Source organism: Microvirga pakistanensis, from assembly GCF_004458765.1.
In the GTDB taxonomy this organism is placed as follows: domain Bacteria; phylum Pseudomonadota; class Alphaproteobacteria; order Rhizobiales; family Beijerinckiaceae; genus Microvirga; species Microvirga pakistanensis.
In genome coordinates this window covers 114410-170194 of the sequence record NZ_SPJX01000652.1, presented here as the reverse complement: position 1 = coordinate 170194, position 55785 = coordinate 114410, and the positions used below count along the sequence as shown (strand labels likewise).

Genomic DNA, 55785 nt, shown 5'->3' with positions numbered 1-55785 from the left:
TTCGACTCAATGCCGTTGTAGGAAATCGGCATCGACGCCATGCGATAAGCGACATCGAGGATCCTCGCGGTGTTTTCCGCGCGCTCCACATAACGGGAGAGCCAATACAGGCTGTCTGCGTCACGACTCAGCACGGCAACCGCTCCCCACTCATTCGCTCAGCACCCAGGTATCCTTCGTCCCGCCGCCCTGGCTCGAATTCACCACCAGGGACCCTTCTGTCAGGGCAACGCGGGTCAGCCCGCCCGGAACCAGCCGCACGCCGTCGCGCCCGCTCAGGACGAAGGGCCGCAGGTCCACATGTCGCGAGGCAAGGCCGCTTTCGGTGAAGATCGGGCTCGTGGAGAGCGCGAGCGTGGGCTGCGCGATGTAGTTGTCCGGAGCCGCGAGGATGCGGGCCCGGAAGTGCTCGCGCGCTTCCCTGGTCGCATGCGGTCCGACGAGCATCCCGTAGCCGCCGGAGCCGTTGACCTCCTTCACCACCAGCTCGTGCAGGTGATCGAGCACATAGGCGAGCGCCTCCTTCTCCCGGCAGCGCCAGGTCGGCACGTTCTTCAGGATCGGCTCCTCGCCCGTGTAGAAGCGCACGATGTCGGGCACGTAACTGTACATGGCCTTGTCATCGGCCACTCCCGTTCCGGGAGCGTTGGCGATGGCGACGTTGCCCGCGCGGTAGGCGGCGATCAGCCCCGGCACTCCGAGCGCGGAATCGGGGCGGAACACGAGCGGGTCGAGGAAGTCGTCATCGATGCGGCTGTAGATCACGTCGACGCGCTTGGGTCCCTCGGTGGTGCGCATGTAAACCACCTCGTCGCGCACGAAGAGATCGCGCCCCTCCACCAGCTCGACCCCCATCCGGTCGGCCAGGAAGCTGTGCTCGTAATAGGCGGAGTTGAAGGAACCGGGCGTGAGCAGAACCACGGTCGGTTCCCATGGGCTGCTCGCCGGCGCCACGGATTTGAGCGTGCCCAAAAGCTCGTTGACGTAGTTCTCGATGGGGCGGATGCGCTGCTTGGCCACGAGATCGGGGAAGAGGCGCATCATCACCTCGCGGTTCTCCAGCATGTAGGAGACCCCGGAGGGCGTGCGCAGATTGTCCTCGAGCACGTAGAAGTCCTTGTCGTCGACACGCACGATGTCGACCCCAGCCACCTGGACATAGATGTCGCCGTTGAGCGACAGCCCGTGCATCTGCGGCCGGTAATAGGGATTGAGGAACACGAGTTCCGGCGGAACGATGCCGGCGCGCAGGATCTCGCGCGCGCCGTAGATGTCCTTGAGAAACAGGTTGAGGGCCTTGACCCGCTGCTCCAGCCCTCGCGCGAGCTGCGCCCATTCCCGGCCCGACAGAATGCGCGGGATGATGTCGAACGGGATCAGCCGCTCCTCGGCTTCCGCGTTGCCGTAGACCGCGAAGGTGATCCCGACCCGCCGGAAGAACAGCTCCGCTTCCTCGCGGCGATGCTCCAGAAGCTGCGGCGGCGCGGATGCCAGCCAGTCCTGGAGCACCCGGTAGGCCTCGCGGCTCCCGCCGTTGTGACCCATCATCTCGTCGAAGATCGCTTGCGCCGTCACAGGGTCAACCGCTTTCCATTCGACAGGCATTGCAATGGTTTATGCCTGCCCATCGCCGGAAAGGTTAGTTGCCTCCGGCAACGGACGGCAAGGGCCGGCCTCATCCGGAAGGAAGCATTCGATGATGAGAAAGAATGCAAATGCCTTATTTCTGCGCAGGCGCGAGGCGATCACTCCGCGAGGGAGAATTCCAGCAGCAGGGTCCGCTGGAGATTGGCATTGAAGTTGTTGTCCGAGATCAGGGAGACGACGGTGTCCCCTCCCTCCCGGTGAACCGCGAGCCCTTCCATGTTGTCGATCTGGTGGGAGGCCTCGCTCTGATAGATCACCTCGCCATCGAGGCTCGCCCCGGGCTTGACCGCATGGGACGCGATCCGGCGCAGGCGGCATGAAAAGCCGCCGAACAGCGAGAAGCGGCGCTCGAGGATGAGCGCTTCGCCGGAATCGAGGAACGCCAGGTCCGTCACGTCGTAGCCGTCGCGGAGGAGCACCGTGAACGCTCCCGGCCGGGCACCCGTGAGGATGAAGCCGCGTCCGCCTTCCGCGATGCCCACCAGGGCCCCGGCGAGGTTTGAGCGCTGCGGCGCCACAGCGAGCGCCTCAAGCCCGCCGTTGCTGGGAAGATCCTTGAGGCCTTGCGGGGCCGGGATCGGAGCCCCCTGAACGAGCGCCCCGTCCCGGTTGCGCTGGAAGCGGAGGACGGCGTGGTTGCGCTCGGCGCCGACGAAGGCCACGTTCCCGACGATCGCGAGGCTTTCCGTGTCGTAGTAGCGCGTCCGGCGCGCCGCGCGCCCATCGCTCAGCAGCAGGGGCGCCATCGCCGCGCGGGAGAGGCCCGACAGGCGTCCGTCCGAGGTTTCGATGCGCGCCTTCAGGATCTGCGCGTTGTCGGCAAGCGCCACGATCTCCTCCCCCTTGGGCGAACGCCAGAGGCCGGAGAACCCGCCGAAGGCGGAGACGTCCGATGTGAGACTGAGGCCGGAGCGGAAGAAGAGCGATCCGAACCGCGTGCGGTCCGGATCCGTGTTGGACAGGCGGCTGATCGGCCGTGCCGCAACGTTGATCGGCGTCACGGCGCCGAACGCCTGCGGGCGCTGAGCGAGGGCCGCGCCGGCGGCGGTCGCGGCGGCAAGGGCGCCGCCGCCCACGAGGATGTTCCTGCGGGTGAGAAGCCTCACGCGTGGGCCCGGCGGCGCGGCGCCCCGCGCGGGGCTTGAGCGTTCTCCTCGAACAGCTCCGCGAGCTTCTCGGTCATCACGCCGCCCAGCTCCTCCGCATCGACGATGGTGACCGCGCGGCGGTAATAGCGCGTCACGTCATGGCCGATGCCGATGGCGATGAGCTCGACGGGGGAGCGGGTCTCGATCTCCTCGATCACATAGCGCAGATGCCGCTCGAGATAGTTGCCGGGATTGACCGAAAGCGTCGAATCGTCGACCGGCGCGCCGTCCGAGATCACCATCAGGATGCGCCGCTGCTCGGGCCGCGCGAGCAGGCGCTTGTGCGCCCAATCGAGCGCCTCGCCGTCGATGTTTTCCTTCAGCAGGCCTTCGCGCATCATCAGGCCCAGATTCTTGCGCGCGCGCCGCCAGGGCGCATCCGCGGACTTGTAGACGATGTGACGCAGATCGTTGAGGCGGCCCGGATTGGTGGGCTTGCCGCCCTGCAGCCACATCTCGCGGGATTGCCCGCCCTTCCACGCGCGGGTGGTGAAGCCGAGGATCTCGACCTTCACGCCGCAGCGCTCGAGCGTGCGCGCCAGAATGTCGGCGCAGGTGGCCGCCACCGTGATCGGGCGTCCGCGCATGGAACCGGAATTGTCGAGCAGCAGCGTCACGACCGTATCGCGGAAATTGGTGTCCTGCTCCTGCTTGAAGCTCAGGGGCTGGAAGGGATCCATGATGATGCGCGGCAGGCGCACCGGATCGAGGGTCCCCTCCTCCAGGTCGAACTCCCAGGAGCGGTTCTGCTGCGCCATCAGGCGGCGCTGCAGGCGGTTGGCGAGGCGCCCGACCACGCCCTGGAGATGCGCGAGCTGCTTGTCGAGATAGGCGCGAAGGCGCGTCAGCTCGTCCGCATCGCACAGATCCTCCGCCTGGATGACCTCGTCGAACTTGGTGGTGAAGGCCTTGTAGTCCGGCCCCCGCGCCTCGTTGGGGCGGGACGGCGGACGCCAGGATTCGCCGGCCTCGTCCGAATCCGCCTCTTCCGCTTCGTCGGGCAGTTCGCCGGAGGGGCCGTCGGCGTCTTCCGTGGCGCCGTCCTCGATTTCGTCGCTCGAATCCTCGCTGACCTCGACCTCGGCGCGGTCACCTTGGGATTCCTGCTCGGATTCGCCCTCGCCCTGCTGCTCCTGCTGCTCGGACTCGTTGTCGTCCTCGTTCTCCTCGTCCTCCTGGTCGAGGGCCGCGTCGTCGGCCATGTCGAGGGAGGAGAGCATCTCCCGGATGCCGCGCGCGAAATCGCGCTGGCTGTCGATGTTCCTCAGAAGCCCGTCGAGATTCCTGCCGGCGCGCTCCTCGATGAAATCGCGCCAGAGATCGACGATCTTGGCGGCCGCCGGCGGCGGCTTCTCGCCGGTCAGGCGCTCGCGCACCATGAGGGCCAGCGCATCCTCGATCGGGGCATCGGCGCGATCGGTGATCTCCTCGTATTTGCCGCCCCGGTGATAGCGATCCTCCAGCATGGCCGAGATGTTGGAGGAAATGCCCGCCATGCGCCGCGAGCCGATGGATTCCACGCGCGCCTGCTCGACCGCGTCGAACACGGCACGGGCGGCGTGGCCCTCGGGGGCGAGCCGGCGGTGAAGGAGCACATCGTGACAGGCAAGCCGCAGAGCCATGGAATCCGCATTGCCGCGCAGGATCGCCACGTCCTGCGGCGTCAGCCGCCGGGGCGGCTCGGGCAGGCGGGCCTTTTCCTGCCCCATGAGCATCGGGCGGTCGGACGCGAAGGCCACCTCGAGATCGGGCTTGCGCGCAATGGCCTTCATGGCGCCGGCGATGGAGCGCTTCAGCGGCTCCGCCGGCGCTTCCTTCTTCTCACCCGGTTTGCGGTTCGAGATGGACATCTCACCTCTCCTGTCACGGCCCTGCTGCATCGCATCCATGGTTTCCGGGCGCCTCATGCGGCCCGGAATGACGGGAGAATGCGTTACGACAACACCATGTTCACGGCGCTTTCCGGCAGTTCCTTGCCGAAGGAGCGCTGGTAGAACTCGGCCACGAGGGCGCGCTCCAGCTCGTCGCACTTGTTGAGGAAGGTGACGCGGAAGGCAAAGCCCGTATCGCCGAAGATCTCGGCGTTCTCGGCCCAGGTGATCACCGTGCGCGGGCTCATGACGGTGGAGAGATCGCCGTTCATGAAGGCCGAGCGGGTGAGATCGGCCACGCGCACCATCTTGTTGACGATGTCCCGCCCTTCCGAGCTGTCCTGATAGTGCTTCGCCTTGGAGAGGACGATGTCCACCTCCTTGTCGTGCGGCAGGTAGTTGAGCGTGGTCACGATGGACCAGCGGTCCATCTGGCCCTGGTTGATCTGCTGCGTGCCGTGATAGAGGCCCGATGTATCGCCCAGCCCCACCGTGTTGGCGGTGGCGAAGAGGCGGAAGGCGGGGTGAGGACGGATCACGCGCTTCTGGTCGAGAAGCGTGAGCTTGCCCGACTGCTCCAGCACGCGCTGGATCACGAACATCACGTCCGGCCGGCCGGCGTCGTATTCGTCGAACACGAGCGCCACGTTGTGCTGAAGCGCCCAGGGAAGAATGCCGTCCTGGAAGGCGGTGACCTGCTTGCCGTCCTGGAGCACGATGGCGTCCTTGCCGACGAGGTCGATACGGGACACGTGGCTGTCAAGGTTCACGCGCACGCAGGGCCAGTTCAGGCGCGCGGCCACCTGCTCGATGTGGGTGGACTTGCCGGTGCCGTGGTAGCCCGTGATCATCACGCGGCGGTTGCGCGCGAAGCCGGCCAGGATCGCCAGCGTCGTCTCCCGGTCGAAGAGATAATCCGGATCGAGATCGGGCACATGCTCGTCGGTCTGGGAGAAGGCCGGAACTTCCAGATCCGAGTCGATGCCGAAGACCTGTCGCACGGATACTTTCATATCCGGCTGTTGGGTCGTTGTTTCGGTTTGTGCCGTCATAGGGGCCTCTCGATCGGATGGGTGTTTCAACTCTGTGCCATGGCTTCTTAAACCCCATGGCGGTGTGGTGCAATTTCCTAAAACGCCTGAGTGGCTGCACGAAGCAAAGGCGCTTCAGCAGAGCCCAGCGCTCTTGAGGGTATCATGCGCCTTGATGATGTCGCGCAGCCGCTCCTCGAAGGAGCGGTCCCCGCCATTGGCGTCCGGGTGGAACCGTTTCACCAAGGACTTGTACTGGGCCTTGATGGCGGGCCCGTCGGCGGTCTCGTCGAGCCCCAGGATGTCCAGGGCCCGGCGGATCGCGCCCGAATAGCGGGGACGACGGGGCTCGGGCTGCGCCTTGCGGGCGCGGGCCTGGGTGAAGTCCTCGCCCCTGAGGATGCCCAAGGGGTCGACATAGGCCCAGTCGCGGGTTTCCTGCTTCTGCCCCGGTTCCTCGCCCTTGCCGGAGGCGTTCACCCCCATGGCCCAGGTCGGGCGATGACCGATGATCGCGTCCTTCTGGTAGGCCGCGACCGCCGAATCGGACATGCCCGAGAAATAGTTGTAGGATGCGTTGTACTCGCGCACGTGCTCGAGGCAGAAGCGCCAATACTGGCCCTCCCTATCCCGGCCCTTCGGCGCGCGGTATTCCCCCGTGGCCTTGCAGCCGGGATGCTCGCAGGCAGGTCCCTTCGTCTCCCGCGGCTCGTCGCAGGAGGGCTTGATCCGGATGCGGTCGAAAAGAGGCGAGTTGAGATCCATGATTCAAACATTATGAGGGTCTTGAGGCCTTGAGCCAAGGCTTAAGAGCTTTTCGCCGCAGACCCGTTAAAAAGGTTTATGAGACGCATGACCCTTCACCATTGGATCACACAAACCCTGCAGGAGCGCCTGCAGCCGTCCCAACTGACCGTCATGGACGAATCGGAACAGCATCGCGGTCACGGCGGATGGCGGGAGGGAGGCGAAACTCACTTCAGGGTCTATATCGTGTCGAACGCCTTCTCGGGCAAGAGCCGGGTCGAGCGCCACCGTCTCGTCAACGAGGTGTTGAAGGACGCCTTCGACAGGGGCCTCCACGCCCTGGCCGTTCAGGCCAAGGCGCCGGGGGAGTGAAGCAGCCCTTCCTCGTCATGACCGGGACGAGCCCGGCCATCTCGATACGGAAAAGCGCCACGCTGCCTGGAAGCGGCATCACCGGCACAAGGCCGGTGACGGCGTCTCGCGTGCCGCCTTATTTGATCCGCTCGAGCACGCTGACATAGTTCGCCACGGCCGCGCCACCCATGTTGAAGATGCCGCCGAGAACCGGGTTCCGGACCTGGATGCCGCCGGCCTCCTCACACAGCTGCATGGCGGACAGGGCATGCATGGACACCCCGGTCGCGCCGATGGGGTGCCCCTTGGCCTTGAGGCCGCCGGAGGGGTTCACCGGCAGTCTGCCGTCCCGGTTCGTCCAGCCCTCCTTGACGGCCATCGCCCCCTGCCCGCGCGGGGTGAGCCCCATCGCCTCGTATTCGATGAGCTCGGCGATGGTGAAGCAATCATGGGTCTCGACGAAGGAAAGGTCCGACAGCTCGATCCCCGCCTGATCCAGCGCCCGCCGCCAGGCTTCCGCGCAGCCCTCGAAATCGACGATGTTGCGCTTCGACATCGGCAGGAAATCCTGCGCGTGAGCGGTGGCGCGGAACGCCACGGCACGGCGCATGCCGAGCGCCGTTTCCGAATCGGCGATCACGAGCGCGGCCGCGCCGTCTGAGACGAGAGAGCAATCCGTCCGCTTAAGGGGGCCGGCCACGAACGGATTCTTGTCGCTCTCGGCGCGGCAGAACGCGAAGCCCAGATCCTTGCGCATCTGGGCATAGGGATTGTCGACCCCGTTCTTGTGATTCTTGGCGGCGATGAGCGCCAGGGCATCCGACTGGTCGCCATAGCGTTGGAAGTACCGGCCGGCGATCTGCCCGAACACGCCGGCGAAGCCGCCCTGCGTCTCGCCGTCCTCGGGCAGGTAGGAGGCCTTCAGCAGAATGTTTCCGATCTCCGGGCCGGGCGTGCGGGTCATCTGCTCGACCCCGACCACCAGCACCGTCCGGGCGCGCTTGGCCTCGATGGTCTTGATGGCCTGGTGGACGGCCGCAGAGCCGGTCGCACAGGCGTTCTCCACCCGGGTGGCGGGCTTGAAGCGGAACCTGTCGCTCGCCTGGAACACCAGGGAGGCCGTGAAGTCCTGGGCGGAAAACCCGCCGTTGAAATGGCCGAGCACGACCTCGTCCACGTCCTCCGGTCCGATCCCGGCATGCTCCAGCGCCTCGTTGGTGACGCGGACGATCAGGCTCTCGACGGTTTCCGCGTCGAGCTTGCCGAACGGGGTATGGGCCCAACCGACGATGCAGGCGGTCATGGGGGTCTCCTCACAGGGCTTGGTTGTTGGGGAGTAAGGTGGATTGGTTCCGTCCGTTCGGCAAGGCGGCCTTCGTCTATGCTCGCACGGCCCTTGAATTTACGGCCCTTGAATTTGTCGCGGCCTCGGTCTCCATGGACGTCGTGAACCGAATCAAGGGACATCCCATGCGTCTTTGCGTCTTCTGCGGATCCAGCGCGGGCCAGGACCCGGTCTACATCGAAGCCGCCCGCCTGCTGGGCATCACCCTGGCGCGAAACGGCATCGAGCTCGTCTATGGCGGCGCCTCGGTCGGCCTGATGGGTGCCGTGGCGGATGCGGTGCTGACGGAGGGGGGCCGGGTCATCGGCGTGATGCCCCAGGCTCTGGTCGACAAGGAGATCGCCCATACGGGCCTGAGCGACCTGCGGGTGGTCGGCTCCATGCACGAGCGCAAGGCGCTGATGGCGGAACTCTCCGACGGCTTCATCGCCCTGCCGGGCGGCCTCGGCACGTTCGAGGAATTGTTCGAGGTCTGGACCTGGGCCCAGCTCGGTTATCATAAGAAGCCCTGCGCCCTGCTCAATGTCGCCGGATTCTACGACAGGCTCGCGGATTTTCTCGACGATGTGGTGGAGAGCGGCTTCGTGAAACCCGTTCACCGGGCCATGCTGATCGTCAAGGACGAGCCGGAGGCCCTGGTGGACGCGATCCGCAGCTACGAACCGCCGAAGGTCGAGAAATGGATCAAGGCGGGCGAGCGTTGATCCCCATCGTCACGGCCCTCGTCCGCAACGAGCAGGGCCATGTGCTGCTCGTCCGCAAGCGCGGCACGGAAAGCTTCATGCAACCGGGCGGCAAGCGCGAACCCGGCGAGAGCGATGAAGCGGCGCTTGTGCGGGAGGTGCGCGAGGAACTCGGCGGCGCCATTGTTCCAGGTTCGATGCGGCCGCTCGGCATTTTCGAGGCTCCGGCCGCCAACGAGCCGGGCCGATGGGTGCGGGCCACGGTCTATGCGGCCCAGATCTCGGGCTCGATCGCCTGCGGGGCCGAGATTGCCGAATACGCCTGGGTGGATCCGCGGGATCCCGACAGGAGGGTGCTCGCCCCCCTCACGCGGGACACGATCCTGCCGCTCGCCTTGTCCCTGGACCATCAGGCCCGGTAGACCCCCACCCCTTCGCCGAGGGCTGCATTGTTCGCCTCGCGAATCCTGGCGGCCGCCTCGTCGTAGAGGAAGGGCAGAAAGGCGAAGCGGCGCCCCGACGTGACCTTCGACACTGCATGCAGCAGCGGGGCCGAGAACACCACGGCCCCGCCGAGGGGGGCCTTGTAGCTCCGGGATCCGTATTCGGGGAAGCTCACCTCGCCGCCCTCGAAACCGTCGTTGAGATTGATGGAGACCGCGAACCGGCGATGAGCCGTCCCCCTGGTGGTGTTGTCCCGATGCGCGCGGAAATGGCCGCCCTCCTCCGCTGCGTAGCAAGAGACGATATAGCGCTCCATGCGGGTGGGCTTGAAGAAATGCACCTTCTCGATTTCGGGATTCACACGCCGCATGATGCGACGCTGCAGCTGTGTGATCAGGCCGGGATCCGTGATGGTGAAGTCCTTGCGGCGCTTGTGGCTCGGATCATGCGCCGCGACAGTCTTGCCGTCGACTTCGCGCATGAATCCGGATTCCTCTCCGCCATGCTGCTGGTAGAGACCGATCAGATGCCGGCAGAAGGCGGGCTCGAAGACGTCCGGAATGATGAGAATCGGAGCCGGCATCTCGAACCCGGCGAAGCGATCGACGGGCGGCAGGGCGCGCAGGTAGGCCATCACCTCCTGGCGATCGCTGCCGTCCTGCCTGAAGGGAAAGATCGCGCGAATGCGAAGGGTCGGGTTGAGCACCAGCCAGAACCGGCGGAGGGCAATCTGTGCCCGACCTGACGTTGCGTCATGTGGAACGGCGCCGTAGAGCCGACCGACCGTTCCGTCGAAATCCCAGAAGTGCCGGATGCCCGGCAGGATCTGCCGGGCCCGCCCCTCCGTCAGATCCGACGGGTCGCAACTCACGCCGAACAGGGCGATCTTGTCGTCGTCGAAAAGATCGCGATTCGTCTCCTGAAAGGCCCGCACGGTCTCGCGCCCGACCTCGTCCGAGGCGGTTCCGTAAAAACACAGGACTAGATAGCGCCCTGCCGCCGTTTCGAGATGATACGCGGGATTGGCGCTGGAATTCTGCGTGAACCAGGGAGCCGGATCGCCAACCTGAAGAGCACGATAGGCAGGGGTTTGGGAAGCGGCGTCAGTTCCAGGCATCACAGATCGCTCCGCGAAAATATGTTACTTTATCTCATAGCGACTTCGCTCTTGCGCGACAATACGTGGCCGCCATGAAACAACGGCCGCGCTTCGTTGTTCTTCAAAGTGGGCGGCTTTTGCCACTCTCTTGCCACGGAGTTCGGTACAAAGAGCAGACCGGGATTGCGATGCACTGCCCTTACCTAGCCAAAGCCAAGGTTTGGGAATAACAATAGCTCAGCTGGCAAGCGGGGCTTTCAAATCCCCTCTCCGAACGTTGCTTTAGTTAAGGAGTCGTTCCGTATGAACGTTAGCCGAGCCCTTCGCGCGACCGTCTTTGCCGTGGCTGCCCTCCTGAGCGGTCAGGCTTTGGCAGCCGGCACCCCCGCCCTCGTGGTCGAGGTCGAGTCAGGCCGCGTTCTGCACGCGGAGCGGGCGACCGATCCGTGGTATCCGGCTTCCATCACCAAGCTGATGACGGCCTATGTCGCGCTGGACAAGGTGCGCTCCGGGCAGCTGAGCATGGACACCCTGCTCACGGTGACCGACAGCGCCGCAGCGCTGCCGCCGTCCAAGATGGGCTTCAAGCCGGGCACCCAGATCCGTCTCGACAATGCCCTCAAGATCATGCTCGTGAAGTCGGCCAACGACGTCGCCGCCACCATTGCGGAGAATATCGGCGGCTCCATCGACGGCTTCTCGGTGCTCATGAACGCCCAGGCCCGGCGGCTCGGCATGGCGAGCAGCCATTTCGTCAATCCGCACGGCCTACCCGACGAGCGCAACCAGACCACTGCCCGCGACATGGCGCTCCTCGCCCGCGCGCTGCTGATGGACTTTCCCGAGCACCAGGACCTGTTCCATATCGGGGCTGTCCAGTTCGGCCGGAGGATCATGCGCAACACCAACGGCCTCATCGGCCGCTATCCGGGCGCCGACGGGATGAAGACCGGCTTCATCTGCTCGTCGGGCTTCAACGTGGTGGCCAGCGCCAACCGCAATGGCCGGCATCTGATCACGGTCGTGCTCGGCGCGCCCTCGGCCAATGAGCGCACCATGAAGGCTGCCGAGCTGTTCGACCGGGGCTTCAACAGCAAGGTGAACTTCACCAATCCCGAACTCACCGCCCTGCCCGTTTCGGCCAACACCACTCCACCGGACATGCGCTCCGTGATCTGCGACCGGCGCGGGCCGATGCCCCAGGAAGACGACGCTCCGGTGGTGGCCGAGGGCACCTCGAACATCCCCAACCTGTTCTCGTCCGAGGTCATGGCCTTCGCCGGCGACACGCAAAAGCCCGTGCGCACCGTGCTCGGCCCCCGCACTGCCGTGCAGCCCGAGCGCGTCTGGATCGGCCTGAACCCGCCCTCCGAGGCCGAGCTCGCCGCCCAGGCCGCCGCCGAGGAGGCGGCCGCGCAGGCCCGCCAGAAGAAGAAAGCAGTTTCTTCCAAGAAGAGCACCAAGCAGACGGCCAAGAAGCCGGACGTGACGCCGGTCATCGCGGACGACGACAAGACAAAGTCCAAGGGCCGCGTGAGCGTCACCGTCAAGCCGGTCACCGGTCAGGACAAGAAGCCCGCCGCCAAGAAAGACCAGAAGGCGGATGCCTCTTCGAAGCCGAAATCGTCGGCGAACTGACCCTTTCTGAACCTCCCGCAGCGCCCGGCCCCGTGCCGGGCGTCCTGCATCGGTCCCCTTGCATTCGCGGCCGATCCGGGCGAACGGTGGGTGCTCTGCGAACCACACCACCCATGACGCGCTCCTCCCACGACACCGGCCTTTTCCTCGCCATCGGCTCAGCCAGCCTCTATGGCCTGAATATCGTCTTCGCCCGGCTGGCCTCGTTTGCCGGAACCAGCGGCTCGGCCATCGTCGTTTACCGGGTCTTGCTGATGCTGGCCCTCGTGGCCGCCGTGGCGCTCGTCGCGCGGCGCTCGCTCGCCATGGCGCGGGAGGAACGGGGAACGCTCCTCCTTCTGGGCATCGCCAGCGCTCTCCAAGGCATCGGCTATCTTTCGTCCGTGGCCTTCATTCCCGTGACGGTCGCGGCGGTCGTGTTCTACACCTATCCGATCCTCATCGTTCTCGCGAATCCCTTCGTGGAGAAGACGCCTCTGACGCCGGCGCTCATCGGCGTCGTCGCGATCGCATCCCTCGGGGTCTGTCTGGTCGTCGGGCCGGCTTTCACGGGCCTGGACTGGCGTGGTCTGGCGCTCGCCTTCGGCGCCAGCATCGCGACGACCGTCCAGTTCTTCACGGCCGCGCGCTGCACGAACACCGGAGTGGTCGCCAAGGTTTTCTGGATTCAGCTGATCGTGCTGCCCACCGCTCTCGTCATCAGCCTCGTCACGGGACAGCTCGCGCCGCCGTCCGTGCTGGCTCTGGCTCCTTTCGCGGTCGCCATGACGATCGGCGGCTATGTCGGCGGCTTCGTGCTGCAATTGGTGGCGCTCGGGCGCATCTCGGCGGTCGCGGCCGGGATCATCTTCTGCACGGAGCCCGTCGTGGCGTCCCTTGCCTCGGCGCTGATCCTGAACGAGGTCCTTTCTCCTCTGCAGATTGCGGGCGGCGTCCTTGTGCTCGCCGCCATCATCACCAACGTTCTTCTTGAACAGCGCCGCGTCAGACGCGCGTCCCTGGTTCCGATAGCGGATTGACCATGACGAATGCCCCCATGACCCCACCTGCTCCGATCCCGCTGACGATCCTCACGGGCTTTCTCGGCGCCGGCAAGACCACTCTGCTCAACCGGATGCTGAAGAGCCCGGCGCTGCAGGACACGGTCGTGATCATCAACGAGTTCGGGGAGATCGGCCTCGACCACCTGCTGGTCGAAACCGTCGAGGAGGGCATGGTGCTTCTCTCCGCAGGCTGTCTGTGCTGTTCCGTGCGGGGGGATCTCATCGCCACGCTGGAAGATCTCCTGCGCAAGCGCGACAACGGCCGCATCCTGCCGTTCAAGCGCGTGATCATCGAGACGACGGGCCTCGCGGACCCGGCCCCCATTCTCCACGCGGTGCTCTATCATCCCTATCTGTCCCTGCGCTACGCGGTGGAAGGCGTGGTGACGGTGATCGACACGATCAACGGCGCCCAGACCCTCGACGCGCACCGCGAAGCCGTGAAGCAGGCCGCCGTCGCCGAGCGGATCGTCCTCACCAAGACCGATCTCGACCAGGATCGGACGAGCCTCGCGGGCCTGCAGGAGAGACTGCGCCAGCTCAACCCGGGAGCGGCCATTCTCACGGCCGACGCGCCTGTGGAAGAGATCGTCGCGGGCGGCCTTTTCGGTCTCGACGGCAAGATCGCCGACGTGGCCGAGTGGCTGAAGACGGAAGCCGTCGAGGAGGCGGAGCGCTCAAGCCATGCCCATCAGCATGCGCATCACCATCATGGGCATGATGGCGATCATGGTCACGGCCATCATCACCACCACGACGTGAACCGGCATGATGAGCGCATTCGCGCGTTCTGCCTCACCAGCGATCAGCCGATCCGGCAGGGCACGCTGGACATGTTCCTCGATCTGCTGCGCTCGTCGCAGGGTGCGAAGCTCCTGCGCGTGAAGGGATTGGTGGCGCTCGCGGAGGATCCCGAGCATCCTGTCGTGATCCACGGCGTTCAGCACGTGATCCATGTGCCGGCGATCCTGCCGCGCTGGCCGAGCGAGGACCGGCGCAGCCGTATCGTCTTCATCGTGGACGATTTGGAGCGCGAGACGGTGGAAAAGCTCTGGAATGCCTTCCTGGGGCGTCCTGCCGTCGACGAACCGGACGCTGCAGCCTTGTCGGACAATCCGCTGTCTCTGAGGCGCTAGGCCGCCATCTGCGAGCGCTGCGCCCAGCCGGTCGTGGAGCGCTCCACATAGGCCGTGATCGCGTACATGAAGACGCCGAGGACCGCGAGCACCACGAGAGACGCCCAGACGAGCGGCACCTCGAAGGCCGCGGACGCGCGGGTGAGGAGATTGCCGATGCCCACATTGGACGCGTTCTGCTCGCCGATGACGGAGCCGACATAGGCGAGCGTGATGGCCACTTTGAGCGAGCCGAAGAAATACGGCATCGCGCGCGGCACGCCGACCTTGAACACGATGTCCTTCTTCGACGCGCCGAGGGCGCGCAGCACGTCCTCCATCTCAGGCTCCACGGTCGCGATGCCGGTGGCGACGTTCACCACGATGGGGAAGAATGAGATGAGGAAGGCGGTGAGCACGGGCGGGACCCAGCCGACGCCGAACCAGAACACCAGGATCGGCACCACCGCCACTTTCGGAATCGAGTTGAAGCCCACCAGCAAGGGATAGCTACCCGCATTGATGAGCCGGGATGAACCGAGCAGCATGCCGAGCAGCAGCCCGAACACCACTGCGAGCCCGAAGCCCGCCAGGGTCATCCAGAGGGTGTGCAGGGCATGATAGCTCAGCTGTGTCCGATATTCCCAAACGGCGAGCAGGATCGTCGAGGGAGCCGGCAGGATGAAGCTGGAGATCCCGAGCGCCCGGCAGGCGATCTCCCACAGCACGAAGAAGCCGATCGTGAAAATCCAGGGCGCGAGGGCGAGTTGGTTCTTGGCTTTCATGGAGAAATTCACGCTGCCCTGCGCGCCTGCGCGATATGTCCGCGCAGCTCGTGAACGAGCGCGGAGAATTCCGGAGTATAGGTGATCTCGAGATCGCGCGGGCGCGGGAACGGCACCTCCCGCTCGGCCACGATGCGGCCCGGCCGGGCGCTCATGCAGAAGATGCGGTCCGCCAGGAAGGCCGCCTCGCGCAGGTCGTGCGTCACGAGGATGATCGTGACCTTCTGCGCCGCGTGAAGATCGCGCATCACGCACCACAATTCCTCGCGGGTGAAGCTGTCGAGCGCGCCGAAGGGCTCGTCCAGCATGAGGAGCTTCGGCTCGTGAATGAGCGCGCGGCAGAGGGAGGCGCGCTGCTGCATGCCGCCGGAGAGCTGCCACGGATATCGATGCCCCTGCCCCTTCAGGCCCACCTGCTCCAGCAGCGCCTCGGCCTTGGCGACATACTCGGCCTTGTTCCGGCGCAGCCGCGCACGATGCGGCTCGACGATTTCGAGCGGCAGCAGGATGTTGTCCAGGGTCGTGCGCCACGGCAGCATGGTCGGGTTCTGGAACGCCATTCCGGCGAGCTTCACCGGCGCGCCCACCTGCCTGCCGTCGACGATCACCGTTCCCTCGCGAGGAAACTGCAATCCCGTGGCGAGCTTCATGAGGGTGGACTTGCCGCAGCCGGAAGGGCCCACGATGGCGGCGAACTCGCCTTCGTTGATCCTGAGGGTCAGGTTCTTGACCGCCGGCACACCGTCCTCGGCGCGGGCATAGACATGGGTGACGTCGTGAAGGTCGACGAAGGGCTTCATGAAGGGAACCGCGTTCAGGCCATGGAGAAGGCCCGGTCGCAGCGCTGCGACCGGGCCCGAGGGGTCTCAGTTCACCTTCCGCTGATCGGCCGGGGGCAGGAACTCTTCCGTGAACACGCTCTCGACGGTCGGCTTTTCCTTGTAGGTGAAGGTCAGCCCGATCTGGTCGAGGGCCTTGGCGAAGCGGGCCTTGTCGATGCCACCGAAGCCGTTCTCCTTCACGAAAGGCGTGAGCATGTTCTGCTGCAGCACCATCTTCAGGCGTTCGAGCTCCACATCCTTCTTGGCGACGTCGTTGCGCTTGACCACCGAATCCACGGCGCTTTCCGGATCCTTCACCGTGTCCTGCACGCCCTTCATGATCGCGCGCAGCAGACCCTTCACCGCGTCGGGTTTCTCCTTGGCGAACTTTTCCGACACGATGATGGTGTTGCCGTAGAGGTCGACGCCGTAATCGCTCATGGGCAGAATCACGATGTCGTCCGCCGGAACGCCCCGGGATTTGAGGTTGATGTAGGACGACATGGCGAAGCCGAACACCGCATCGACCTCGCCTTGCGCCAGCATCGGCTCGCGAACGGGAAAGCCCACATTCTCGAATTTCATGCTGGAATCGTCGATATTGTTGACCGACTTGAAGATCGGCCATTGCGCGAAGGCGCCATCCGCCGCCGGAGCGCCGAACTTCTTGCCCTGAAGGCTCGCGACCTCCTTGGTGATGCCCCGGCTCTTGCGGCCGATGATCGCGAAGGGCGGGCGGTCATAGATCACCATGACGGCCTTGATGCCGGTGCCGGGGTTCTCGTCACGGAAGCGCACCAGCGAGTTCACGTCGCCGAAGCCCACATCGTAGGTGCCGGAGGCAACGCGCGAGATCGGCTCCCGGGAGCCTGCCGACGGATCGATCGTCACGTCCAGGCCCTCGGCCTTGAAGTAGCCCTTGTCGAGAGCCACGGCGAAGGGCGCTGCCGGCCCCTCCCAGCGCCAATCGAGGGAAAACCGCACCGGGGTTTGCGCCTGGGCTGCCGCGGTGCCGAGAAGCACTACGGCACCAGCCAAGAGCCCCCTGCCCCACCGCGCCATTTTCGAACGTCCGGACACCATCACCGTCACCTCTGTCGTTATGGCTCAGCTGTTTCGAAAGCCAGCCTGCCTCGTTGCTGGTCATGCAACCAGATCGACGGGCAGGGTCAAGCCCGTTGCCAGGGCAAAGCTGCCCTGAAGACCGCCACCTGACGAAAAATTGAGCATCCCGTCCTTTCTGCAAGCCTCTTGAAGCTTTTTGTCCCCTCCCCCATGTTGAACGGCATCGGTGACCGGGCCCCTCTGGCAGGCGCATGAAGCCCTGCGATGTCGGAGCCGATGCTTGACAACAGCAATCATAGGTCCGGTTTCATGCCAGAATTCCTCCTCATGGAATGGCTGGGAAAACCCGTCTGGATGTGGACGGCTTTCTTAGGCCTTATCGTACTTCTCCTCGCTTTCGACCTCGGCGTCCTGAACCGTAAGGACAAGGAGCTCGGCGTCGCCCAGAGCCTCTGGCTCTCGGCCTTCTACATCGCCATCGCGATGGCTTTCGGCGCCTATCTCTGGTGGTCCTACGAAAGCGGCCAGCTCGTGACCCAGGACGGGACCCATGCCGGCATTGCCTATTTCACCGGCTTCTTCATCGAGAAGTCCCTGTCCATCGACAATGTCTTCGTCATCTCGCTGATCTTCGGCTATTTCGCGATTCCGGCGAAGTATCAGTACCGCGCTCTGGTCTGGGGCATCATCGGTGTGATCGTTCTGCGCGGCATCATGATCGGCGTCGGTGCCGCCCTCGTGCAGGAATACGCCTGGGTTCTCTACATCTTCGGCGCCTTCCTGATCTTCACCGGGATCAAGATGCTCTTCGTGACGGAGGGTGATCCGGATTTCGGCAAAAATCCCGTTGTGCGCGCCGTTTCCCGTCATATGCGGGTCACGAACCGCCTTCACGAGCAGCGTTTCTTCGTGCGCCTGCCGCATCCCAAGACGGGCAGGGTCGTCACCTGGGCGACACCGCTTTTCCTTGCGCTTCTGGTGATCAATGTCGCCGACCTGATCTTCGCGATCGACTCGGTGCCTGCGATCTTCGCGATCACCACGGACACCTTCGTGGTCTACACGGCAAACATCATGGCGATCCTGGGCCTGCGCGCGCTCTACTTCGCGCTGGCCGCCATGGTGCACCGGTTCCATTACCTGAAATACGCCCTGGCTCTGGTGTTGGTCTTCATCGGCGGCAAGATCTTCTGGAACCAGATCATGGGCAAGGTGGACCCGACGATCTCGCTTGGCGTGACCATGAGCCTGATCGCGGGCGGCGTCGTCTACTCGCTCTGGAAAACCAAGCACGAGCAAGTCACGGCGGCAGAATAGACGAAAATGGGGCGCCGCATCGCCGGCGCCCTTTTCCAGGCACGCCGGATCCCTCGCCTCCCGGCCATTGTCGTTTCAAACCGGCAGCATGCCGTCGCTTTTGACCTCTTCCATCACCGCGTAGGTGCGGGTTTCCTTCACGCCGGGCAGCGCCAGCAGGATCTCGCCGAGGAAGTGGCGATAGGCCCCCATGTCGGCGACGCGGGTCTTCACCAAGTAGTCGAAGCCGCCCGCCACCATGTGACACTCGAGAACCTCGGGGGCGCGCTTGACGGCTTCCGCGAACTTTTCGAAGACGTCGGGCGTCGTCTTGTCGAGGGAAACCTCCACGAAGACCAGGAGCTCCAGACCCAGCCGGTGCGGGTCGAGCCTCGCTCCGAAGCCCGCGATATAGCCCTCCCGCTGCAGGCGTTTCACCCGGTCGCTGGTGGAGGTGGGCGAAAGGCCGATTTTCTCGGCCAGGTCCACCGTGGAAATCCGCCCATCCAGTTGCAGCAGCTTCAGGATCTTCCGATCGATCCGGTCGATATCCGTCATTTTCACGCTCGTGCATCACTTATGGCGCCAATCTTAAGGCCGAACTCGGAATATCACCATCGAAACACGGCGTCGGACCCCGTATATTGCCGGGAAATCTTCCGAGGCCCGACATGACCTACAATTCCAGCCCCGCCCTGACCTTCAACCCGCCCTTCGCCGAGGACGACAAGGCGATGGCCGCCCGTCTCCTGGCGAGCTCCCGCCTGTCGCCCGAGCGCGAGCGCCGCGTCGACGAGCGCGCCACCCGCCTGATCGAGGCCATCCGCGCCAAGGGCGGCGGCCTCGGCGGCGTGGAGGAGATGCTGCGGGAATACGCGCTCTCCACAAAGGAGGGCCTGGCTCTCATGGTGCTGGCCGAAGCCCTGCTGCGCGTGCCGGATGCCGCCACCGCCGACAGGCTCATCGAGGACAAGCTCGGTCAAGCCGATTTCGCCGGCCATGAGGCCAAGTCCGACGCCTTCCTGGTATCGGCCTCGGCCTGGGCGCTCGGGATCACGGCCCGGGTGATCCAGCCCGGCGAGACGCCGGAAAGCATCCTGGGCCAGCTCACGAAGCGCATCGGCCTTCCCGCCGTGCGCACCGCCACCCGGCAGGCCATGCGCGTCATGGGCAACCATTTCGTGCTCGGCCAGACCATCGAGGAGGCCTTGAAGCGCGCCACCTCCTCCAAGGGCCGGATCTATCGCTACTCCTTCGACATGCTGGGCGAAGGCGCCCGGACGGCAGCGGATGCACGCCGCTACTTCGAATCCTACGCCTCCGCCATCGATGCCATCGGCCGCTCGGCGGGCAACGAGCCTCTGCCGAACCGTCCGGGCATTTCCGTGAAGCTCTCGGCCCTGCATCCACGCTACGAGGCGACGAGCCGCGAGCGGGTCATGCGCGAGCTCGTGCCGCTCGTGATCGAGCTGGCGCAGAAGGCGAAATCCTACGATCTCAACTTCACGGTCGATGCGGAGGAGGCGGACCGCCTCGAGCTCTCGCTCGAGGTGATCGAGGCCGTGATCGCCGATCCGTCGCTCGCGGATTGGAAGGGCTTCGGCCTGGCCATTCAGGCTTATCAGAAGCGGGCAGGCTCGGTGATCGATGCGATCGCGGCCATGGCGGAGCGCTACAACCGTCAGATGATGGTGCGCCTCGTGAAGGGTGCCTACTGGGACACCGAGGTGAAGCGCGCGCAGGAGCGCGGCCTCGACGATTACCCGGTCTTCACCCGCAAGGCCATGACGGACCTGCACTACGTCGCCTGTGCCGAGAAGATGCTGGCGCTGCGTCCGCGCATCTATCCGCAATTCGCAACCCACAACGCGCTCACGGTCGCGTCGATCATCGAGCGCGCGGGCGGCACGGACGGGTACGAGTTCCAGCGCCTGCATGGCATGGGCGAGGCACTCTACGCGCGCCTTCTGGAAGACAATCCGGGACTGGCCTGCCGCGCCTACGCACCCGTCGGCGGTCACCGGGACCTCCTCGCCTATCTGGTCCGCCGCCTGCTCGAGAACGGCGCGAACTCCTCCTTCGTGTCGGTTGCGGCCGATCCCGGCGTTCCGGTCGAGGCCCTGCTCAAGCGCCCGGCCGACATCATCGGGTCCGCCGATCGGGCCCGCCATCCGAAGCTCCCGCTGCCGCGCGATCTCTATGGGTCCGAGCGCGCCAATTCGAAGGGCGTCGAGTTCGGCCACCGCGCTTCGCTCGACGCGCTCCTCGGCGAGATCAGGAAGGCCGCCCAGCAGACGTTCCGCGCCGATCCGCTGATCGACGGGAAAGCGGCTTCGGGCGAGACTCGCGCCGTCGTCAGCCCCGTCGATGGTGCGACCGTCGGTCATGTGACGGAAGCGACGCCCGAGATCGCCGACCGCGCCATGGCTTCGGCCCGCGCGGGCTTCGCTTCCTGGAGCCGGACCGATGCGGCGAGCCGGGCCAAGGCTCTGGAACGCGCCGCCGATCTCATGGAGGAGCGTCGTGGCGCCCTGCTGCACCTGCTGCAGACGGAAGCGGGCAAGACCCTCGACGATGCGCTCTCGGAGGTGCGGGAAGCTGTCGATTTCTGCCGCTACTACGCGGTGCAGGGCCGCACGCTCTTCGGCGCCGGAGAAGCGATGCCCGGCCCGACCGGCGAGAGCAACGTGCTGCGTCTTCGGGGACGCGGCGTGTTCGTGGCGATCTCGCCCTGGAACTTCCCGCTTGCGATCTTCCTGGGTCAGGTGAGTGCTGCCCTCATGGCGGGCAACGCGGTCGTTGCGAAGCCTGCGGAGCAGACGCCGCTGATCGCCGGCATGGCGGTGCGTATCCTGCACGAGGCCGGCGTGGCGAAGTCCGCCCTGCACCTCGTGCCCGGGGACGGGCGTGTGGGCGCCCGCCTCGTGGAACACAGGGATGTCGGTGGTGTCGTCTTCACAGGGTCCACGGAGGTGGCGCGCATCATCAACCGCACCCTGGCGAACAAGGATGCCGCCATCGTACCGCTGATCGCCGAGACCGGCGGCATCAACGCCATGATCGTGGACGCGACGGCGCTGCCCGAGCAGGTGGCCGACGACGTGGTGATGTCCGCCTTCCGGTCCGCCGGCCAGCGCTGCTCGGCCCTGCGCCTCCTCTGCGTGCAGGAGGATGTGGCCGACCGCATGATCGAAATGATCGCCGGCAACGCGCGCGAGCTGAAGCTCGGCGACCCGCGGGACGTCTCGGTGCATGTGGGGCCGGTCATCGACCGCGAGGCGAAGGACAAGCTCGACGCGCATATCGCGGACATGAAAGCGCAGGCGAGAGTGCATTATGCCGGTACGGCACCGGCCATGGGCACGTTCGTGGCGCCGCATATCTTCGAGCTCAACAAGCCGCACGATCTGGCGCAGGAAGTGTTCGGACCCGTGCTGCACGTGGCGCGCTATAAGGCCAATCGCCTCGAGGAGGTGATCCAGGCCGTCGAGGGAACGGGTTATGGCCTGACGCTGGGCGTTCACTCGCGGATCGACGCGACGGTCGACCGCATCGTCGAGGCTTTGTCGGTCGGCAACGTCTACGTGAACCGCAACATGATCGGCGCGGTGGTCGGCGTGCAGCCGTTCGGTGGTCATGGTCTCTCCGGGACCGGGCCGAAAGCCGGCGGGCCGCATTACCTCCTGCGCTTCGCGACCGAGCAGACCGTGACGATCAACACGGCGGCTGCCGGCGGCAACGCCAACCTGATCGCGATGGGTGAGTGAGAGCGCTGGCTCCCCTGGCGCCCACGACAGGTAAGGAATGTCGTCACCGGCCTCGTGCCGGTGACGACATTTCAAGTCCGGCTTTCTCCGAACTGATTTGGCGAGACGGCCTCATTCCTGGATAAAGGGAATGTGCCGCACCATCTCCCACGGCCCTCCGCGGTACCACCACAGGTCCAGGCCGAGCGCCGTCGCCTGGAACGGCGCAAAGCTCTCGGAAAGGTCCCTCAGTAGCGTCCGCGCCGTTTGAGGGTCGACGTTGTTCTGCACGGTCACGTGCGGCTGATGTTTTTGCCGGTCCTGCGGCGTCAGCCATGGGCTCCACTCCTGCGCGAGGCTCGCACGCAGGGCGGCGAGTTCAGCGGATTGCAGGACATAGGCGACGCCGCGGCCGAGAGACCGGAGATGGGTGGCATCCAGCCGGAAACGTGGCTGTGCGGAGCACGTTTTCGCGAGAAGGTCCTGGATGGTGTCGAGGCGGTCGCCCGGCAGATGATGAAAGAGGGTCAGATGCGCCGGGATGAAATTCCGGTCGGGCGGAAAGTAGCGCCTCCTCTGTGCGTCGAAGAACGAGAAGGAGTGCTCGTCCAGGGCGATGGTGAGGATCAGCGGCGCGGGCTTTGTCATGACATGAAAAACCCGGCTCGGGGCCGGGTGTTTCATGCATGCTTCTTCAAAAGCGCTTAGTAGTTCAGGGCCGCCTTGGCCTCGCGCAGCTGCGCGATCGCCGATTCGGCGGCGTGCTTGGCGGCCGGATCGTCCGTCGAATCCCAAATCATCTCCGCCTGGAGGATTTCCTTGTCGAGAACCTCCTGCGTCAACTCTTCCTCCGGAAGCGCGCGCTCGGCGAGGACGGTGAGCCCGTTCTGGTTGATGTCGGCGAAACCGCCGCGGACCAGCACCCGGCGGCCGTTGCCCGGATTGCTCGTCACGACCAGGAAGCCGGTCTTGAGAGTCGTCATCGTCGGCGCATGGCCGGCAAGAACCGTCATGTCGCCTTCGGTCGCAGGCAGGACGACCGCGTCGACGGCGCCTGAGAACAGCACGCGCTCGGGAGAGACGAGTTCGAAAGTGAAGGTGGCCATTTGAGCTTCTCGTCATCCGTCCGCTCAACGGGAGCGGTGCGGGATCGTTGGAGGCAGGCTGGAAAAGCAGGTCCCGGAGCGTGCGAGCACGCCCCGGGACGATCCTGGAGTTCGGTTAGGCAGCTTCAGCAGCGAGGCGCTGGGCCTTCTCGACCGCTTCCTCGATGGTGCCGACCATGTAGAAGGCGGCCTCGGGGAGGTGATCGTACTGGCCCTCGACCAGGCCCTTGAAGCCCTTGATCGTGTCTTCGAGGGCGACGAGCTTACCGGGCGAGCCGGTGAACACTTCCGCCACGTGGAAGGGCTGCGACAGGAAGCGCTCGATCTTGCGGGCGCGGGCGACGGTGAGCTTGTCTTCTTCGGAGAGCTCGTCCATGCCCAGGATCGCGATGATGTCCTGGAGCGCCTTGTAGCGCTGCAGCACCTGCTGGACCTGGCGGGCGACGTTGTAGTGCTCCTCACCGACGATCGCGGCGGAGAGCATGCGCGAGGTCGAGTCGAGCGGATCCACGGCCGGATAGATGCCCTTCTCGGCGATCGAACGCGACAGCACGGTCGTGGCGTCGAGGTGGGCGAAGGAGGTCGCCGGAGCAGGGTCGGTCAGGTCGTCGGCGGGAACGTAGATGGCCTGCACCGAGGTGATCGAGCCCTTGGTGGTGGTGGTGATGCGCTCCTGCAGGGCACCCATGTCCGTCGACAGGGTCGGCTGGTAGCCCACCGCCGAGGGAATACGGCCGAGAAGCGCCGACACCTCGGAGCCTGCCTGGGTGAAGCGGAAGATGTTGTCCACGAAGAACAGCACGTCCTGACCCTGGTCGCGGAAGTGCTCGGCGACGGTCAGGCCGGTGAGCGCGACGCGGGCGCGGGCGCCCGGGGGCTCGTTCATCTGGCCGTACACGAGAGCGCACTTGGAGCCGGCGGCCGAACCGTTGTTCTCGGCCGGGTTCACGTTCACGCGGGACTCGATCATCTCGTGATAGAGGTCGTTGCCCTCGCGGGTCCGCTCGCCCACGCCGGCGAACACGGAGTAGCCGCCGTGCGCCTTCGCGACGTTGTTGATGAGCTCCATGATCAGCACGGTCTTGCCGACGCCTGCGCCGCCGAAGAGGCCGATCTTACCGCCCTTTGCGTAGGGAGCGAGCAGGTCCACGACCTTGATGCCCGTGACGAGGATCTGGCCCTCGGTGGATTGCTCGGCATAGGACGGGGCCGGCTGGTGGATGGCGCGCTGGGCTTCGCCGGCGATGGGGCCGGCTTCGTCCACCGGCTCGCCGATGACGTTCATGATGCGGCCGAGCGTGGCGGCGCCGACGGGCACGGAGATCGGGGCGCCGGTGTCGAAGACTTCCTGGCCGCGCACCAGACCCTCGGAGGTGTCCATGGCGATGCAGCGCACGGTGTTCTCGCCGAGCTGCTGCGAAACTTCGAGCACCAGGCGGCTGCCCTGGTTCTGGGTCTCGAGAGCGTTGAGGATCTCGGGAAGATGGCCTTCGAACTGCACGTCGACGACGGCGCCGATGACCTGCGTGATGTGACCGACGTTCTTGCCGGCGGTAGCGGTGTTAGCCATGTGAGGCTCCTCTCGGATTCGTCAGAGCGCCTCGGCGCCCGAAATGATTTCGATCAGTTCCTTGGTGATCATCGCCTGACGCGACCGATTGTAGGTCATCGTCTGCTTCTTGATCATCTCGCCCGCGTTGCGGGTCGCATTGTCCATGGCGCTCATGCGGGCGCCCTGTTCGGACGCCGCGTTCTCCAAGAGCGCCCGGAAGATCTGGACGGTGAGATTGCGCGGCAGAAGCGTGGTCAGGATCTCGCCTTCGTCAGGCTCGTAGTCGTAGACCGCGTCCGATGCCGTCCCGGCGGCTTCGATCTGGGCGGGGATGATCTGCTGCGCCGTCGGAATCTGGGCGATCACCGAGCGGAAGCGCGAGTAGAACAGGGTCGCCACGTCGAATTCGCCGGCCTCGAAGCGCGCGAGCACCTTCTGGGCGATCATGTCGCCCTGCTCGAAGCCGATCTGGCGAACGGAGCGCAGGTCGATGAACTCGATGATCTGCTCGGCGAACTGGCGACGAAGGATGTCGTAGCCCTTCTTGCCCACGCAGATGATCTTGACCGTCTTGCCCTCGGCCAGGAGCCGGTTGGCGTGGTCTCGGGCGAGACGGGCGATCGAGGAGTTGAACGCGCCGCACAGGCCGCGCTCGGCCGTGCAGACGATCAGGAGATGCACCCGGTCGGAGCCCGTGCCGGCGAGCAGACGCGGCGTCTCGGGCCCGACGATGATGCCGGACGCGAGATTGCCGAGCACCACGGCCATGCGCTCCGCGTAGGGACGCGCGGCCTCCGCCGCGGTCTGCGCGCGGCGCAGCTTCGCGGCGGCCACCATCTGCATGGCCTTGGTGATCTTCTGCGTCGCCTTGACCGAGGCGATGCGGTTACGAAGGTCTTTCAAGCTCGGCATCGAGCGGCCCTACCCTCTCCGGAGTTCCGGCTGGATCTTAGGAAAACGACTTGGCGAAGGTCTGGACGACGTCCTTGAGCTTCGCCTCGGAGTCGCTCGAGAGGTCCTTCGAGGTGCGGATCGCCTCGAGGATATCGGCGTGCCTGCTGCGCAGAGTGCTGAGCAGGCCGTCCTCGAAAGCGCGCACGCGGTTGAGCGGCAGGTTGTCGAGGTAACCGTTCACGCCGGCGTAGATCACGGCGACCTGCTCTTCCATCTTCAGCGGCGAGAACTGCGGCTGCTTCAGGAGTTCGGTCAGGCGCGAGCCGCGATTCAGCAGGCGCTGCGTGGTGGCGTCGAGGTCGGAGCCGAACTGGGCGAAGGCCGCCATTTCGCGGTACTGCGCCAGCTCGCCCTTGATCTTGCCCGCAACCTTCTTCATCGCCTTCGTCTGGGCCGAGGAGCCCACGCGCGACACGGAGAGGCCGACGTTCACCGCCGGGCGGATGCCCTGGTAGAACAGATCCGTCTCAAGGAAGATCTGGCCGTCGGTGATGGAGATCACGTTGGTCGGGATGTAGGCCGAGACGTCGTTGGCCTGGGTCTCGATGACCGGCAGAGCGGTGAGCGAGCCGGCGCCGTTGGCGTCGTTGAGCTTCGCGGCGCGCTCCAGCAGGCGGGAGTGCAGGTAGAACACGTCGCCCGGATAGGCCTCGCGGCCCGGAGGACGGCGGAGCAGGAGCGACATCTGACGGTAGGCGACGGCCTGCTTCGACAGGTCGTCGTACACGATCACGGCGTGCATGCCGTTGTCGCGGAAGAACTCGCCCATGGCGCAGCCGGCGAAGGGAGCCAGGAACTGCATCGGAGCCGGGTCGGAAGCGGTCGCGGCGACGACGATGGAGTATTCCAGAGCGCCGTTGTCCTCGAGAGCCTTCACGAACTGAGCGACCGTGGAGCGCTTCTGGCCGACGGCCACGTACACGCAGTACAGCTTCTGCGACTCGTCGTTGCCCTGGTTCAGCGGCTTCTGGTTCAGGATCGTGTCGAGGGCGATCGCGGTCTTGCCGGTCTGACGATCGCCGATGATCAGCTCGCGCTGGCCGCGGCCGACCGGAATGAGGGCGTCGATCGCCTTCAGGCCCGTCGCCATGGGTTCGTGCACGGACTTGCGCGGAATGATGCCCGGAGCCTTCACGTCGACGCGGCGACGCTCGGTGGATTGGATCGGGCCCTTGCCGTCGATGGGGTTGCCCAGCGCGTCGACGACGCGGCCGAGGAGGCCCTTGCCGACCGGCACGTCCACGATGGCGCCCGTGCGCTTCACGGTCTGGCCTTCGGCGATCTCACGGTCGGAACCGAAGATCACGACGCCGACGTTGTCGGTTTCGAGGTTGAGGGCCATGCCGCGCACGCCGCTCTCGAATTCGACCATCTCGCCGGCCTGAACCTTGTCGAGGCCGTAGCAACGGGCGATACCGTCACCGACGGACAGGACCTGACCGACTTCGGTGACTTCAGCTTCGGTACCGAAGTTCTTGATCTGCTCTTTGAGGATCGCGGAGATCTCAGCGGCTCGAATGTCCATCAGCGGACCTCTTTCATCGCAAGACGAATGGAATTGAGTTTGGTGCGCACCGAAGCGTCCACCATGCGGGAGCCCATCTTCACGATGATTCCGCCGATGAGGCTCGGGTCGATTTTGACGTCGACAGCGACGTCAGCCTTAGCGACGTCGCGCAGCGCCGCCTTGATTTCGTTGAGAACGGTGTCCGACGGAGCCTCCGCCAGGGTCACCTGAGCCCGGACGATGCCCTTCGCGTCGGACACGAGATCCTGATAGGCGCGGATCATGTCCGGAAGGGCGAAGAGGCGGCGCTTGGAGGCCACGAGGCGGATGAAATTGCCGGAAAGGCCCGAAAGGCCGAGCTTTCCGAGAAGGGCATCCATCGCACGGGTCTGCTCTTCCGCCGTGAAAATGGGGTTGCGGATCAGGCGCTGCAAGTCTTCGCTGCCCCGGATCAGCTGCTCGAAGCGTGCGAGATCGCCGGCCACGGCGTCCACCGCATTCGCTTCCCGAGCGAGGTCGAACAGCGCCGATGCATAGCGCAACGCTACGCCCGACAGGAGGGGTCCTTCATGCGAACCGCTTTGCGCCACGTAATCGTCTCTCTCAAGTTACGGGTTTCAGACCGGCGAGCCTTCAAACAAGCTGTCGGGAAACCCGTCGGGTCGATGGAAGTGAGCCTTAAGGGGACCGTTCTCCGCCCGCAGGCGGGGGTGCACTAGCATGGGTTTTCCCGGGACGCAAGGCGAGCTGAGCCAGGGCGTGCTCGTAAAAATGCGGTGAACCCGCCCTGCGCTCAAGACTCAGAGCTCCAGAACCGCGACCTCGCAATTGCCGAGATATTGGCCCGTGAGCCGGCTGAAGAAGGTGCCGTGCCCTACGACGGCGATCATCTGCTCCGGCCGGTCCTGGAGCCACCGCCGGAACTGCTCGACCCGCCCCTCGAAGATGTGGCTGGGCTCGTAGACGAATCCGCGCGGGTCCGGCTCGCCCTCGTTATGCCACCACACCTCGTCGAGGTGATCGAAGCTCAGATGCGGGAACTCCTGCATCAGAAGGGATGGAGCCCGTCCGACGTCGCAGCTGCTCTCCAGGTGCTCCCGGTGAAGGCATTCCACATGGATCGGGGGCGCCGCCGGATGATCGCCGAACAGCCCGAGGGTGGTCTGGATCGCCCGGGTCAGAGGCGTGGTGATGACGAGCTCGTAAGGGTGTGAGCGCAGCTCCCGGGCCCGCTCCTGCACCTGTCTGAGGCCAAGCTCGGTCAGGGGGGCATCGAAATGGAGCGGGTCTTCGCCGGTCTCGGCGAAATGGGCATTGAAGGTGGACTGGCCGTGGCGGATGCAGTGAACGATCTTGGGCATGGTGTCCTTTCGGTAGACCATCAGGCCTAAAAGGGAAATCCACTTTCGAAGGCAATCTGATGCCGGCTGTCGGCAGCGCATCGCATGTTCCATCGCGAAGCGCGGCGCGGGCGGAAAGTCCGCTCCGGACGGCACGAGCGAGGTATTTCGTCCCAGATGCCCCTTTGCGCCCTTGAGAAGCGCGGGCGGGCTCCCACCCTTAACACTTGGTTAACCCGGGAGGCTCCGATGCGCCTGTTCGCCGCCCTCACCCTGCTCGCCTTGGGGTTGTTCTGGAGTATCCCATTTCTCGGCCCCTTGGCCCCGGAGATCGAGAGGACCATGCGCTCCAGAATCGCGCCCGTGGTTCGCGGCGGCGAGCCCGTCCTCGTGCTCGCGCCGACGAACATCCGGGTCCCGCCCGGTGCCGCCGTCACCGCCAACCTCATAGAAAGCTCTGAGGATCCACGTCGATAGCGACGCGCGTATTGCCCCTGACCTTCGGGCAGCGGGCCAGCCAGGAGCGCAGATAGCCCTGAAGATCGACCTCGCGCTCGGTCTTCACCAGAAGCCTGTAGCGGTAGCGCCCCCGGATGAGGGCGAGGGGCGCCTCGGCGGGTCCGAGCACCATGACCCCCGGAGGCGGCTCTGTCACCATCGCCATGGCCCGGGCATGGGCCTCGGCTGCCTCCCTCTCCTCGGCCGATACGATCAGCGAGGCGAGTCGGCCGAAGGGGGGCAATCCCGCCATTTCGCGGACCCGGGTCTCCTCCTCGTAGAACCGCTCCGCATCGCCGGACACCAGGGCGGCGATGACCGGATGATCCGGCTGCCAGGTCTGGACGAGGGCCCTGCCCGGCTTCTCGCCGCGTCCGGCGCGGCCCGTGACCTGCTGCAGCATCTGAAAGGTGCGCTCGGCGGCCCGCGGGTCGCCGGAGGTGAGACCGATATCGGCATCCAGGACCCCCACGAGGGTCATGAGCGGGAAGTTGTGCCCCTTGGCCACGAGCTGCGTGCCGATGACGATGTCGACCTGGCCCGCCGCGATCGCGGCCAATTCCGTGCGCAGCCGCTCGGTGCCGCCGGGAAAATCGCTGGAGAGCACGATGGAGCGCTTGTCGGGAAAGAGCTCCGCCACCTCCTCGGCGATCCGCTCCACGCCAGGGCCGCAGGGCACCAGCGAATCGATGCTGCCGCATTCCACGCAGGCCTGCGGCGTGCGCTCCACATGGCCGCAATGGTGGCACACCAGGGAGCGCCGGAAGCGGTGCTCCACGAGCCAGGCGGAACAGTTCGGACATTCGTAGCGGTGGGCGCAGGCGCGGCAGAGGGTGAGCGGCGCGTAGCCGCGCCGGTTCAGGAAGAGCAGCGCCTGCTCGCCACGGCCGATGGTGTCCTCGACGGAAGCGACGAGGGTGGGCGAAAGCCAGCGTCCCTTCGGGATCTGCTCGCGCCGGAGATCCACGGCGCGGATCTGCGGCATCGAGCGTCCGCCGAATCGCTCCGGCAGCTTCACGTGCCGGTATCGCCCCCGCTCCACGTTGACGCGGCTCTCGATGGAGGGCGTGGCCGAGGCCAGCACCACCGTGGCGTTCTCGATCTTTCCGCGCACCACCGCCATGTCGCGGGCATGGTAATGCACGCCGTCGTCCTGCTTGTAGGCGGTCTCGTGCTCCTCGTCGACGATGATGAGCGAGAGATCGGCATAGGGCAGGAACAGGGCCGAGCGGGCGCCTGCCACCACCTTCACCTCGCCGGAGGCGATGGCCGCGTAGAGCCGCTCGCGCTTGCGCCCCGTCACCCCTGAATGCCAGGTGGCGGGCTTCACCCCGAAGCGCGCGGCGAACCGGTCGAGGAACTGCGCCGTGAGGGCGATCTCCGGCATGAGGATGAGAGCCTGCCGGCCCTGGCGCACCGCCTCCGCCACCGCCTCGAAATAGACCTCGGTCTTGCCGGACCCCGTAACGCCCTCGAGCAGGATCACCGGCGGCTGCTCCTCGCGCAGGGCGCCGACGATGCTGCCCGCCGCGTCGCGCTGGCCGTCGGACAGCTCGGTGTCGCCGAAATCGGGATTCGGCAGTCCGGCCACCGGCTCCTGGAGCAGGGCCAGCGTTTCGATCACGCCCTCGTCGATCAGCCCGTCGATGACGCTGTTGCTGACGCCGGCCGCATGCGCGAGCTCGCTCTTCAGGCGCACGATTCCGTCCTGCGCGGCCTCGATCACCTTCTGGCGCGCGGGCGTCATGCGTTTGGGCCGGTTCGCCGTGAGCCTGACGCCTACGCGTACGACCTCCGTCCGGTCCGGATCGGGGAATTTCAGGCTCATGGCCAGGGCCGAGCCCTTGGGAGCGAGCGTATACCAGGACACCCAGTCGATGAACTTGCGCATCTTGGGCGACAGGTTCGGTCCTTCGAGGACACCCGTCACCTTCTTGAAATTGGCGCCCTGCCCGTCCCGCAGGCCCCAGACGACCCCCGCCACCTCGCGGGTGGCGAGGGGCACCTGCACCACGTCGCCCTCCTCGAGCGCGAGACCATCCGGCACGGCATAGGAATAGGCCGTGTCCAGCGCCAGCGGGATGAGGACATCGGCGATACGGCTTGTCATTCGAACGGAGTTAACCTGTGGCTGCTAACGTTGTCTGCCTTGCATATAGCGGCGCCATGTCAAAGAGCGAAATGTCCAGCAGCGATGCCAAGAACGCCCTCGATCTCGTCCTGCCCGGCGCGGAGGACACGCGCCGGGAGGTGCTGGCGTGGCTCCAGGGGCTCGCGAAGGAGCGCAGGCTCTCGCCCAAGACCGTGGAGGCCTATGCCCGGGACCTGCGGCAGTTTCTGGCCTTTCTCACGGAGCATCTCGGCGAGCCGCCGAGCATCAGAGCCGTTCTGGACCTAAAGCCCCTCGACATCCGCGCCTTTCTGGCAGCGCGCCGCATGAAGGCGGTGGGAAGCCGGTCTCTCATGCGCCAGCTCTCGGCCCTTCGCTCCTTCGCCCGTTACCTGGAGCGGGAGGGGCACGGCACGGCCTCGGCCTTTGCGGCGATCCGCAGCCCCAAGGCGGACAAGAACCTGCCGCGTCCCCTCTCCGCCTCGTCCGCGGTAGCCGTGACGGACAAGGAGGCCCGCGCGTCCGAGGATCGCAAACCGTGGATCCTGGCGCGGGACGCCGCCGTGCTCTCGCTGCTCTATGGTGCGGGCCTGCGCATTTCCGAGGCGCTCGGCCTTCAGCGCCGCGACGCGCCGGTCGGCGGCGTCGATGCGATCACCGTGACCGGCAAGGGCGGCAAGGTACGCAGCGTTCCCGTGCTTCCGGCGATCCAGCGGGCGGTGGAGGAGTACCTGCACCTGTGTCCCTACGTGATCGCGCCGGAGGACCCGCTCTTCGTGGGTGTGCGCGGAGGACCGCTCTCGCCTCGCATCATTCAGCTCGCGGTGGAGGAACTGCGCGGCGCGCTCGGCCTGCCCGACAGCGCCACGCCGCATGCCCTGCGGCATTCCTTCGCGACGCATCTTCTGGCCCGGGGCGGAGACCTGCGCGGCATCCAGGAACTGCTCGGTCACGCATCGCTCTCGACCACGCAGCTCTACACGAAGGTGGACGCGACACGGTTGATGGATGCGTTCAATGCGGCCCATCCGCGGGCGCGGGTGAAGTAAGGGTCCGCGTCATTGTTGGAATCGTGGTCCAAAGACGTGGGTGGCCGGGACAAGCCCGGCCAGGACGGAGAAAATCGCTCTACTCCGCGGCCACGACAGCCTGCGACAGGAGCTGACGCGCGGCGGGGCCGATGTCGCCCTTGGTCCAGTGCGGGCGGCAGACGGAGACGTAGCGGCTTTCCCCGCCGATCTCGATGACGGGGCCGGACCGCACGGGCTCTCCGTTGGGGTCGAACTTCAGGATCATCGTGGCCTTGCGGCCGCAATGACAGAGCTGCTTGATTTCCTGGAAATCGTCGGCGAGAGCCATCATGGCCGCGATCGCGTCGCTGAACAGGGTGCCGTAGACGTTGTTCTTGAGCCCATAGGCCATGACCGGAATTCCGAGCTCGTCGACGATCCAGGCGAGCTGGCGGACCTGATCCGCCGTCATGAACTGAACTTCGTCGATGAGAACGACGGTCACCTTTTTCCGGGCGTGTTCGGCCGCCACGATGTCGCCGATGGGATCGTCCTTCCTCAGGACCGTCGCGTCGGCTTCGAGGCCGATGCGGGACCTGACCTTGCCGACGCCGAACCGATCGTCGACGGGGCTGGAGAACAGCAGCACGTGGCCGCCGTTCTCGATGTAGTTGTGACGAACCTGCAGGAGATGCGTGGTCTTTCCTGCGTTCATCACCGAGTAGAGGAAGTGGAGCTTTGCCATGAATCCATATTACATATGGATCGCGCGCTTCTCCACCGCGAGTGCGGCTTCCTTCACAGCTTCTGCAAGGGTCGGGTGAGCATGGCAGGTGCGCGCCATGTCCTCCGACGAGGCACCGAACTCCATGGCGATGGCCGCCTCGTGGATGAGGTTGCCGGCCTCGGGGCCGATGATGTGCACGCCGAGGACCTTGTCGGTGGAGGCGTCCGCCAGGATCTTCACGAAGCCGTCCGTGGTGCGGTTCACCTTCGCGCGGCCGTTGGCCGTGAAGGGGAACTTGCCGGCGTTGTAGGCGACGCCCGCGCTCTTGAGCTCCTCTTCGGTCTTGCCGACGGATGCGACCTCCGGGAACGTGTAGACCACGCTCGGGATCACGTCGTAGTTCACGTGGCCCGCCTTGCCGGCGAGGATCTCGGCCACCGCGACGCCTTCGTCCTCGGCCTTGTGCGCCAGCATCGGACCGGCGATCACGTCGCCGATGGCGTAGATGCCGGTGATGTTGGTGGCGAAGTGCTCGTCGGTGAGGACGCGGCCGCGATTGTCGAGCTGAACGCCCACATGGTCCAGCCCGAGGCCCTGCGTGTAGGGCACGCGGCCGATCGCCACGAGCACCACGTCCGCCTCGATGGTCTGCGCGGCGCCGCCGGAGGCGGGCTCGTAGGTGAGTGTCGCGCCCTTGCCGGTCTTCTCGACGCCGGTGACCTTCGCGCCGAGCTTGAACTCGAAGCCCTGCTTGGACAGGATGCGCTGGAAGTTCTTGGCGACCTCGGCATCCATGCCGGGCAGGATGCGGTCGAGATATTCCACGACGGTGACTTCGGCGCCGAGACGGCGCCACACGGAGCCGAGCTCGAGGCCGATCACGCCGGCGCCGATGACGACGAGGCGCTTGGGCACGCTCTCGAGTTCGAGAGCGCCGGTGGAGGACACCACGACCTTCTCGTCGATCTCGATGCCGGGCAGGCGCGTCACGTCCGAGCCCGTGGCGATGAGGATGTTCCTGGTCTGCAGGACCTGGTTGGAGCCGTCCTCGGACGTCACTTCGACCTGGCCGACGGCGGCAATCCGCGCCGTGCCCTGGAAGGCGTCGATCTTGTTCTTCTTCAGCAGGAACTCGACGCCCTTGGTGTTGCCGTCGACGCCCTCCTGCTTGAAGGACTGCATCTTCTTGAGATCGAGCGTCGGCGCGCTGACGCCGATGCCGAGATCCGCGAAGTGCTTGGCATCCTCGAACATGTGCGACGCATGGAGCAGCGCCTTCGAGGGAATGCAGCCCACGTTGAGGCAGGTGCCGCCGTGGGTCTTGCGCTTCTCGACGACGGCGGTCTTGAGGCCGAGCTGCGCGGCCCGGATGGCGGCCACATAGCCGCCCGGGCCGGTGCCGATGACGATGAGATCGTAGGACATGGGAGCATCCCCTTAAACGTCATGGCCGGGCTTGTCCCGGCCATCCACGTCGTGGGACGACCGCCCGGCTTTGAAAGGCGAGGATGCCCGGCACGAGGCCGGGCACGACGAGGTGTCGAGATCAGAGATCCAGGACGAGGCGGGCCGGATCTTCCAGGGCCTCCTTGATCCGCACCAGGAAGGTCACGGCCTCTTTGCCGTCGACGATGCGGTGATCGTAGGAGAGCGCGAGATACATCATCGGGCGCACGACCACTTGGCCGTTGCGGACCACCGGACGCTCCTCGATGCGGTGCATGCCGAGAATGCCGGATTGCGGAGCGTTGAGGATCGGCGTCGACATGAGAGAGCCGTAGATGCCGCCGTTGGTGATGGTGAAGGTGCCGCCCTGCATCTCGTCGATGCCGAGCTTGCCGTCGCGGGCGCGGCGGCCGAAATCGGCGATCTTCTTCTCGATCCCGGCGACCGACAGATCGTCCGCGTCACGCACCACCGGAACCACGAGGCCCTTCTCGGTGCCGACGGCGATGCCGATGTGGTAGTAGTTCTTGTAGACGATGTCCTGGCCGTCGATCTCGGCGTTGACCGCCGGAACGTCCTTCAGGGCCTGGATCACGGCTTTGGTGAAGAAGCCCATGAAGCCGAGCTTCGTGCCGTGCTTCTTCTCGAACACGTCCTTGTACTGGCTGCGCAGGTTCATGACCGCGCTCATGTCCACGTCGTTGAACGTGGTGAGCATGGCGGCGGTGTTCTGCGCGTCCTTGAGGCGGCGCGCGATGGTCTGACGCAGCTTCGTCATCTTCACGCGCTCTTCGCGCTCGGCATCGACCGGAGCGGAAGGGGCACGCACGGCGACCGGAGCAGCCGGCGCGGGAGCCGAAGCACCGCCTGTCGCGATGGCGGCAAGCATGTCGCCTTTCGTGACGCGGCCGTCCTTGCCGGAGCCGGGAACGTTCGCCGGGCTCACGCCGCTCTCGGCCGCAAGGCGAGCGACCGCGGGACCGTGGTCCTTGGCGGCGCCTGCTGGGGCCGCAGCAGGAGCCGGCGCCGGAGCGGGAGCCGGGGCGGCTTTGGGCGCCTCGGCCTTGGGGGCAGCCGCGGGAGCGGCAGCCGCGCCGCCCTCGACGATCGAGCCGAGCACCGCGCCCGGCGAGACCGTCTCGCCGTCCTTCGCGACGATCTCCCCGAGAGTCCCGCTCGCGGGTGCGTTGACCTCGAGGGTTACCTTGTCGGTTTCGAGCTCAAGGACAGGCTCGTCGGCCTTCACGGGGTCGCCGGGCTGCTTGAACCAGCGGCCGATGGTGGCCTCTGAAACGGATTCGCCGAGAGTGGGTACGCGGATTTCGGTTGCCATGATCGTTCTAGTCTTTGTCTGAGCTTTCGAAAGCTCGGGGAAGGGATGAGAGCCTTCGCGGGTCTTACGCCGCGAAAGCCTCGTCGAGGAATGCCTGCAGCTGGCCGAGATGCTTGGACATCAGACCGGTGGCGGTCGCAGCGGAAGCGGGGCGGCCCACATAGCGCGGGCGGTCCACCTTGGAACCTGCCGTCTTGAGCACCCATTCGAGATAGGGCTCGACGAAGTTCCAGGAGCCCATGTTCTTGGGCTCTTCCTGGCACCACACCACATCGGCCTTCTTGAAGCGGGAGAGCTCGGCGGCCAGGGACTTCGCCGGGAACGGGTAGAGCTGCTCGACGCGCAGCAGATAGACGTCGTCCAGCCCACGCTTCTCGCGCTCCTCGAGCAGGTCGTAATAGACCTTGCCGGTGCAGATCACCACGCGCCGGATCTTGTCGTCCTTCACCAGCTTGATGCCCTCGCGACCCGCTTGGGCATCGTCCCGCAGAACGCGGTGGAAGGAGGTTCCCTCCGAGATCGCCGCGAGGGCCGAGGTGCAGCGCTTGTGGCGCAGCAGGCTCTTCGGCGTCATGAGGATCAGCGGCTTGCGGAAGTCGCGCTTCAGCTGACGGCGCAGGATGTGGAAGTAGTTGGCCGGTGTCGAGCAATAGGCCACCTGCATGTTGTCCTCGGCGCACATCTGGAGAAAGCGCTCCAGGCGTGCGGAGGAATGCTCGGGACCCTGACCCTCGTAGCCGTGCGGCAGCAGGCACACGAGACCCGACATGCGCAGCCACTTGCGCTCGCCCGAGGAGACGAACTGGTCGAACACCACCTGGGCTCCGTTGGCGAAGTCGCCGAACTGCGCCTCCCAAAGGGTCAGCGCGTTGGGCTCCGAGAGGGTGTAGCCATATTCGAAGCCCAGCACCGCCTCTTCCGAGAGCATCGAGTTGATGACCTCATAGCGGGCTTGGGTTTCCGAGATGTGGTTGAGCGGCGTGTAGCGCTCCTCGTTCTCCTGGTCCGTGAGAACCGAGTGGCGCTGAGAGAAGGTGCCGCGCTCCACATCCTGGCCGGACAGGCGCACGCGATGGCCTTCGAGCAGGAGCGAACCGAAGGCAAGCGCCTCGGCCATGGCCCAGTCGAGCCCCTCGCCGGTTTCCAGCATCTTCTTGCGGTTGTCGAGGAAACGCTGGATCGTGCGGTGGACGTGGAAGCCCTGGGGCAATGTGGTCAGCGCGCTGCCGATCTGCTGCAGCGTCTCGGCGGGCAGGCCCGTCTGTCCGCGGCGGGGATCGTCCTGATCCTCGCGCACGGCCTTGAGGCCGGACCAGCGGCCGTCGAGCCAGTCGGCCTTGTTGGGCTTGTAATTGGCCGCGATGTCGAACTCGGCGTCGAGCTTGGAGCGCCAGGAATTCTTCATCTCCTCGATCTCGGCCTCGGTGACGACACCCTCGGCGACGAGCTTCTTGGAGTAGATCTCGGTGATCGACGGATGCGACCGGATCTTGCGGTACATGAGCGGCTGGGTGAACGACGGCTCGTCGCCCTCGTTGTGGCCGAACCGGCGATAGCAGAACATGTCGATGACGACGGGCTTCTGGAACCGCTGGCGGTACTCGGTCGCGACCTTCGCGGCGAAGACCACGGCCTCGGGATCATCGCCGTTCACGTGGAAGATCGGCGCCTCGACCATCTTCGCCACGTCCGACGGATAGGGCGAGGAGCGCGAGAAGCGCGGATCGGTGGTGAAGCCGATCTGATTGTTGATGATGAAGGAAATCCAGCCGCCGGTGCGGTGGCCGCGCAGGCCCGAAAGCCCGAAGCATTCCGCCACCACGCCCTGGCCCGCGAAGGCCGCGTCGCCGTGAATCAGGAGCGGCATGACGGCGGTGCGGTTGTCGGGCGTGCAGCCGTGCTGATCCTGCTTGGCGCGCACCTTGCCGAGCACCACGGGATTGACGATCTCCAGATGCGAAGGGTTCGCCGTGAGCGACAGGTGGACGTTGTTGCCGTCGAAAATCCGGTCGGAGGACGCGCCGAGGTGGTACTTCACGTCGCCCGAGCCCTCCACGTCGTCGGGGGCGAAGGATCCGCCCTTGAACTCGTGGAACAGCGCGCGGTGCGGCTTGCCCATCACCTGGGTGAGCACGTTCAGGCGGCCGCGATGGGCCATGCCAAGCACGATCTCCTTCACGCCGAGATTGCCGCCGCGCTTGATGATCTGCTCGAGGGCCGGGATGAGCGACTCGCCGCCGTCCAGGCCGAAGCGCTTGGTGCCGGTGTAGCGGACATCCAGGAATTTCTCGAAGCCTTCCGCCTCGACGAGCTTGTTGAGGATGGCGCGCTTGCCTTCCTTCGTAAAGGTGATCTCCTTGTCGGGCCCTTCGATGCGCTCCTGGATCCAGGCCTTCTCGACCGGGTCGGAGATGTGCATGAACTCGACGCCCACCGTCTGGCAGTAGGTGCGGTCGAGGATCGCGACGATCTCGCGGATCGTCCCGAATTCGAGGCCGAGCACGTTGTCGAGGAAGATCTTGCGGTCCCAGTCGGCTTCCGTGAAGCCGTAATGGGACGGATGCAGCTCCTCGTCGCTCGGACGCGGATTGATGCCCAGAGGATCGAGCTGCGCGTGCAGATGCCCGCGCACGCGGTAGGCGCGGATCAGCATGATGGCGCGCACGGAATCGCGGGTTGCCTGCTGCACGTCCGCCTGGCTGATCTCGGCGCCCTTGTCTTTCGCCTTGGCCTTGATCTTGTCGCCGACGGCCTTCTCGACCTGCGCCCAGTTGCCGTCGAGCGCGGAGATCAGCTCGCCGTTGGCGTGGATCGGCCAGTTCGGCTTTTCCCAGGAAGGACCGTTGGCCGCCGTCTCGACAGCCTGCCTGTCATCCTTCAACGCGCCGAAGAACGCCTGCCATTCGGCGTCGACCGACGACGGGTCCTTCTCGTAGCGGGCGTGAAGCTCCTCGATATAGGACGCATTGGCGCCATAGAGGAAAGCGGTGTTCAGGAAGTTTTCGTTGGCGTCTTGGCGTGCCATGGCGATTGCCTATCCAAAAGAAGTTGGGCCGCTCCGTAACCGGAGCGGCCTTTATTGTTGGTTACTTGCCCTTCAGAACCTCGACCAGGGTCTTGCCGAGGCGGGCCGGCGACGGGGACACGCGGATGCCCGCGGCCTCCATGGCGGCGATCTTGTCTTCCGCACCGCCCTTGCCGCCGGAGATGATCGCGCCGGCATGGCCCATGCGGCGTCCGGGAGGAGCCGTGCGGCCGGCGATGAAGCCGACCATCGGCTTCTTGCGGCCCTTCTTGGCTTCGCGGGCGATGAACTCGGCTGCTTCCTCCTCGGCCGATCCGCCGATCTCGCCGATCATGACGATCGATTCGGTCTTAGGATCGGAGAGGAACATGTCGAGCATCTCGATGAACTCGGTGCCCTTCACCGGGTCGCCGCCGATGCCGACGGCGGTGGTCTGGCCGAGGCCTTCGTTGGTGGTCTGGAACACGGCCTCGTAGGTGAGCGTGCCGGAGCGCGACACGATGCCGACCGAGCCGGGCTTGAAGATGTTGGCCGGCATGATGCCGATCTTCGACTCGCCCGCCGTGACGATGCCGGGGCAGTTCGGGCCGATGAGGCGCGACTTGGAGCCTTCGAGCGAACGCTTCACGCGCACCATGTCGAGCACCGGGATGCCTTCCGTGATGCAGACGATGAGCGGGATCTCGGCCTGGATCGCCTCGCAGATGGCGTCCGCCGCGCCCGGCGGCGGAACGTAGACGACGGACGCGTCGGCGCCGGTCGCCTCGCGCGCTTCCATGACCGTGTCGAACACGGGCAGGCCGAGATGCGTCGAGCCGCCTTTGCCCGGCGAGGTTCCGCCGACCATCTTGGTGCCGTAGGCGATGGCCTGCTCGGAATGGAAGGTCCCGTTCTTGCCGGTGAAGCCCTGGCAGATGACCTTGGTGTTCTTGTCGATGAGAATGGACATCAGCTCGAAACCTTACTTTCCGCCGCGCACGGCGTTCACGATCTTCTGGGCGGCGTCGTCGAGGTCGTCCGCCGGAATCACGTTGAGGCCGGATTGGCGGATGATCTGCTTGCCCTCTTCCACGTTCGTGCCCTCGAGGCGCACCACCAGCGGAACCTGAAGGCCGACGGTCTTCACCGCCGCGATCACGCCGCGGGCGATGACGTCGCACTTCATGATGCCGCCGAAGATATTGACCAGGATGCCCTTCACGTTCGGGTCGGCGGTGATGATCTTGAACGCCGCCGTTACCTTCTCCTCGGACGCGCCGCCGCCGACATCGAGGAAGTTCGCCGGCTCTTCGCCGTAGAGCTTGATGATGTCGAGCGTCGCCATGGCGAGGCCCGCGCCGTTGACCATGCAGCCGATGGTGCCGTCGAGGGCGATATAGGCGAGGTCGAACTTGGAGGCCTCGATTTCCTTCTCGTCCTCTTCCGTCAGGTCGCGCAGCTCCATGACCTCGGGATGCCGGTAGAGCGCGTTCGAGTCGAACGAGATCTTGGCGTCCAGGCACTTGAGGTGCTGGTCCTTCGTGACGATGAGCGGGTTGATCTCCAGCATGCTCATGTCCTTGGCCATGAAGGCCTTGTAGAGCTTGGAGGTGACGTCTTCCGCTTCCTTGGCGAGCGGTCCCTTCAGGCCAAGCGCCTTGGCGACCGCGCGGCCGTGATGGGGCATGATGCCGGTGGCCGGATCGACCGAGAAGGTGAGGATCTTCTCAGGGGTGTCGTGGGCGACCTGCTCGATGTCCATGCCGCCTTCGGTGGAGACTACGAAGGCCACGCGGCCGGTCTCGCGGTCGACGAGCATCGAGAGGTAGAACTCCTTCTCGATGTCGGAGCCGTCCTCGATATACAGACGATTGACCTGCTTGCCGGCCTCGCCGGTCTGGATGGTCACGAGGGTCTTGCCGAGCATCTGCTGGGCAAACTGCTTCACCTCGTCGACGGACTTGGCGAGACGCACGCCGCCCTTCTCGCCGGCGTCGGCCTCCTTGAACTTGCCCTTGCCGCGGCCGCCCGCATGGATCTGGGACTTCACGACCCAAAGGGGTCCGCCGAGTTTGTTGGCGGCGGCCTCCGCCTCGTCGGCGGAGAAGATGGCGACGCCATTGGAGACGGGCAGGCCGAACTCCTTCAGGATGGCTTTGCCCTGGTATTCATGGATATTCATCTGTTTTCCTCTCCGTCATGCCCGGGCTCGGCCCTGGCATCCACGCCTGGGGGCGTGGCGGTTTAAGACGTGGATGGCCGGCCCGAAGCCGGCCATGACGTACGATGTTTAGGCGAGCGAGGGGTTGATCTGCTTGCAGGCGTCCACGAGGCCCTGCACGGAAGCCACCGACTTCTCGAACATGGCCTTCTCCTCCGCCGAGAACGCAACCTCGACAACGCGCTCCACGCCGTTCTCGCCGATCACGATCGGCACGCCGACGAACATGTCCTTCACGCCGTACTGGCCGTTGAGATAGGCCGCGCAAGGCAGGACGCGCTTCTTATCCTTGAGATAGCTCTCGGCCATGGCGATGGCGGAGGCCGCCGGAGCGTAGAAGGCGGAGCCCGTCTTGAGCAGGTTGACGATCTCGCCGCCGCCCTTACGGGTGCGTTCGACCATGGCGTCGAGCTTCTCCTGGCTCGTCCAGCCCATCTTCACGAGGTCGGGCAGCGGGACGCCGGCCACCGTGGAGTAGCGCACCAGCGGCACCATGTCGTCGCCGTGGCCGCCGAGCACGAAGGCGGTCACGTCCTCGACCGAGACGTTGAACTCCTCGGCCAGGAAGTGGCGGAAGCGAGCCGAGTCCAGCACGCCGGCCATGCCGACGATCTTCTCGGGAGCGATGCCGGAGAACTTCTGGAGCGCCCACACCATGGCGTCGAGCGGATTGGTGATGCAGATGACGAAGGCGTTCGGAGCATATTGCTTGATGCCGTTGCCGACCGCTTCCATGACCTTCAGGTTGATGCCGATGAGGTCGTCGCGGCTCATGCCGGGCTTGCGGGGCACGCCGGCGGTCACGATGATCACGTCGGCGCCTTCGATGGCGGCGTAGTCGTTCGCGCCTTTGTACTTGGCGTCGAACCCGTCGACGGGCGCGGATTCCGCGATGTCCAGACCCTTACCCTGGGGAATGCCTTCCGCGATATCGAAGAGCACGACGTCGCCGAGTTCCTTCAAGCCGACGAGATGGGCGAGCGTTCCGCCGATCTGGCCTGCACCGATGAGCGCGATCTTTTTCCGGGCCATGGTTTGTCCTTGGGTGTTTGGAAGGCTGGAGCCTTATGAAAGGTGGCGCTGTTTGACACCAGAAATGGGGGCGCTTCAAGCCAGCAAAAGGTTAACCGGCAAGGCCTGAAGGCCTCCGGGAGGGCAGCACACATCTGTCCATTTTGGAAAAGCTCGTGATTTCAGCGGCTTGGCAACTGAAGAACCCGGCAAATTTTCCTGTTACATTTTCTGGAAAATGTAATTACCCCTAGACGGTCCCGATCTCCAGGGATCGCAGGATGACCCGGATCATGGCAGCCAGGCGCTGGTCGAGAATGTCCTGGGGCACCTCCGCGTCCAGACGGACGGTCAGCGGATTGATGAAGCGATAGGCCGCATCGCTGACGAAGGCGAGCGCCCGTTCCCGGTCGCGGGGATCGAACTTGCCGGTGACGATGCCCTCGTCGAGCACGCGCTCGATGAGCCCCCTCATCCGGGCGCGGTGCTTGCGGACAAGCGCCCGCGAGGTCTCGGTGGCGGAGCAATAGACGTCGAAGAGGTGCCGGTCCTCCTTCAGCAACTCCCGATGCGTGCGGGCCCAGGCCTGGATCAGGCGCTCCAGCTTGTCGTCGGCGGGATCGGGGGAGTCGGCGATATCGGCGATGATCGCCTCCAGCCGGCGCAGCCACTGGCCCGCCACCGCATCGATGAGAGCCGCCTTCGAGGCGAAGTAGCGATACACGTTGGCATGGGTCATGTTGGCGGCGTCGGCGATGCCGACGACCGTCACGTGCCGGGGCCCGAGCCGCTTGAGCTGGTCGGCCGCGATGGCGAGCAGGCGGCTGTCGGCTGGAACGTCGGCCTCCGTGATCCGCTGGATGCCGCCGCGGGGCCTCCTCATGTCTCGACCAGACCTTCGGAACTGCCGCATTCCGGGCGCCCGTGCGGAAGCGAGAGATACTCCTCAGACCGCATCTCGATCAGGCGCGACACGGTGCGATCGAACTCGAAGGCCTCGCGGCCGGAATCGGCCCGGTAGAGCTCATGAACCTCGGCCTCGGCGGAGGCGAGCAGCTTCACGTGGGCATCGTAGAAGGCATCCACGAGCATGATGAAGCGCTTGGCCTCGTTGCGGCGCTCGAACGTCATCCGGGGGATGTTCTCGAGAATGACCGTTTCGAACTCGTCGGCGATGGCCAGATAGTCGGCGGCTCCGAGCGGGTTGGAGCAGAGGTCCTCGAAGGAGAACCGGGCGACGCCGGACGCCGCCTGCGGCACCTCGACCGGGTGCCCCTTGACGGTCAGCGTCACCGGCCTGCCCTGCTCGCGGCCGGTCAGGCTCCTGAAGGCGCGGGTGAGCGCCGCCTGCGATCGCTCGTCGGCGGGCGTGTAGAAGACCGGGCTGCCCGCGAGCTTTTCCAGCCGGAAATCCGTACGGGATTCGAGCTTCACGACCGTCATCCGTTCCTGCAGAAGCGCGATGAAGGGCAGGAAGAGAGCCCGGTTGAGGCCGCCTTCGTAAAGGTGCTGCGGCTCCACGTTGGAGGTGGCGACCACCACGACCCCGTGGGCGAAGAGCGCCGTGAACAACCGCCCCAGGATCATCGCGTCGGCGATGTCGGTGACGGTGAATTCGTCGAAGCAGAGAACCCAGGATTCCGCTGCCAGAGCCTCTGCGACAGGCGCGATGGGATCGTCTCCCTTGACGGCACCCGTCTTCAGCTTCTGTCGGACATCGTGGATGCGCTCATGCACATCGGCCATGAAGGCATGGAAATGGACCCGGCGCTTGCGCCTGACCGGCAGCGCCTCGAAGAACAGGTCCATGAGCATGGTCTTGCCCCGCCCCACGGAGCCCCAGATATAAAGTCCCTTCGGCGGAGCCGGGTTCTTCTTGCCGAAGAGCCAGCCCAGGGCGCTGGGCTTGCGGGCGAGACGGTAGTTGCCGAGCGTTTCGGCCAAGGCCTGGAGCTGGCGCAGGAGCCTGACCTGCGCGGGATCACGCTCGATCGTGCCTGAGGACACGAGCGCATCGTAGCGGGCGATGATGGATTGGGGCGGGCGGAAATCGGTATCGGTCACGGGACAACCGATACCGTCCGCCGGATGCGAGGGCAATGTGATTATCGCGCCAGCGACAGCGGAGCGCCGGACTTGGCGAGAACGCCGGCGAGCGACGAGGAAGAACCGCGCAGGCGCGCCGCCACGGCGCCGCCGGTCTGGTAGAGATAGACCTCGCCGTCGCGATAATCCCAGGCATTGACCCTGGACAGATCCTGATTGGAGCAGCCCGAGGCGGACGCCCGGTAGAGGTCGAGCGCGGGCGAACTCGAGAGCTGGATGCGGCAGGATTTGCCGGACGCCTCGCGGACCGTCCAGTTGCCGATCATGGCGGTGCGGCTCGCGGGCGCGGCCGGTGCGATCGGCGCCGGCGCGGCCGCGGGAGGCAGGCCGGCCACATCGGTTCCCGGAGGGGGCGTCAGCTCGGAGCCGAGGGGGGCCGGCGCGCCGCCGATGGGCGGCAGCGGCTGACCTTCGATGGGCGCGAGCGGTGCGGATTCGACCGGGCCGGAGGGCACCGCCTCGATCGGCGCAGGCGCCGCAGGTGCCGCGGAGGCGCTGCCCATCGCCGGTCCGCCGAGGCGCGCGGAGGAGCATGCACCGAGCGAGAGCGCGGCGCAGAGGGTGGCAGTCAGGGCAAAAGCACGTCGTGTCATGTCGGTCATCGCAGCGGGAGCTTCTTGTGTCTGTAGGGATATGATCCCAGAATTCGTGGTTGCGGCCTCCGTGAAATGGCAGAGATCAGGAGCGAGTCAAGCCGAGCCGATCGCGCAGGAGCTTGAGAGCGCTGATTTGACCCTGGGTCGGCGTGCCATCGGCTTCGATCACCCGCTGCGCCATGGCGTGGATGTCTTCCCGCTGAGGAACGTCGAGGGCGGCGAGCCAGAGCTTTGCAAACCTCAGGGACAGGGTGTTGGGATCGGTGGCGTGGCCTGCCACCCACCGGGCGAACGTGAAGGCCTCCTGCGCGTCGGTCAACCCCATCACATGCCGCATCTCCGCCTTCTGGCGGAACTGCTTGCGCCGGTAATGGCCGCGCACGCGCTGAGCGGTGTCGACAACCTCGCCGGCCGCTTGGCCGAGGTCGCGGAGGCGTTAGTACCAGATGGCGGCGGCGAGCGCCCCCAGGATGGCAAGAAGGACAGGCATGAAAAACTCCGGGCGTGAGCCAGAGGCTCACGCCCGGAGTGTTACAATGGAACGCCGGTGCCGCGCTAGGCTTTTTGGCGGATCAGACGGCGCGCGCCACCATCATCTTCTTGACCTCGGCGATGGCCTTCGCCGGGTTCAGGCCCTTGGGGCAGGTGTTGGCGCAGTTCATGATCGTGTGGCAGCGATAGAGCCGGAACGGATCGTGCAGGTTGTCGAGACGCTCGCCGGTGGCCTCGTCGCGGCTGTCGATGAGCCAGCGATAGGCCTGGAGCAGGGCCGCGGGGCCCAGGAAGCGGTCGCCGTTCCACCAATAGCTCGGGCAGGACGTGGTGCAGCAGGCGCAGAGAATGCACTCGTAGAGGCCGTCGAGCTTGGAACGCTCCTCCGGCGTCTGACGCCACTCGGTCTCGGGCTCCGCCGTCTCCGTCTGCAGCCAGGGCTGGATGGAGGCGTGCTGGGCGAAGAAGCTCGTGAGGTCCGGCACCAGATCCTTGAGCACCGGCATGTGCGGCAGCGGATAGATCTTGATCGAATCCGACTCGCAATCCTCGATGCCGAGCGTGCAGGCCAGCGTGTTCTTGCCCATGATGTTCATGGCGCAGGAGCCGCAGATGCCTTCGCGGCAGGAGCGCCGGAAGACCAGCGTCGAATCGACGTTGTTCTTGATCCAGATGAGCGCGTCGAGAACCATCGGGCCGCAATCGTCGCGGTCGATGTAATAGGTGTCGATGCGCGGATTGGCGCCGTCGTCCGGGTTCCAGCGGTAGATGCGGAATTCCTGGATGTTGGAGGCGCCAGCCGGCTTCGGCCAGGTCTTGCCTTCGGTGTACTTGGAGTTCTTGGGAAGCGTGAATTGGGCCATTTAGGTCTTACCTTGCCTCTACTTCGTCATGCCCGGCGGTTTGAGCCGGGTATCCGCGCCTTTGCTCCGCTCTGGCGTGGGAAGACGTGGATGGCCGGGACGAGCCCGGCCATGACGGGTGTTGGTTAGTACACGCGAGCCTTCGGCTCGATGTACTGAATGTCGTTCGACATGGTGTAGGTGTGCACCGGCCGGTAATCGAGGGTCACCTTGTGGGTGGTGTCGTCGAGCCATGCCAGGGTGTGCTTCATCCAGTTCTTGTCGTCGCGCTCGGTGAAGTCCTCGCGGGCGTGCGCGCCGCGGGATTCCTCGCGGTTGGCAGCGCCTTCCATGGTGACGACCGCCTGCCCGATCAGGTTGTCGAACTCGAGCGTCTCGAGGAGGTCGGTGTTCCAGATGAGCGAGCGGTCCGTGACCCGGACATCGGCGGCGGCGTTCCAGACGTCGTGGATGAGCTTCTTGCCCTCTTCCAGAACCTCGCCGGTGCGGAACACCGCGCAGTTGTTCTGCATGGTCTTCTGCATCTGGAGGCGCAGCTGCGCGGTCGGGGTCGAGCCGTTGGCATAGCGGAACTTGTCGAGGCGCGAGAGCGCGAGCTCGTCGGCGCCCTTGGGCAGGTCCGCGTGACGGGCGTTCGGCTCCAGGATCTCGGCGCAGCGCAGGCCCGCCGCGCGGCCGAACACCACGAGGTCGATGAGCGAGTTCGACCCCAGGCGGTTGGCGCCGTGCACGGACACGCAGGCCGCTTCGCCCAGCGCCATGAGGCCCGGCACCACCGTGTCGGGGTTGCCGTTCTTCAGGGTCAGCACTTCGCCGTGATAGTTCGTGGGAATGCCGCCCATGTTGTAGTGCACGGTCGGCAGAACGGGGATCGGCTCCTTCGTCACGTCGACGCCCGCGAAGATCTTCGCGCTTTCCGAGATGCCCGGCAGGCGCTCGTGCAGGATCTTCGGGTCGAGGTGATCGAGGTGCAGGTAGATGTGGTCCTTGTTCTTGCCCACGCCGCGGCCGGCGCGGATCTCCATGGTCATGGAGCGGGACACCACGTCGCGGGAGGCGAGGTCCTTCGCGGAGGGGGCATAGCGCTCCATGAAGCGCTCGCCTTCCGAGTTGGTGAGGTAGCCGCCCTCGCCGCGCGCCCCCTCGGTGATGAGGCAGCCTGCGCCGTAGATGCCGGTGGGGTGGAACTGCACGAACTCCATGTCCTGCAGCGGGAGCCCTGCGCGCAGCACCATGGCGTTGCCGTCGCCCGTGCAGGTATGCGCGGAGGTGGCCGAGAAATAGGCGCGTCCGTAGCCGCCCGTGGCGAGGATCGTCATGTGGGCGCGGAAGCGGTGGATCTCACCGGTGGACTGGTTGAGCGCCACGACGCCGATGCAGCGGCCGTCCGAGTCCATCATCAGATCGAGGGCGAAATACTCGATGAAGAAGTTCGTCTGGTTTCTCACCGCCTGGCCATAGAGCGTGTGCAGGATCGCGTGCCCCGTGCGGTCGGCGGCCGCGCAGGTGCGCTGGGCGGTGCCCTTGCCGTACTCGGTGGTCATGCCCCCGAAGGGACGCTGGTAGATCTTGCCTTCCGCCGTGCGGGAGAAGGGAACGCCCCAATGCTCCAGCTCATAGACGGCGGCGGGAGCGTTGCGCACCAGATACTCGATGGCATCCTGGTCGCCCAGCCAGTCGGAACCCTTCACGGTGTCGTACATGTGCCAGCGCCAATCGTCCGGCCCCATGTTGCCCAGGGACGCGGAAATGCCGCCCTGCGCCGCGACCGTGTGCGACCGGGTGGGAAACACCTTGGTGATGCACGCGGTGCGCAGGCCCGCCTGCGAGCAGCCGACGGTGGCGCGAAGACCCGCACCGCCCGCGCCCACGACCACCACGTCGAAGGTGTGATCGATGATGTCATAGGCCTTGCCGTTGATGGCCGGGCCGTTCGTTGCTTGAGCCATGAGAGAATTCCTTAGAGCAGGATGCGGCCGAGGCTGACCTTGAGGATGGCATAGAGGCACGCCACCGCGACGATCACCGCATAGAAGTTGTTGGCGATGAGGGCTGCGATCTTGTAGCCCTTGTCGTGCACGTAATCCTCGATGACGATCTGCATGCCCAGGCGCATGTGGTTCGCCACGGAGATCACCGCGAGGATGAGGATGATCGCCACCAGCGGGTGCGAGATGACGGCAATCGCCTCTTGATAGGAGGGAGAGTTGGCCAGCGCCGCGACGATGATCACGAAGGCGATGATGAGCGGGATGTTGGACACCGCCGTGACGCGGTGAATCCACCAATGCTCGACGCCGTGCCCGGAAGCGCCGAGGCCCTTCACGCGGGCGAGCGGGGTGCGCATGGATACGCGGGTGTCAAACCTGTTGTCGACCATGGCTCTCTCCTTAGAACGCGAGGAAGGCGGTAACCCAGATCGCCAGGGTCAGCACGACCGAGCCGACAAGGGTGAAGCGCGCCATGTTGATGCGCTGGGCGGCTTCCATCCCATGGCCGAAGTCCCACACCAGGTGGCGGACGCCGCCGAGCATGTGGTGCATGAGGATCCAGGTGTAGCCGAACAGGATCAGGTACCCGAGGGGGGATCCGAAGAACCATTGCACGGCGTCGAAGGCCGACGGCCCGGACGCGAGCGCCACCAGCCAGATCGCGAAAAGCGCGATGCCCCCGTAAAGCGCGAGACCCGTGATGCGGTGAGCGACGGACATCGCCATCGTCCAGCTCCACCGGTAAATCTGAAGATGCGGGGACAAGGGCCGCGGGGCCACTTTCGCCTCAGCCATAGCTTTCACTCCTGGTTGGCGACAGGGTCGCCCGTAGTTTGGAATGGTTCGTATCGGAAGCGCGGGAACACCGCAATCGCCTTCCGCCCTGGAGGGTCACAAGAGGCACACTTCGTCAGTGACGAAGATGCACCGGGCTCGCTTAACGCACAATTTTTAATTATTCTTATCTCCCTTCGCGAACGACGAAGGACACCTATGCAATTCGACCTGACCGACTTGAGCCTCTTCCGCCATGTGGTCGAGGCAGGCAGCATCACCCATGGGGCCGAGCGGGCCCATCTTGCCCTTGCGGCGGCCAGCACCCGCATCCGCAACATGGAAAAGTCGCTGGGCGCTCCCCTCCTTCTGCGCACCCGCGCTGGCGTCACCCCGACCCCCGCCGGAAGAACCCTCCTTCAGCACGCCCGCACGCTCCTAGCCCAGGCCGAGAGGCTCAAGGAGGATCTCGGGACCTATACCGGGGGGCTCGCGGGCCAGATCCGGATCCTCTCCAACACCAATGCGCTCACCGAGTTCCTCCCCGAGGCCCTGGGCGCCTTCCTGGCCCGGCATCCGCAGGTCTCCATCGACCTGGAGGAGCGGTTGAGCGACGAGATCGTGGGGCTCATCGCCGAAGGCGTGGGCGACATCGGCATCGTGGCCGGCACGGTGGAGACCGGCCAGCTCGAAACCTACCCCTTCCGCAGCGACCGCTTCGTCCTGGTGGTCCCGCAGGACCATCCCCTCGCCGCCCGTCGCAGCATCGCCTTCGCCGAGGTGCTGGAGCACGACTTCGTGGGTCTCGACCGGGCGAGCGCCCTTCAGCGCTTCCTGTCGAGCAAGGCGAGCCGCATCGGCAAGCCCTTGCGCCTGAGGGTGCAGCTCAGAAGCTTCGATGCCGTTTGCCGCATGGTGGAGGCGGGTGTCGGCCTCGGCATCGTGCCCGAGACGACAGCCCAGCGGGCTGCCCACACCATGGCCATTCACCCGGTGACCCTGGAGGATTCCTGGGCCGCCCGCGACCTGACCCTCTGCATCCGCTCGCTCAAGGACCTGCCGCCCTCGGCCCGGCAACTGGCGGAGCACCTGAGACGCCAGGGCTGAACCCGATCACGACTTTGGGAATTCGCCGCTCTTCTCCCGCCCTTGAAACGTTACGGGAGGACGAGGATCCTGCCGGGTACGGCAGCCTCTCAGGTCTGCCGCGACAATGCAGGAGGAACGAATGACCAGGGTGAGGAGCTTATGGCCCGTATTGGGCCTTGTGGCGGCATTTCCCTTGAACGCCTATGCGCAGGGCGGCGGCGCCTCTGCCGATACGACCTTCTTCGTCACCAGCGTGGGATCGGGCAAAGGCGCGGATCTCGGCGGCCTGGACGGCGCCGATCGGCATTGCCAGTCCCTTGCGGAGGCGGCAGGCATTCGCGGCAAGGTCTGGCGCGCCTATCTCTCCACTCAGGCCATGGGCGGCGCCACCGCCGTCAACGCCAGGGACCGGATCGGCCGAGGACCCTGGCAGAACGCCAAGGGAACCGTGATCGCCAAGGACGTGGCGGACCTGCACAGTGCCAACAACAACCTCAACAAGCAGACGGCCCTGACCGAGAAGGGCGCGATGGTGAAGGGCCGGGGCGACCAACCGAACGAGCACGACATCCTGACCGGATCGCAGCCGGACGGGACCGCCTTCGCGGGGGCCGAGGATCGAACCTGCGGCAACTGGACGAAGAGCGGCCCGGAGGGCGCCGCCATGGTCGGCCACCATGACCGGATGGGCTTGAACGAGGAGCCTCCCGCGAAATCCTGGAACACCTCGCACCCGACGCGGGGCGGGTGCAGCCAGGATGCCCTGAAGAGCACCGGTGGAGCGGGCCTGTTCTACTGCTTCGCGGCCAACTGATCCGCGCATCGTGCCAAAATGTCGGACCAAGCCCGAAGCGGCGCCCGCTCCGGGCTCCAGCGTATCGTGCGGACCCAGAGGGCCGCGTCAGCGACCCGTAGGGCCACGTCCGTGAAAAGCGGACCCGGTGTCCCGCTCAACGATGCGCTGCCTTGAAATGGGAGCATCGGATGGATCCCAAAAGTGGATTCCACTTTTCACGCCCGATGCCCTATGCCGCGAAATCCACCGCCGGCATGGGAAGACCGCGGCGCAGGCAGGCCGCCTCCAGGGTATTGCGCAGCAGGCACGCGATCGTCATCGGGCCCACGCCGCCGGGCACGGGCGTGATGGCGGACGCGACCTGGGCCGCCTCCCCATAGGCCACGTCGCCGACGACCTTGGTCTTGCCCTCGCCGGCGGCCGGATTGGGCACCCGGTTGATGCCGACATCGATCACGATGGCGCCGGGCTTGACCCAGTCGCCCCGCACCATCTCGGGCCGCCCGACGGCCGCTACCAGGATGTCGGCCTCGCGGCAGACCCCGGGCAGCTCGCGGGTCCTCGAATGAGCCACCGTCACCGTGCAGCTCTGGGCGATGAGCAGCTGCGCCATGGGCTTGCCGACGATGTTGGAGCGACCCACCACCACGGCGTTCAGACCCGCGAGATCCCGGCGCACCGACTGGATGAGCAGCAGGCACCCCAGGGGCGTGCAGGAGACGAGGCCCGGAACGCCGGTCATGAGCTTGCCCGCGTTGATCGGGTGGAACCCGTCCACGTCCTTCGCCGGATCGATCGCCTCGATGATCTTCTGCGCATCGATCTGCTTCGGGAGCGGCAGCTGGACCAGAATGCCGTCCACCGCCGGATCGGCGTTGAGCCCGGCGACCAGGGCCAGGAGCTCCGCCTCCGTGGTGGAGGCGGGCAGGACGTGCTCGAAGGAGCGCATGCCCACTTCCACGGTTTGGCGGGCCTTGTTCTTCACATAGAGCTGGCTGGCCGGGTCCTCGCCCACGATCACCACGGCGAGCCCCGGCGTCACGCCCCGGCTCGACAGGCTCGCGGCCGCATCCGCGATCCGGGCGCGAAGGCCTTGCGCATGGGCTTTTCCGTCGATGATCGTGGCGCTCATGGATGCTGTCCTGTCAAAGCGGCGATGTCTCTGGCGAGGGCCTCCCCCTCACCGGCGATCAGAAATGTCTTCAGCTAGCGCATCGTGCAGAAAAGTGGGCCCGGTTTTCTGCCCGAACGATGCGCTAATTTAAAGAGGGAGCATCGGATTGGACCCAAAAAGTGGACTCCGCTTTTCACGTCCGATGCTCTCGCCCGTCCCACCGGCTTCCAGCCTGACGGCGGAGGCAGGCAGCTCCAGCTCTTCGGCGAGCAGGCGCCTCACGCCCTCGTTGGCGGCCCCGTTCTCGGGCGCGGCCCTCACCCGGACCTTCAGGACCGGCCTGCCGTCTGAGAGCGTCTCCACCCCGTCGACAGCGTCGCGCCCGCCCCTGGGAGTGACGCGCACCCGGACCTCCAGACCGTCCGGACGGCTGCGCCAGGGCAGGCTCAGGACCTCCTCTCCTCAGAAGACGAAGGGAAGGACGTAGTAGCGGATGGCGCGGTCCACCAGCATGATCAGGAGGATCAGGATCACGGGCGAGATATCGACGCCGCCGAGATTGGGCATGATGTTGCGGATCGGCCGCAGGGCGGGCTCGGTCACGGCGTCCAGGAATTTCCAGACCGAGCGGACGAATTCACTGCGTGTATTGACCACATTGAACGCCACCAGCCAGCTCAGGATCGCCGAGGCGATGATCAGGTAGGTATAGAGCTGCAGGGCAACCAGGATGACTTCGAACAATGCGCGCATGGGAAACCTGTCGGGATCGGGCGCTGCTCATGTAACCCTCCAAGCGGGGCTGAACAACCCGCGCGCCCAGCAAAAGCGGCCCTTCTCCCCCAAAAGACGACGTCCACCCGCCCTCTCGCCGATTGACAGACCGAAGCCAGGAGGCCTAATACTCGGCCCGCTTGGTCTTGATACCGACCGGGGCTGTAGCTCAGATGGGAGAGCGCTGCAATCGCACTGCAGAGGTCAGGGGTTCGAATCCCCTCAGCTCCACCAAGCAGTCATACTTTCGTAAGAATAAGTGTAATCAAAGTCTGCAACCGCCAAATTCCGCGGGTTTATAGCAGACGTTTCTTAATTAGAGACAATTTCCAGCACATTTTCTGGCGATTCAAATAACTCCTACATGCCCCTGTCTCAGGCCTCTCGCACGAAATTTCCGAGAGGCCGCCTACCCGTGACAGAGACTTGTTTGCACGCAATAGAGACTACTTTTATCATTCAAAATGCCGAGAAGGCGACGGGCCGCGCGGAGACGCGGCGCTCTCGCCGCAGCTTGAGGACGATCCTTCAAACCTGAGCCGCCCCAATGAAACGAACGGTGCGTGTATGGGACAAGCTCTATGAGGTGCGTCGATCAGCGATCAAAGACGGCTTGGATCGCCGTCGGCACCTACCTGGGCAAGATAATCGAGGTGAAAGGTCGGAGCGAGAGCCAAGCCTTCGCTCACTGGCGCGACGCTGCTCGCTATCGGGGAAACTGAAAATCGGATTCGCAGAGCCTTAATTATGGAACAGCGAGCCAGGCGCTATGCGTTGACAGCCATTGTTCTGAGCGCCCGAAGACCCAAGGCTCCAGTCCGTGGATCATCCCCAACCAAATAGGGCGGCTGAGTATCGTCAGCAGGCCGAGCAGATCCAGACCATCGCCCGGCAGATCTCGTTAATCGAGACCAAGAACCAACTCCTCGACGCCGCCCGGCACTTGGAGGTGCTGGCGGAGGAAGAGGATCGCCATCAGGACAGCCCCAAGCCACTCGTGCGCGAGTGAAGAGGCGGCCCGATTTTCCGATACGCCGCAGTCTGGAGCGGGGCGGCTGGCACCACCTGAACCTGCCGGCGATGGCCGAAGTGAACGAGAAAATCCCGATCGGTCCCGGACAGGTTCACACGCGTCGGATCGGCGACATTCTTCACCCGGAGCGGGACTCGGCCGAGGTGCTCGGCGAGATGCGGCAGAACCTCGGCACCTATGACTTTGCAGCCCAGTATCAGCAGCAGCCGGTGCCGATCGACGGAGGTCTGATCCGGTGGTCCTGGTTCCGGCGGTTCAAACATCCCCCTGTCCACGAGCCGGAGGATCAGATCATCCAGAGCTGGGACACGGCCTCGAAGGCGGGAGAGCTGAACGACTATTCGGTTCTGCACGACCTGGCTGATCCGCAACGGCAGCTACTACCTTCTTGCCGTGGAGCGCGACCGCCTCGACTACCCGGCCTTGAAACGCCGCGTGCTCGATCTTTATCACCAACACCGTCCGCATGCGGTGCTGATCGAGGACAAGGGTTCGGGGACGCAGCTGATCCAGGAGCTGCGTCATGCCGGATCGGTCCACCCGATCGCGATCACCCCGCAGGGCGACAAAATCATGCGCGCCTCGAACCAAACAGCGCAGATCGAAGCGGGCCGGATCGTCATCCCGGAGGATGCGCCCTGGCTCGGTGAGTTCCAGCGGGAGGTGGCAGCCTTCCCGAACGGCCGCCATGACGATCAGATTGACAGCATGACGCAATTTCTAGCCTGGGCGATGGAGAATGAGTTCAATGCGCCGCGAATCCGGTTCTTGTAAGGGCAAGCTGATGATTCAGAACGCCTTTATGAGACATGGCACTTTATTTCGGCAGAGCAAAATTTCTGGCGGCATTGGCGTAAAAATCGTGTCCAGCCTTCGAGTAACTATAGGCTCCAGTCGAGGAGTTGCCTCGTGCCGCACAGGGGCTGACTTGCGCAAAGGATTACTTTTGAGCGCGACCTTGCAAAGGTCAGTTCACCACGCCAATCCTGCTGCATAATCGCCAAGCCTGGATCGCTCCGTCTCCCTGGCTCAAGCTCGGATTTGCGACAGAACCTGTGCCCTTAGGGCATGCGCGAACACGCTGGGTGGCTGGCCGGCAGCCCAGAAGAGCGGGCCGCCCTTTGCCGCCGGGAAACCGTAGCCATGAACAAGCACGAGATCGATGTCCGAAGGCCGGGCCGCCAAGCCTTCATCAAGCACCCGCGTTGCCTCCTCGATGATCGCAGCCAGGGCACGCCTCTGGATATCCTCCTGCGCTCTTGGCCGGTGCACAATGGCTCGTTCGGCAATCAGGGCTTCCACTGCTGGGGCCGGGAGGCCACGGCGGGCTCCCTCCGGGTAGTCGTACCAGCCGGCGCCGGTCTTGCGTCCGAGACGCCCTTGCGCGGCGACCTCCTCCAAAAGCGTCAGACCGGGAGGCATGCGGCCCGCCTCACGCAGGCGGCGGCGGTGCGCCACGGCGATATCGAGACCGGAGAGATCGCCTACCGCGAAAGGACCCATGGCGAAGCCGAAGGCTTCGAGCGCCGCGTCCACGTCCCAGGGCAGCACGCCTTCCTCGACCAGCGACTCGCACTCCCTGCGATAGGCGTTATAGATGCGATTGCCAATAAAGCCCTCCCCGGCCCCTGCCACCACGGTGATTTTGCCGAGCTTCCTGCCGAGAACCAGACCAGTCGCCAACGTCTCTAGCGTCGTCGCGTCTCCGCGAACGACCTCTAGCAGCTTCATCACATGCGCCGGACTGAAGAAGTGCAAGCCGAGGAAGCGTTCCGGGCGACCGCTCGCTTGCGCCAGCACATTGATGTCGAGATAGGATGTGTTGCTCGCGATCAGCGCCTCAGGGGGCAAGAGATCGCTGAGTTGCTTGAGCACATCAGTTTTGGTCTCCATGTTCTCGTAAACGGCTTCGATGACGATATCGCAATTCTCGAGTGCCCTCACATCGGAGCCTATCGTCACTTGCCTAGCGACCATCCCAGCGGAATCCGCCGAGCGCCGAGCCAGAAGCTTAGCGATGCGTGCCGGCGCTTGCGTCAGAAAAGCGGCATTCTGATCGGTGAGGGAGACGGAAAGGCCTACCCCGACGAAAGCGGCAGCGATCCCGGTGCCCATTGTCCCCGCACCAACGATGCCGACCCTGCCCACCGCTAGCGGCTCGGTCCGCTCTCCTTCGAGCCGACCCGCCTGCCGTTCGGCGAAGAAGAGATGGCGCAGCGCTGCCGCCTCGCGTGTCTGGCGGAGCCGCTGGAACGTCGATCGTTCCTCGGCCAACGCCTCGCCAGCGGGAGCCGTCGCTGCGCGGCGCACCGCCTCGATCGCCTCTGTGATTCCAGGATGGTTGGGGCGGGAGGTCAGAGCCGACACACAAGCGGCTTCGAACTCCGCATCCAGAGCTCCTGACACCGGCGCTTCCAGCAGGCGCCGCTTCGCGTGAATCGTCCGTGCGTAATCGGCAGC

54 protein-coding genes and 1 tRNA gene (2 of these 55 only partly in view) are annotated in these 55785 nt (G+C 65.4%); 16 read left to right on the top strand and 39 right to left on the bottom strand.

The features are described 5' to 3' along the window. The 6 genes from E4K09_RS25560 to E4K09_RS25535 form a co-directional block, all read right to left on the bottom strand. On the bottom strand, positions 1-134 hold the 5' end (the start) of the coding sequence (locus E4K09_RS25560) for an alpha-E domain-containing protein (protein ID WP_134500448.1). It extends 811 nt beyond the left edge of the window; 134 of the gene's 945 nt are visible here — the first part of the coding sequence; its start codon is at positions 132-134; its stop codon lies beyond the left edge, outside the window. A gap of 16 nt (positions 135-150) precedes the next feature. Beyond that, on the bottom strand, positions 151-1605 hold the full coding sequence (locus E4K09_RS25555; RefSeq protein WP_134500447.1) for a circularly permuted type 2 ATP-grasp protein: 1455 nt from the start codon (positions 1603-1605) through the stop codon (positions 151-153). A 140-nt stretch (positions 1606-1745) separates the two neighbouring features. Continuing rightward, positions 1746-2753, bottom strand: coding sequence for an esterase-like activity of phytase family protein (locus tag E4K09_RS25550; RefSeq protein ID WP_134500446.1), 1008 nt, complete (start codon positions 2751-2753; stop codon positions 1746-1748). Beyond that, on the bottom strand, positions 2750-4645 hold the full coding sequence (gene cobT / locus E4K09_RS25545) for a cobaltochelatase subunit CobT (protein ID WP_134500445.1): 1896 nt from the start codon (positions 4643-4645) through the stop codon (positions 2750-2752). The genes E4K09_RS25550 and cobT overlap by 4 nt, the downstream gene beginning before the upstream one ends. Positions 4646-4728: 83 nt before the next feature. After that, a complete protein-coding gene (gene cobS, locus E4K09_RS25540) occupies positions 4729-5718 on the bottom strand; it encodes a cobaltochelatase subunit CobS (protein ID WP_134500444.1) in 990 nt (329 codons plus the stop codon). 114 nt (positions 5719-5832) lie between these two features. Further along, positions 5833-6462 (bottom strand): J domain-containing protein, encoded by a 630-nt coding sequence (locus E4K09_RS25535; RefSeq protein ID WP_134500443.1) that lies wholly within the window; start codon positions 6460-6462, stop codon positions 5833-5835. 87 nt (positions 6463-6549) lie between these two features. Here E4K09_RS25535 and E4K09_RS25530 point away from each other — a divergent pair, with 87 nt between their 5' ends. Next, a complete protein-coding gene (locus tag E4K09_RS25530; protein WP_134500442.1) occupies positions 6550-6816 on the top strand; it encodes a BolA family protein in 267 nt (88 codons plus the stop codon). A 118-nt stretch (positions 6817-6934) separates the two neighbouring features. Here the strand turns inward: E4K09_RS25530 and E4K09_RS25525 are convergent, their stop codons facing one another. Then, positions 6935-8101, bottom strand: a complete 1167-nt coding sequence (locus tag E4K09_RS25525; RefSeq protein ID WP_134500441.1) for an acetyl-CoA acetyltransferase — start codon at positions 8099-8101, stop codon at positions 6935-6937. A gap of 167 nt (positions 8102-8268) precedes the next feature. Here E4K09_RS25525 and E4K09_RS25520 point away from each other — a divergent pair, with 167 nt between their 5' ends. Both E4K09_RS25520 and E4K09_RS25515 read left to right on the top strand, forming a co-directional pair. After that, complete coding sequence (locus tag E4K09_RS25520; protein WP_134500542.1) at positions 8269-8847, top strand: LOG family protein; 579 nt, start codon at positions 8269-8271, stop codon at positions 8845-8847. Then, entirely contained in the window at positions 8844-9248 is a 405-nt protein-coding gene (locus tag E4K09_RS25515; RefSeq protein WP_244610684.1) for an NUDIX hydrolase, read from the top strand. Before E4K09_RS25520 ends, E4K09_RS25515 begins: the two co-directional genes overlap by 4 nt. On the opposite strand, the gene E4K09_RS25510 is transcribed toward E4K09_RS25515, so the two are convergent. Next, entirely contained in the window at positions 9236-10387 is a 1152-nt protein-coding gene (locus E4K09_RS25510; protein ID WP_134500439.1) for a 2OG-Fe(II) oxygenase, read from the bottom strand. The genes E4K09_RS25515 and E4K09_RS25510 overlap by 13 nt on opposite strands. 285 nt (positions 10388-10672) lie before the next feature. On the opposite strand from E4K09_RS25510, the gene E4K09_RS25505 reads away from it, so the two are divergent. The 3 genes from E4K09_RS25505 to E4K09_RS25495 all read left to right on the top strand — a co-directional run bounded on the left by E4K09_RS25505 (position 10673) and on the right by E4K09_RS25495 (position 14186). Then, positions 10673-12007, top strand: coding sequence for a D-alanyl-D-alanine carboxypeptidase family protein (locus E4K09_RS25505; RefSeq protein WP_134500438.1), 1335 nt, complete (start codon positions 10673-10675; stop codon positions 12005-12007). Positions 12008-12120: 113 nt separating this feature from the next. Then, a complete protein-coding gene (locus E4K09_RS25500; protein WP_134500437.1) occupies positions 12121-13026 on the top strand; it encodes a DMT family transporter in 906 nt (301 codons plus the stop codon). A 17-nt stretch (positions 13027-13043) separates the two neighbouring features. Next, a complete protein-coding gene (locus E4K09_RS25495) occupies positions 13044-14186 on the top strand; it encodes a CobW family GTP-binding protein (protein ID WP_244610683.1) in 1143 nt (380 codons plus the stop codon). Here E4K09_RS25495 and E4K09_RS25490 read toward each other — a convergent pair. From E4K09_RS25490 to E4K09_RS25480, 3 genes are all read right to left on the bottom strand, one after another. Continuing rightward, positions 14183-14950, bottom strand: a complete 768-nt coding sequence (locus tag E4K09_RS25490) for an ABC transporter permease (RefSeq protein WP_134500435.1) — start codon at positions 14948-14950, stop codon at positions 14183-14185. The two genes, E4K09_RS25495 and E4K09_RS25490, sit on opposite strands and share 4 nt — an antisense overlap. A gap of 8 nt (positions 14951-14958) precedes the next feature. Then, the gene (locus E4K09_RS25485; RefSeq protein ID WP_166802519.1) at positions 14959-15750 is read right to left on the bottom strand and encodes an ABC transporter ATP-binding protein; all 792 of its coding nucleotides are present in this window, start codon (positions 15748-15750) and stop codon (positions 14959-14961) included. A 66-nt stretch (positions 15751-15816) separates the two neighbouring features. Continuing rightward, the gene (locus E4K09_RS25480; protein ID WP_244610682.1) at positions 15817-16809 is read right to left on the bottom strand and encodes an ABC transporter substrate-binding protein; all 993 of its coding nucleotides are present in this window, start codon (positions 16807-16809) and stop codon (positions 15817-15819) included. Between the two features lie 336 nt (positions 16810-17145). Here E4K09_RS25480 and E4K09_RS25475 point away from each other — a divergent pair, with 336 nt between their 5' ends. Further along, complete coding sequence (locus E4K09_RS25475) at positions 17146-18153, top strand: TerC family protein (RefSeq protein ID WP_134500433.1); 1008 nt, start codon at positions 17146-17148, stop codon at positions 18151-18153. 75 nt (positions 18154-18228) lie between these two features. Here the strand turns inward: E4K09_RS25475 and E4K09_RS25470 are convergent, their stop codons facing one another. Beyond that, positions 18229-18690, bottom strand: a complete 462-nt coding sequence (locus E4K09_RS25470) for an Lrp/AsnC ligand binding domain-containing protein (protein ID WP_134500432.1) — start codon at positions 18688-18690, stop codon at positions 18229-18231. A 113-nt stretch (positions 18691-18803) separates the two neighbouring features. Between E4K09_RS25470 and putA the strand changes: the two genes are divergently transcribed. Next, entirely contained in the window at positions 18804-21899 is a 3096-nt protein-coding gene (gene putA / locus E4K09_RS25465) for a bifunctional proline dehydrogenase/L-glutamate gamma-semialdehyde dehydrogenase PutA (RefSeq protein ID WP_134500431.1), read from the top strand. Between the two features lie 111 nt (positions 21900-22010). On the opposite strand, the gene E4K09_RS25460 is transcribed toward putA, so the two are convergent. From E4K09_RS25460 to E4K09_RS25430, 7 genes are all read right to left on the bottom strand, one after another. Beyond that, entirely contained in the window at positions 22011-22562 is a 552-nt protein-coding gene (locus tag E4K09_RS25460) for a 2'-5' RNA ligase family protein (protein WP_244610681.1), read from the bottom strand. Positions 22563-22582: 20 nt separating this feature from the next. Then, on the bottom strand, positions 22583-22984 hold the full coding sequence (locus E4K09_RS25455; protein ID WP_134500430.1) for a F0F1 ATP synthase subunit epsilon: 402 nt from the start codon (positions 22982-22984) through the stop codon (positions 22583-22585). Positions 22985-23099: 115 nt separating this feature from the next. Next, positions 23100-24554 (bottom strand): F0F1 ATP synthase subunit beta, encoded by a 1455-nt coding sequence (gene atpD, locus E4K09_RS25450; protein WP_134500429.1) that lies wholly within the window; start codon positions 24552-24554, stop codon positions 23100-23102. Positions 24555-24575: 21 nt separating this feature from the next. Continuing rightward, positions 24576-25448 (bottom strand): F0F1 ATP synthase subunit gamma, encoded by an 873-nt coding sequence (locus tag E4K09_RS25445; RefSeq protein ID WP_134500428.1) that lies wholly within the window; start codon positions 25446-25448, stop codon positions 24576-24578. Between the two features lie 37 nt (positions 25449-25485). Then, positions 25486-27015: a F0F1 ATP synthase subunit alpha gene (gene atpA, locus E4K09_RS25440; RefSeq protein ID WP_134500427.1), complete on the bottom strand. Its 1530-nt coding sequence runs from the start codon at positions 27013-27015 to the stop codon at positions 25486-25488. Next, a complete protein-coding gene (locus E4K09_RS25435; protein WP_134500426.1) occupies positions 27015-27587 on the bottom strand; it encodes a F0F1 ATP synthase subunit delta in 573 nt (190 codons plus the stop codon). Before E4K09_RS25435 ends, atpA begins: the two co-directional genes overlap by 1 nt. Before the next feature lie 210 nt (positions 27588-27797). Continuing rightward, on the bottom strand, positions 27798-28358 hold the full coding sequence (locus E4K09_RS25430; RefSeq protein WP_134500425.1) for a histidine phosphatase family protein: 561 nt from the start codon (positions 28356-28358) through the stop codon (positions 27798-27800). A 228-nt stretch (positions 28359-28586) separates the two neighbouring features. Between E4K09_RS25430 and E4K09_RS25425 the strand changes: the two genes are divergently transcribed. Continuing rightward, entirely contained in the window at positions 28587-28814 is a 228-nt protein-coding gene (locus E4K09_RS25425; RefSeq protein WP_134500424.1) for a hypothetical protein, read from the top strand. Here E4K09_RS25425 and E4K09_RS25420 read toward each other — a convergent pair. After that, positions 28783-30945, bottom strand: a complete 2163-nt coding sequence (locus E4K09_RS25420; RefSeq protein ID WP_134500423.1) for a primosomal protein N' — start codon at positions 30943-30945, stop codon at positions 28783-28785. The two genes, E4K09_RS25425 and E4K09_RS25420, sit on opposite strands and share 32 nt — an antisense overlap. Positions 30946-31016: 71 nt before the next feature. On the opposite strand from E4K09_RS25420, the gene E4K09_RS25415 reads away from it, so the two are divergent. Further along, positions 31017-31994: a tyrosine recombinase XerC gene (locus E4K09_RS25415; RefSeq protein WP_134500422.1), complete on the top strand. Its 978-nt coding sequence runs from the start codon at positions 31017-31019 to the stop codon at positions 31992-31994. A 79-nt stretch (positions 31995-32073) separates the two neighbouring features. Here E4K09_RS25415 and E4K09_RS25410 read toward each other — a convergent pair whose 3' ends face one another. From E4K09_RS25410 to E4K09_RS25360, 11 genes are all read right to left on the bottom strand, one after another. Then, on the bottom strand, positions 32074-32700 hold the full coding sequence (locus E4K09_RS25410) for a thymidine kinase (RefSeq protein WP_134500421.1): 627 nt from the start codon (positions 32698-32700) through the stop codon (positions 32074-32076). Positions 32701-32709: 9 nt separating this feature from the next. After that, complete coding sequence (gene lpdA, locus E4K09_RS25405) at positions 32710-34107, bottom strand: dihydrolipoyl dehydrogenase (protein ID WP_134500420.1); 1398 nt, start codon at positions 34105-34107, stop codon at positions 32710-32712. Positions 34108-34228: 121 nt separating this feature from the next. Beyond that, complete coding sequence (gene odhB / locus E4K09_RS25400) at positions 34229-35461, bottom strand: 2-oxoglutarate dehydrogenase complex dihydrolipoyllysine-residue succinyltransferase (RefSeq protein ID WP_134500419.1); 1233 nt, start codon at positions 35459-35461, stop codon at positions 34229-34231. A gap of 64 nt (positions 35462-35525) precedes the next feature. Then, the gene (locus tag E4K09_RS25395; protein ID WP_134500418.1) at positions 35526-38486 is read right to left on the bottom strand and encodes a 2-oxoglutarate dehydrogenase E1 component; all 2961 of its coding nucleotides are present in this window, start codon (positions 38484-38486) and stop codon (positions 35526-35528) included. Between the two features lie 61 nt (positions 38487-38547). After that, positions 38548-39435, bottom strand: coding sequence for a succinate--CoA ligase subunit alpha (gene sucD, locus E4K09_RS25390; protein WP_134500417.1), 888 nt, complete (start codon positions 39433-39435; stop codon positions 38548-38550). A gap of 12 nt (positions 39436-39447) precedes the next feature. Continuing rightward, positions 39448-40647 (bottom strand): ADP-forming succinate--CoA ligase subunit beta, encoded by a 1200-nt coding sequence (gene sucC, locus E4K09_RS25385; RefSeq protein WP_134500416.1) that lies wholly within the window; start codon positions 40645-40647, stop codon positions 39448-39450. A 108-nt stretch (positions 40648-40755) separates the two neighbouring features. Beyond that, on the bottom strand, positions 40756-41718 hold the full coding sequence (gene mdh / locus E4K09_RS25380) for a malate dehydrogenase (protein WP_134500415.1): 963 nt from the start codon (positions 41716-41718) through the stop codon (positions 40756-40758). Between the two features lie 229 nt (positions 41719-41947). Beyond that, the gene (locus E4K09_RS25375) at positions 41948-42580 is read right to left on the bottom strand and encodes a TetR/AcrR family transcriptional regulator (RefSeq protein WP_134500414.1); all 633 of its coding nucleotides are present in this window, start codon (positions 42578-42580) and stop codon (positions 41948-41950) included. Continuing rightward, entirely contained in the window at positions 42577-43761 is a 1185-nt protein-coding gene (zapE, locus tag E4K09_RS25370; protein ID WP_244610680.1) for a cell division protein ZapE, read from the bottom strand. The genes E4K09_RS25375 and zapE overlap by 4 nt, the downstream gene beginning before the upstream one ends. Before the next feature lie 41 nt (positions 43762-43802). Beyond that, positions 43803-44396 (bottom strand): AprI/Inh family metalloprotease inhibitor, encoded by a 594-nt coding sequence (locus E4K09_RS25365; protein WP_134500413.1) that lies wholly within the window; start codon positions 44394-44396, stop codon positions 43803-43805. Between the two features lie 85 nt (positions 44397-44481). After that, positions 44482-44727 (bottom strand): hypothetical protein, encoded by a 246-nt coding sequence (locus E4K09_RS25360; RefSeq protein ID WP_134500412.1) that lies wholly within the window; start codon positions 44725-44727, stop codon positions 44482-44484. On the opposite strand from E4K09_RS25360, the gene E4K09_RS25355 reads away from it, so the two are divergent. Next, entirely contained in the window at positions 44728-44907 is a 180-nt protein-coding gene (locus E4K09_RS25355) for a hypothetical protein (protein ID WP_134500411.1), read from the top strand. A gap of 64 nt (positions 44908-44971) precedes the next feature. On the opposite strand, the gene E4K09_RS25350 is transcribed toward E4K09_RS25355, so the two are convergent. From E4K09_RS25350 to sdhC, 4 genes are all read right to left on the bottom strand, one after another. Beyond that, positions 44972-45754, bottom strand: coding sequence for a succinate dehydrogenase iron-sulfur subunit (locus E4K09_RS25350; RefSeq protein WP_134500410.1), 783 nt, complete (start codon positions 45752-45754; stop codon positions 44972-44974). Between the two features lie 125 nt (positions 45755-45879). Continuing rightward, positions 45880-47703, bottom strand: a complete 1824-nt coding sequence (gene sdhA, locus E4K09_RS25345; RefSeq protein ID WP_134500409.1) for a succinate dehydrogenase flavoprotein subunit — start codon at positions 47701-47703, stop codon at positions 45880-45882. 11 nt (positions 47704-47714) lie between these two features. After that, positions 47715-48134, bottom strand: coding sequence for a succinate dehydrogenase, hydrophobic membrane anchor protein (sdhD, locus tag E4K09_RS25340; protein WP_134500408.1), 420 nt, complete (start codon positions 48132-48134; stop codon positions 47715-47717). Between the two features lie 10 nt (positions 48135-48144). Continuing rightward, positions 48145-48540 carry a succinate dehydrogenase, cytochrome b556 subunit gene (sdhC, locus tag E4K09_RS25335; RefSeq protein ID WP_134500407.1) on the bottom strand — a complete coding sequence of 132 codons (396 nt, stop codon included), beginning with the start codon at positions 48538-48540 and terminating at the stop codon, positions 48145-48147. 198 nt (positions 48541-48738) lie between these two features. Between sdhC and E4K09_RS25330 the strand changes: the two genes are divergently transcribed. Together E4K09_RS25330 and E4K09_RS25325 are read left to right on the top strand one after the other, a co-directional pair. Next, entirely contained in the window at positions 48739-49626 is an 888-nt protein-coding gene (locus E4K09_RS25330; protein ID WP_134500406.1) for a LysR family transcriptional regulator, read from the top strand. 121 nt (positions 49627-49747) lie between these two features. Continuing rightward, the gene (locus E4K09_RS25325) at positions 49748-50422 is read left to right on the top strand and encodes a hypothetical protein (protein WP_134500405.1); all 675 of its coding nucleotides are present in this window, start codon (positions 49748-49750) and stop codon (positions 50420-50422) included. 211 nt (positions 50423-50633) lie between these two features. On the opposite strand, the gene folD is transcribed toward E4K09_RS25325, so the two are convergent. The 3 genes from folD to E4K09_RS25310 all read right to left on the bottom strand — a co-directional run bounded on the left by folD (position 50634) and on the right by E4K09_RS25310 (position 52271). Then, positions 50634-51536, bottom strand: coding sequence for a bifunctional methylenetetrahydrofolate dehydrogenase/methenyltetrahydrofolate cyclohydrolase FolD (folD, locus tag E4K09_RS25320; RefSeq protein WP_134500404.1), 903 nt, complete (start codon positions 51534-51536; stop codon positions 50634-50636). Between the two features lie 129 nt (positions 51537-51665). Continuing rightward, a complete protein-coding gene (locus E4K09_RS25315; protein ID WP_134500403.1) occupies positions 51666-51968 on the bottom strand; it encodes a DUF167 family protein in 303 nt (100 codons plus the stop codon). Between the two features lie 12 nt (positions 51969-51980). After that, the gene (locus E4K09_RS25310; protein WP_134500402.1) at positions 51981-52271 is read right to left on the bottom strand and encodes a YggT family protein; all 291 of its coding nucleotides are present in this window, start codon (positions 52269-52271) and stop codon (positions 51981-51983) included. Between the two features lie 179 nt (positions 52272-52450). On the opposite strand from E4K09_RS25310, the gene E4K09_RS25305 reads away from it, so the two are divergent. The 3 genes from E4K09_RS25305 to terL all read left to right on the top strand — a co-directional run bounded on the left by E4K09_RS25305 (position 52451) and on the right by terL (position 54099). Further along, a tRNA-Ala gene (locus tag E4K09_RS25305) sits at positions 52451-52526 on the top strand. Between the two features lie 586 nt (positions 52527-53112). Continuing rightward, positions 53113-53301, top strand: coding sequence for a hypothetical protein (locus tag E4K09_RS25300; RefSeq protein WP_134500401.1), 189 nt, complete (start codon positions 53113-53115; stop codon positions 53299-53301). Positions 53302-53664: 363 nt separating this feature from the next. Then, complete coding sequence (terL, locus tag E4K09_RS25295) at positions 53665-54099, top strand: phage terminase large subunit (RefSeq protein ID WP_134500400.1); 435 nt, start codon at positions 53665-53667, stop codon at positions 54097-54099. A gap of 255 nt (positions 54100-54354) precedes the next feature. Here terL and E4K09_RS25290 read toward each other — a convergent pair whose 3' ends face one another. Then, positions 54355-55785: the 3' portion of a 3-hydroxyacyl-CoA dehydrogenase NAD-binding domain-containing protein gene (locus E4K09_RS25290; protein WP_134500399.1), read on the bottom strand. Its footprint extends 546 nt past the window's final position; the window shows 1431 of its 1977 coding nt (coding positions 547-1977); the start codon falls outside the window, past its right edge; its stop codon occupies positions 54355-54357.

Coding starts and splice junctions, on each gene's coding strand:
- E4K09_RS25555 (WP_134500447.1), bottom strand. CDS start 1,605: ATGCCTGTCGAATGGAAAGCGGTTGACCCTGTGACGGCGCAAGCGATC.
- cobT (WP_134500445.1), bottom strand. CDS start 4,645: ATGTCCATCTCGAACCGCAAACCGGGTGAGAAGAAGGAAGCGCCGGCG.
- cobS (WP_134500444.1), bottom strand. CDS start 5,718: ATGACGGCACAAACCGAAACAACGACCCAACAGCCGGATATGAAAGTA.
- E4K09_RS25535 (WP_134500443.1), bottom strand. CDS start 6,462: ATGGATCTCAACTCGCCTCTTTTCGACCGCATCCGGATCAAGCCCTCC.
- E4K09_RS25530 (WP_134500442.1), top strand. CDS start 6,550: ATGACCCTTCACCATTGGATCACACAAACCCTGCAGGAGCGCCTGCAG.
- E4K09_RS25525 (WP_134500441.1), bottom strand. CDS start 8,101: ATGACCGCCTGCATCGTCGGTTGGGCCCATACCCCGTTCGGCAAGCTC.
- E4K09_RS25520 (WP_134500542.1), top strand. CDS start 8,269: ATGCGTCTTTGCGTCTTCTGCGGATCCAGCGCGGGCCAGGACCCGGTC.
- E4K09_RS25510 (WP_134500439.1), bottom strand. CDS start 10,387: ATGCCTGGAACTGACGCCGCTTCCCAAACCCCTGCCTATCGTGCTCTT.
- E4K09_RS25505 (WP_134500438.1), top strand. CDS start 10,673: ATGAACGTTAGCCGAGCCCTTCGCGCGACCGTCTTTGCCGTGGCTGCC.
- E4K09_RS25500 (WP_134500437.1), top strand. CDS start 12,121: ATGACGCGCTCCTCCCACGACACCGGCCTTTTCCTCGCCATCGGCTCA.
- E4K09_RS25495 (WP_244610683.1), top strand. CDS start 13,044: ATGACCCCACCTGCTCCGATCCCGCTGACGATCCTCACGGGCTTTCTC.
- E4K09_RS25490 (WP_134500435.1), bottom strand. CDS start 14,950: ATGAAAGCCAAGAACCAACTCGCCCTCGCGCCCTGGATTTTCACGATC.
- E4K09_RS25485 (WP_166802519.1), bottom strand. CDS start 15,750: ATGAAGCCCTTCGTCGACCTTCACGACGTCACCCATGTCTATGCCCGC.
- E4K09_RS25475 (WP_134500433.1), top strand. CDS start 17,146: ATGCCAGAATTCCTCCTCATGGAATGGCTGGGAAAACCCGTCTGGATG.
- E4K09_RS25470 (WP_134500432.1), bottom strand. CDS start 18,690: ATGACGGATATCGACCGGATCGATCGGAAGATCCTGAAGCTGCTGCAA.
- putA (WP_134500431.1), top strand. CDS start 18,804: ATGACCTACAATTCCAGCCCCGCCCTGACCTTCAACCCGCCCTTCGCC.
- E4K09_RS25460 (WP_244610681.1), bottom strand. CDS start 22,562: ATGAAACACCCGGCCCCGAGCCGGGTTTTTCATGTCATGACAAAGCCC.
- E4K09_RS25455 (WP_134500430.1), bottom strand. CDS start 22,984: ATGGCCACCTTCACTTTCGAACTCGTCTCTCCCGAGCGCGTGCTGTTC.
- atpD (WP_134500429.1), bottom strand. CDS start 24,554: ATGGCTAACACCGCTACCGCCGGCAAGAACGTCGGTCACATCACGCAG.
- E4K09_RS25445 (WP_134500428.1), bottom strand. CDS start 25,448: ATGCCGAGCTTGAAAGACCTTCGTAACCGCATCGCCTCGGTCAAGGCG.
- atpA (WP_134500427.1), bottom strand. CDS start 27,015: ATGGACATTCGAGCCGCTGAGATCTCCGCGATCCTCAAAGAGCAGATC.
- E4K09_RS25430 (WP_134500425.1), bottom strand. CDS start 28,358: ATGCCCAAGATCGTTCACTGCATCCGCCACGGCCAGTCCACCTTCAAT.
- E4K09_RS25425 (WP_134500424.1), top strand. CDS start 28,587: ATGCGCCTGTTCGCCGCCCTCACCCTGCTCGCCTTGGGGTTGTTCTGG.
- E4K09_RS25420 (WP_134500423.1), bottom strand. CDS start 30,945: ATGACAAGCCGTATCGCCGATGTCCTCATCCCGCTGGCGCTGGACACG.
- E4K09_RS25415 (WP_134500422.1), top strand. CDS start 31,017: ATGTCCAGCAGCGATGCCAAGAACGCCCTCGATCTCGTCCTGCCCGGC.
- E4K09_RS25410 (WP_134500421.1), bottom strand. CDS start 32,700: ATGGCAAAGCTCCACTTCCTCTACTCGGTGATGAACGCAGGAAAGACC.
- lpdA (WP_134500420.1), bottom strand. CDS start 34,107: ATGTCCTACGATCTCATCGTCATCGGCACCGGCCCGGGCGGCTATGTG.
- odhB (WP_134500419.1), bottom strand. CDS start 35,461: ATGGCAACCGAAATCCGCGTACCCACTCTCGGCGAATCCGTTTCAGAG.
- E4K09_RS25395 (WP_134500418.1), bottom strand. CDS start 38,486: ATGGCACGCCAAGACGCCAACGAAAACTTCCTGAACACCGCTTTCCTC.
- sucD (WP_134500417.1), bottom strand. CDS start 39,435: ATGTCCATTCTCATCGACAAGAACACCAAGGTCATCTGCCAGGGCTTC.
- sucC (WP_134500416.1), bottom strand. CDS start 40,647: ATGAATATCCATGAATACCAGGGCAAAGCCATCCTGAAGGAGTTCGGC.
- mdh (WP_134500415.1), bottom strand. CDS start 41,718: ATGGCCCGGAAAAAGATCGCGCTCATCGGTGCAGGCCAGATCGGCGGA.
- E4K09_RS25375 (WP_134500414.1), bottom strand. CDS start 42,580: ATGAGGAGGCCCCGCGGCGGCATCCAGCGGATCACGGAGGCCGACGTT.
- E4K09_RS25365 (WP_134500413.1), bottom strand. CDS start 44,396: ATGACACGACGTGCTTTTGCCCTGACTGCCACCCTCTGCGCCGCGCTC.
- E4K09_RS25355 (WP_134500411.1), top strand. CDS start 44,728: ATGCCGCATCTCCGCCTTCTGGCGGAACTGCTTGCGCCGGTAATGGCC.
- E4K09_RS25350 (WP_134500410.1), bottom strand. CDS start 45,754: ATGGCCCAATTCACGCTTCCCAAGAACTCCAAGTACACCGAAGGCAAG.
- sdhA (WP_134500409.1), bottom strand. CDS start 47,703: ATGGCTCAAGCAACGAACGGCCCGGCCATCAACGGCAAGGCCTATGAC.
- sdhD (WP_134500408.1), bottom strand. CDS start 48,134: ATGGTCGACAACAGGTTTGACACCCGCGTATCCATGCGCACCCCGCTC.
- sdhC (WP_134500407.1), bottom strand. CDS start 48,540: ATGGCTGAGGCGAAAGTGGCCCCGCGGCCCTTGTCCCCGCATCTTCAG.
- E4K09_RS25330 (WP_134500406.1), top strand. CDS start 48,739: ATGCAATTCGACCTGACCGACTTGAGCCTCTTCCGCCATGTGGTCGAG.
- E4K09_RS25325 (WP_134500405.1), top strand. CDS start 49,748: ATGACCAGGGTGAGGAGCTTATGGCCCGTATTGGGCCTTGTGGCGGCA.
- folD (WP_134500404.1), bottom strand. CDS start 51,536: ATGAGCGCCACGATCATCGACGGAAAAGCCCATGCGCAAGGCCTTCGC.
- E4K09_RS25310 (WP_134500402.1), bottom strand. CDS start 52,271: ATGCGCGCATTGTTCGAAGTCATCCTGGTTGCCCTGCAGCTCTATACC.